Genomic DNA, 57,122 nt, shown 5'->3' with positions numbered 1-57,122 from the left:
AGGGAAAGTGCCTGGTCGGCGAGCTTCTCCTGCTGGTCCAGGTACCGGCGCTGGGCTATCGAGTCGTGCTTCCAAAGCGCGAAGAACGAGTGTGGCCTGGATGAGTACGAGTCCGCCGCTGCACCGACTGGTACCGGCACATCACCCTGGCCATGCTCGCTCACGCCTTCCTCGCCGCGTGACCGCCCAGGTCGGCGCAGAGGGGCTGCAGAAACGGATCACCCCTCGCTCCGCTCGGCCTGGCGGAAATCCGCAGGCTCATGGCAGCTTGCCGCCCCGGAGCAGGGCATCACTACCGGCTTCGCGCCGACCAGGCGCAGAGATGGTCCCGCTGGCGTCGCCAACACCGGGCCACCGCCCGACACTGCCACTACAAGCGACGTATCACCGGTCACGAACTCACACCACATGACAGAACGTCAGCTCGCTACACTCAGAAACAGGATCCTGACCAGCAGGAATAGCAAACTGCAACTGGTGCACTAGGAGTCGTCGTCAAAGCGCTACGCCCACATCAGGAGCGAAGCGCCCGGGGCCTGCGGTCTGCGGTCTGCGGTCTGCTGCACAAGCCGAGGCCCTCTGACCTCTTACGCCTCTGGTAGTCCTGACGCAGGGCGTCAAGGGTCTGGGCGGCCTCGGGAAGGTCCGCCTTCCGGCATCCGCCGGTGGCCGTGGAGCCGGCCTGGGCTGGTGGTGCGTTCGGGGTCGTGGAGGAGGACCGTGTCTGGCGTTCACGGGCCGAGGGCCGACCGGATCGGCGTGTGGGGTGCCGAGGCGACTGGGCCGTGGGCGCCGCTGAAGATCGCGCTCGAGCCGGAGGGCGTCTGGTTGAGGACCCAGAGGCTGATCAGTACGGCGAGTGCGAAGACGACCGTAATGAGGACCGCCAGGACCAGGCGGCGTTTGCGTTCCCTGCGGAGCCAGTCCCCGCGGGCGGTGCGATAGGCGTCGGGGGCGGGCTGCACCTGATGTGCGAGGGCTTCCAGGGCCTCGCGGAGCTGCTTCTCGGTACCGGGGGCGCCCGGGGTGGTGCTCATCGCCGTGCCTCCATCGCCTGGGTGAGAGCGGCGAGGCCGCGCGCGGTATGGGTCTTGACCGATCCTGCCGAAATACCCATCGCCGCGGCGATCTCGCCTTCTTTGAGGCCGAGCCAGTGGCGGAGCACGAGGGCTTCCCGCTGCCGGGCGGGCAGTTGCTGGAGTGCGTCGACCAGCACCCGTTGGTCGTCACGGAGCAGGGCCGAGTTCTCGGCGGAGGCGACCGGGTCGGCAGCGGGGGCCTCGGCGTGCCGGCGGGCGACCTGGAGATGGCGTATCCGCATCCGAATCAGATTGCAGACAGTGGAGCGCAGATACGCTTCCGCGGAGTCGGCATCGCGGAGTTTCCGCCACCTCCGGTAAATCTGGTAGTACGCCTCGGCCACGATGTTCTCGGGGTCGTCTGCGCCCAGCAGCGCGGCGAGGCGGAGCATCGAGGCGTAGTGCTCGTCGAAGAGCCGGGCGACGGCCGCCTCCCGCTCCTGTTCGACCGGGTCGGCCGACACCTGGCGCGGCAGAACCTTGTCCGCGGCTGCGCCGGCGTTACCGACCGGCTGTCCCGCAGCGGTGGAACAGCAAGGCCTCTTATGGTGCGTCTCATGGGTTACTCGATCCTGTCCCAGGCCGGCGCCTGACTGTCAGACAAGGGGGCAGTGCGGTGGAGTCCGCAACCCGGGGTGTGCCGATCCGGTCCAGCACTGCGGTGCCGATCAGCGCGACTGCCAGGTTGATGATCAGGGCGGCCAGCCCCGCGTAGATCTCCGGCGGATGACCGGACATGCCGGGCAGGCCGAGCGGTACGACGGGTGAGAAGCCCTCCCGTACGACCATGACCGTGCCGAACACCATCCCCGCGGCCCATCCTGCGAGCAGCGCCCGGTGGTGCAGCCGACGTGTGAAGAGCCCGATGGCCACCGCGGGGAAGATCTGGAGGATCCAGACGCCGCCGAGGAGTTGGAGGTTGATGGCGTCCTGGTCCCGCAGCCCGAAGATGAACGCGACCGCTCCCGCCTTCGCGGTCAGGGAGACCGCCTTGGCGATCCGCACCTGGCGCTTGGGGGTGGCGGTGGGGTGGAAGTACTCGACGTATACGTTGCGTACGAACGAGGTCGCGGCTGCGATCGACATGACGGCGGCCGGGACCATCGCTCCCACGGTGATCGCGCCGAAGACCAGACCCGCCAGCGGCGCAGGCATCAGACGGTCCACCAGGATGGGGACCGCGGCCTCGGCGCCTCCCTCAGGGGCCTCGACGCCCGAGGCGAGCGCCGCGATGCCGAGCATCCCGAACAGCGCGAGCACCGCGGTCCAGGCCGGCAAGGCGACGGCGACCCGGCGCAGGACGCGCGGGCCGGAGGCGGCGAAGGCGGCGGTGAGGACGTGCGGGTACATCAGCAGGGCCAGCGCCGAGCCCAGGGCGAGGGTGGCGAAGGCCGGCTGCTGGTCCGGTGAGAGGACGAGGGAGGCATGGCCGGCGTCCGGACCGGAGAGCTGGCGGGCGGCCTCGTCGAAGACCGCACCGGGGCCGTCGAGCTGGGCCAGGACGAGCCAGCAGACGGCGAGTACCGAGCCGAAGACCGCCACGCCCTTGAGCGCCGAGATGACGGTGGGCGCGCGCAGACCGTGCCGGTAGGTCGCCACCGCGAGACCGGCGAAGATCGCGGCCATCGCCAGGTCACCGGTGGCGGCACTGGGGTAGAGCCCGCCCGCGGTGAGCACCGCGCGGATGCCCACTAGCTGCAGGGCGAGGTACGGCATGGTGGCGAGGATGCCGGTGAGCGCGACCACCAGGGCCAGCGGCGCCGAACCGTAGCGTCCCCGCACGAAGTCGGCTGCCGTGACATACCCATGGTCCCGCGCCACAGTCCACATCCGGGGCAACAGCACGAAGGCCAGAGGACAGACGATCACGGTGTAGGGCAGGGCGAAGAAGGCGGGCGCGCCGTTGCCGTACACCAGGCCGGGTACGGCGGCGAAGGTGTACGCGGTGAAGATCGTGCCGCCCAGCAGGAGCCACGTCCATATCGTGCCGAGGCTCCGGTCGGCCAGCGCCCAGCCTTCGAGGCAGGGCAGGTCGTCGTTGGAGTGCAGGCGGCGGGCGGTGACGGCGAGCAGGGACGCACCGCCGATGACGGCGAGGAACGCCGCGGCCATGGGGCCTTCGGTCATCGGTAACCGTCCTTGTGTCCCAGGTGTGCGCGAGCCCTGTCGCCTACGAGTTGCGTAGGGGGCTGGCTGCGATGACAGGGAAATCTGGGAAATCTCTGAGAAATCTGCTGTCAACTAAATCTCGGACGTCGGCAACTCTTGCACAGACCGACAGGAATGAGGAGGTCACAGTGGATCGGACCGCGTTCCCCCGCCACCGCCGCGCCTTGCGTCGGGCCGCGGCCGGTGTCTGCCTCGTCGCTCCCGTCGTTGGCCTGCTGTGGGTGCCCTGGTACGCGCAGGAGCGGCCGGAGCTGGCTGGGGTGCCGTTCTTCTACTGGTACCAGCTCGCCTGGGTGCCGCTGTGCAGTCTTGCCGTGCTCGCGGCGTATCTGCTGACCCGGCGCCAGTCAGAGCCCTGATTGAGCCCTTCGAGCAACTCGCCTCGCTGATCACTTCTATTCGCCTGCCAAGGTGAGGAGCCGCCATGCCCGGATCCGTCCGCACAAACAGGATGAACAGCGCAAATCGGAAATCGATCTTGCTGTGGACCTGTGTCGCCCTGCTCGGTGCCTTCGCCTGGGGCGTGGTGGCCCTGGCCCGGGGCGAGGAGATCTCCGCCGTCTGGCTGGTGGCCGCGGCGCTGGGCTCGTACGCCATCGCGTACCGCTTCTACTCACGCTTCATCGCCCGCCGTGTGCTGAAGCTCGATGACAGCCGGGCCACCCCTGCCGAGCGGCTCGAGGACGGCGTGGACTTCCAGCCGACCGACCGCCGGGTCCTGCTGGGCCATCACTTCGCCGCGATCGCCGGGGCCGGGCCGCTGGTCGGTCCGGTGCTGGCGGCCCAGATGGGGTATCTGCCGGGGACCATCTGGATCGTCGTCGGTGTGATCTTCGCCGGGGCGGTGCAGGACATGGTGGTGCTGTTCCTGTCCATGCGCCGTGAGGGGAAGAGCCTGGGGCAGATGGCCCGTGAGGAGATCGGAAAGGTGGGCGGGGCGGCCGCGCTGCTCGCGGTCTTCGCCATCATGATCATCCTGCTGGGGGTGCTGGCGCTGGTCGTGGTCAATGCTCTCGCCCACTCCCCGTGGGGGACCTTCTCGGTAGCCATGACCATCCCCATCGCCCTCTTCATGGGCTTCTACCTGCACTATCTGCGCCCGGGACGGGTCACTGAGACCAGCCTGATCGGTGTCGCGCTGCTGCTCCTGGCCATCGTGGGCGGCGGGTGGGTGGAGAACTCCTCACTCGCCGGAGCCTTCACCTGGAGTCCTGCGACTCTCGTCTTCTGCCTGGCCGGCTACGGATTCGTCGCCTCCGTCCTGCCGGTGTGGATGCTGCTTGCGCCGCGCGACTACCTCTCCACGTTCATGAAGGTCGGCACCATCGCACTGCTCGCTGTCGGTGTACTGGTGGCCGCGCCCACGCTTCAGGCCGAAGCAGTGACCGACTTCGCCGCCTCCGGCGCCGGACCGGTCTTCGCCGGCTCCCTCTTCCCGTTCCTGTTCATCACCATCGCCTGCGGCGCACTCTCCGGCTTTCATTCCCTGGTCGCCTCCGGGACCACCCCGAAGCTGATCCAGAAGGAATCCCAGGTACGGATGATCGGCTACGGCGCGATGCTGATGGAGTCCTTCGTCGCCGTCATGGCCCTGATCGCCGCCGCGGTACTCGACCCGGGCCTGTACTACGCGATGAACGCCCCGGCGGGGCTGCTCGGCACCACCGCCGAATCCGCCTCCCAGGCGGTGGCCGGCCTAGGCTTCACCATCACTCCCGATCAGCTGACCGCCGCCGCCAAGGCAGTGGAGGAGCAGACGCTCATCGCCCGCTCCGGCGGTGCGCCCACCCTCGCCGTGGGAATGTCGGAGATCTTCTCCGGGGTCTTCGGAGGCGCGGCGATGAAGGCCTTCTGGTACCACTTCGCGATCATGTTCGAAGCGCTGTTCATCCTCACTACGGTCGACGCGGGCACCCGGGTGGGCCGCTTCATGCTCCAGGACATGCTCGGCAACATCTGGAAGCCGATCGGCCGCGTCAACTGGAAGCCGGGAATCTGGATCACCAGCGCAGTGGTCGTGACAGCCTGGGGCTACTTCCTCTACTCCGGCGCCACCGATCCGCTCGGCGGGATCAACCAGCTCTTCCCGCTCTTCGGAATCGCCAACCAGCTGCTCGCCGCCGTCGCCCTCACCGTCTGCACCACCGTCCTGGTCAAGTCCGGACAGCTGCGCTGGGCCTGGGTCACTGCGGTCCCGCTGGCCGGGGTGGTCGCAATCACCTTCACCGCCGGCTGGCAGAAGATCTTCTCCGACGACCCCCGCGTCGGCTTCTTCGCCCAGAGGGCCCGCTACGCCGACGGGATCGACGCCGGCACCGTCCTTCCTCCCGCCAAGACCATGGACGACATGCACACCGTGGTCACCAACTCCACTGTCGACGGAGTCCTCATCGCTCTGTTCCTCCTGCTGGTCATGACCGTAATCGCCAACGCGGCCATGGTGTGCGCCCGCGCCCTGCGCTCGCCCGCCCCGATGCCGACCGCGGAAGCGCCGTACGTCGCCTCGCAGATCGAGGCACCGGTTCCGGGACCCCGCAAGGCGCTCGCCGGAGCCCGCGAATGAGGCTCCGTCAAGTGCTGGATGGACTGCGCTGGTACGTACGGGAGTTCACCGGCGAGGCTGAATACGACCGCTACTGCGAACGTCACCGCCGCAACCACCCCTACGCCCCGGTCCCCACCCGCCGGGAGTACGAGCGGCTGCGTATCCAGCAGCAAGAGGCCCACCCGACCAGCCGCTGCTGCTGATCGACTCGGGGTGCCGCGCCGTTGTGCCGGTGCGGCCCCACTCCCCTAGGACCCCAGATCCTGCGACGCCAGGACCGGATCCGTCTGGTCTGCGCGAGCCCCGAACTCGACGCCCGAGACGGGCACAGCGCACGATCCGCCCTCCTGCCAACCGCGCGGCCTCAGCAGACGACGCGCCGCGGCGTCCCTTCCTGAACGGAAAACCCGCACGACTCGGCGGTCTATTGAGCCGCCCTTGTCGGCAACAGCACTTTGGAGCCTCATTGATGAGCAGGCATGGTCGGCAAGGCGGCTCGCGCCTGGAGAAGAACGGGCTGAGAGCGAATGCTCTGGGGGCGGCGGATGCGGTGGTGATGGCGGTCGCGGGCAGTGCGCCCGCGTATACCCTCGCGGCGGCCACGGCGGTGCTGACGGGGGCGGCCGGGCTGGCAAGCCCGGCCGCCCTGCTGTCGTGTGCGATACCCATGGTGGGAATCGTGCTGGCGTTCAAGTATCTGGGCCGACTCGACGTCAACGCCGGGGCCAGTTACTCGTGGGTCGGCCGTGCTCTGCATCCGGGGCTGGGCTTCTTGAGCGGGTGGGCGCTGGTGGTGTCCGCGACGTTGTTCATGGTGGCCGGGGCCCTGCCGGCCGGCTCCTACACCCTGTCGTTGTTCTCCGACAGCTGGGCGCAGAACGGGACGTTGGCCGCCGCGGTGGGGGCGTTCTGGTTCCTGCTGATGGCGGCGCTGGTGGTGAAGGGGGCTCGGATCAGTGCCCGCGCGCAGTGGGTGATGACCGGGATCGAGGTGGCGATCCTGCTGGTCGTCGGCGTGGCCGTGCTGGTCCGCGGGGGCGGCGCGGCGGTGTTCTCGTGGTCGTGGCTGTTCGATGTCACCAGTCTGGGCGGGCCCGAGGGGTTCGCCGGCGTCGCTCTTATCGCGGCGTTCTACTTCTGGGGCTGGGATGTGACGGCGAACCTCAGCGAGGAGACCAGCGACAGCCGTCGGGTGTCTGGGCTGGGCGGGCTGCTCGGCGTGGTCAGTGTCCTGGCGGTGTTCGAGGTCGTCACGATCGCGGTGAACCTGGTCATGTCCCAGGGCGACATCCAGAGGAGCAGCGGCACGGTCCTGGCAGACCTCGGTGATGCACTGTGGCCGGGCTGGGGAGGCAAGGCCATGGTGATCGCGGTGATGCTGTCCACGATCGCCACCCTGGAGACGACGCTGATCCAGGTCACCCGCACCCTGTTCGCGATGGGACGCGACCGCACCCTCCCGGCCGTCTTCGGACTCACCCACCGCCGATGGCAGACACCGTGGGCGGCCGTGACTGCAGTCGCCGCAGTCGCCCTCACGCTGCTGTTCGCCTCCAGTACGCTGGGCCCCGTCAACACCGTCCTCGCCGACGCGTTCAGCGCCATCGGCCTGCAGATCTGCGTCTACTACTCCCTCGCCGGAGTCTCCGTCGTCGTCGCCTACCGCAGACTGCTCCTCAAATCAGTGGCCAACGCCGTCTTCATGGGCCTGTGGCCGCTGTTCGGCGCCGTGTTCATGATGTGGGCCTTCTACCAGTCGCTGCTCAGCCTCGACGTCACGGTCCTGGTGATCGGCCTCGGTTCCCTGGCCGCCGGTGTCTTCCCCTTCGCCTGGTACGTGATCGCGGACAGCGAGTACTACACCGGCCGGCACGCCCGCCTGGACGCGTCCGTCGCCGACAGAGTGGAATCGCAGTACGGAGACGTCACCGCAGCCATGCCGGGACAGCACACCGGCCGCGTCAGCGACCTCTGACACCCGACGATGACCCCACCCAGGCCCGAACGCTCCCGCCGTTCCCGGACTCTGCGCTACGACCCCGCCTACGGAGACCGTCCACTCGCACAAGCCGTGCAGGACCTGCTGATCGGACGCTGGCAGGGTCCGCGCGACCTGCTGCACGCCACCGGGAACGACTGGGACCGACGAACCCACCGGATCAGACTCCTCGCCGAGACCGCCGCAGGCTGCCGCACCGTGGAGAGCTGGCAGATCGCCGAACCCCACAACGCCGACGCTCTCGTGCTCCGCGCAGACACCGAGGTGATGCGGCTGTTCTTCCAACTGGCACAAGAACAACAGCACACCTCGCCGCCCCCTGCACAGGACGTCTTCGACCGCACACGCCTCCATCACGCCGCCGACTTCTGCTTCCAGGCGAGCTACGCGTTCCCCGCGGACCCGATGCCCTGGATCTCCCTGCTCACCCTCGCCCGCCTCTACGGCGCAGGACACCCCCACACCTGGCACTGGTGGCACGAACTCCGCACCCGCGACCGCCGCTCCCGCGAAGGACACCACCAGGTCCTGCGTCACCTGTCCGCCCGCTGGCACGGCTCCCACGGCAGCATGTACGACTTCGCGCGCGACACCGCCGCGGCCTCCCCGCTGGGCTCCCCCCTCGCCGTCCTCACCCAAGCCACCCGCGCCGAGCACTACCGCGAACTCATCCGCACCGAGGGAAAAAGCTCTATTGGACTCTCCTTCCATTGGACGCACGACGCACTGAACCCGGATCTCGACACCACGCTCGAACGGTGGATCGCACATCGCGGCCCCATCGAATACGCACAAGACGTCGCCGACCTCAACCTGCTCGCCCACGCACTCGTCTACGCCAACCGACACCACGACGCCGCACTCGTCTTCCAACACCTCGGCAACCGGCCCACCATCACCCCATGGTCATACTCCGGAGACCCGCAAGCGCTCTTCACCCGATGGCACAACGAACTCCTCGCCGACAGATGACTTTCCCAAGAAGAAGCACGAGGCGACCAATCGGGACTGGTGAGCGCGTATGCCTCAGGAGGGCACGGGTGACGACGGGAGCCGGTCTCAGCTGAAAGCTGCCGCATTCGCGGCTCAGGGGATGGCGAGTGACCCCTTCTTGGTCTCTGACGGCGACGCCGGCACCTGAGCGTCGTGCGGGCACCGAGCCGGGCTCGCTGCAGTTATCCGTGTCTCCCCTGAGAGAGGGTGCGCCGGCCCCATTGAACCAGTGTCAATTCACGCTTGCGGGCTGGGAATCCCTCCCATCAGGTGTGTAACAGTCCGTGGAACGAAGGGGGTTCAGCGATCCGAGAGTTCTGACGGATGGTTTACTGGATTCGGTGATGCGGCACGAGCCAGCCGTGCCATCGCTCCGTCACCCCGGGGGTGCTGAGGCTCTGAGCGTCGGGTGGCCGGTCCCACGAGGACCGCGTTGACTCGCGGCCGGCACGGAACGGCTGGATCACCGTCGGTCCGGCGGGCTGAGGTCGGTCTGACCTCCCACGGCGCACCGCCCACCGGTCGGACTCCGAGCCTGTCCGGCAAGGCTGTCCAGCCGGTGACGGGTATGCACGAGAGAAGAGGCCCACGGGTGGCTGGGACGCGCAGAGAGTCCGGAAATCTTCCTGCGGACACGACGAGCTTCGTCGGCCGACGCGCCGAGTTGTCGCGCGCCCGGCAACTGCTGGCGCGGACAAGGCTGTTGACTCTGACGGGTCCGGGCGGCATGGGCAAGAGCCGGCTCGCCTTGAGGCTGGCGGCGCAGGTGCGGCGTTCCTTCCCCGACGGCGTCTGGCTGGCAGACCTCGCCGTGGTCGAGAAGGAAGAGCTGCTCGAGCACACTGTGCTGGCGGCCTTCGAACCGAACCACGACATGGGCAGCCCGCCGCTGGCCGCGCTGAGCGGTCACCTTCGTGACAAGCGGGTCCTGCTGCTGCTCGACAACTGCGAACACCTGCTGCACTCCTGTGCGGTCCTGGCCGACGCGCTGCTGGCTGCCGCTCCGGGCCTGCATATCCTCGCCACCAGTCGGCAGGCTCTGGGCGTCGCGGGAGAGTGCCTGCTGACGGTGCCCCCGCTCTCGGCCCCCGACCCGGACGATCCCAGACCGGTCGGGCAAGCCGGGCTCAGCGACGCGCTGGATCTGTTCGCCGACCGGGCGGCCGCATCTCTGGGAGAGTGCGCATCCCCGGAGTACGGCAGGACGGCCGCCCTGATCTGCCGTCGCCTGGATGGCATTCCGCTGGCCATCGAGCTGGCCGCCGCCCGGCTGCGGGTACTGACCTGCGAGCAGATCCTGGAACGGCTGGGCGACCGGTTCGAGTTGCTGGCCGGGGGAAGCAGAGCCGCCCTGCCCCGCCAGCAGACCATGCGCGCAGCCCTCGACTGGAGCTTCGATCTCTGCGCCCCCAAGGAGCAACTGCTATGGGCCAGACTGTCCGTCTTCCCAGGCGCCTTCGACTTGGAGGCGATCGAGTCGGTGTGCACAGGTTCCGGCCTCGCCGCCCAGGAGGTCTTCGACCTCGTGGCAGGCCTGGTGGACAAGTCCGTGCTGGTCCGAGAGGAGCAGCACGCTCGGTACCGCATGCTGGAAACCCTCCGCCAGTACGGTTGCCTGAGGCTGCCCGACGGGACTGGCCGGGCGCTGCGCCGCCGCCACCGCGACTACTACCAAGCGCTCGTACTGCGTGCCGAGACCGAGTGGTTCACCGGCGAGCAGACGGCCTGGTTTGCCCGCCTGCACCAGGAACGGCCCAATCTCCGCACCGCACTCGACTACTGCCTGACCGAACCGGGCGAGGCCCAAGCCGGTCTGGAGACAGCCGGATCGCTTTGGTGCCACCGCCTCGGCGCGGGCAGCCTGGAGGAAGAGCGGCACTGGCTGGGCCGGGCGCTCGCATCGGACGCCACGCCCAGCCTCGCCAGGCTCAAGGCCCTGTGGGCCGACGGATGGCTGGCTCTCCTGCGCGGCGACACTCCCTCGGCACACGTCCGGCTGGTGGACTGCCGGGCGTTGGCACAGTCTCTCGATGACCCGCTGGCGCAGGCGTACGCCGAGCAGTTCGACGCTCTGTCCGCCCTCTTCCAGGACGACTTCGCGCGCGCCATCCCCTTGTTCGAGGGAGCCCTCGCCCTCTACCGCAGCCACGGAGACATCGGCGACACATGGGCCACCCTGTACCTGCTCAGCCTGGCCTGCTGCCTTTCCGCCGACCCACGCGCCGCCGCCCTCGGCGAGGAGTGCCTGGAGCTGTGCGACGCCCACGGCGCTCAGTGGTCCCGCTCGTTCGCACTGTGGCTCCTCGGACTCCAGAACTGGCTGGACGGAGACACTCGGCAGACCGTCAGGCACCTCCAGGAAAGCCTGAGCACCGGCCGACCCGCGTTCAATGGGCTGGCCGTGGCCCAGTGCCTGGAAGTACTGGCCTGGGCGCGCGCCAGCGACGGGGACGGCGCGCAGGCTGCGGAGCTGCTGGGCGCGGCGCAGAGCGCCTGGGAGAAAGTCGGCGCCATACTGCCCGGTGTCGGGCGCCTGCTCCACCATCGCACCGAGTGCGAGGCGCTGCTCCGAGAAACCCTGGGCGAGGAGTGCTTCACTGCGCACATGCAGTCAGGCGCCGCCTCGACCATGGAGCAGGCCATCGCGCGCGCACTCAACAAGCCTCCCGCGCCACCCAGCCCTCCGGAGCATGATCCTATGACCGTGCTCACTCCTCGGGAGCGTCAGGTCGTTCTTCTGGTCACTCGGGGACTGACCGACAAGCAGATCGCGGCCCAGCTCGTCATCTCGCCGCGCACCGCGCAGGGACACGTCCAACGCATCCTGGCCAAGCTCGGGTTCACGACCCGCACCCAGATCGCCACCTGGGCTCAGGAGCGTACCCCCCTCTGAGTCTCCGGCCGCCCCGAACAGACCGCTCCCGGCGGCCGGGGAGTTGCGACGCGGTCGGCTATTGAGGACCGTGGCCCGGGCCCACGCGGCCGAGTGCCCCGGATACAGTCCCTTTGCGGTGTGCCTGGTCAGAGGGCGAGGTGCACAGCGAGTTGCTCCCACTGCCGTACGGACGGGGAGTCGGGTGTGGTGGTCACAAGGTGGAGGCTGACGTGGTCTGCTCCGGCGTCGAAGTGCGTGAGGACGCGGCGGGCGATGTCCTCGGCGCGACCGTGAGCCACCAGCGCGTCGACCAGCCGGTCGTCGAGCGCGTCCGGGTTCTCGTGTCCAAGTCCGCGCAGCAGTTGGTGGCGGTTCGGCAGGGCGGCTGCGGCAGCGTTGCGAGCCAGGTCGGCGGTGTCCGCTCGGTCGTGGGTGAGCACGCACAGCTGCGTGATGGCCAACAGACCGCCGTCTCCGAGGATGGTCCTGGCAGCGCGGGTGTGTTCGACGGGCATGCCCAGCACCGTTGCACCCCGGGCGCGTTCGGCGGCGAGGGCGAGCATGCTGGGGCCCAGGGCGGCGAGTACGCGGTGCGGCGAGACGGCAGCGTCGGGTGGCCCGAACGGGGCGGTGTCCAGCGCGTCGAGGTAGGAGCGCATGGTGGCCAGGGGCGGGCCGAAGCGGTGGCCGCGGATGTCCTGGGCCAGGCTGGGGTGGCTTTCCCACAGGCTGAGCAGGAACCGTCCGGGGAATGCCTCGTCCAGGGTGCGTTGCGCGGCGGCGGCCGTGACAGGGTCGCGGGCGTAGATGTCGGTCATGCCGGCGGCCACGGTGATGTGCCGGGTGGCCGACAGGAGGATCGCGGCGTGCGCCATGGCCTCGCGTCCCGTGGTCTCGGGGAACCACAGAGTGCCGAAGCCGAGGTCCTCGATCGCGGCGGCTGCCCTGCGGACCTCGGGTGCGGGGAGACGGTCGAAGTCCCCCGCCCAGATCCCGATGCGCCCGAGGTCGTGGGTGCGGGCACTCACGCGTCCTGCCGTGCGGTGCGCGTGGAGTCCAGGAACGCGGCGATCTGGGACGCGCCGGTGCACTCCAGCCAGGTACGGAAGTCCATCGCACCCGGGTGGATCTTCCGGGTGGAGGGGATGTCCGCGCGGTAGCCGCGTTCGTTGAGCCAGTCGTTCGCGTAGGCGAAGTCTTCACTCAGCGCCCGGATCGCGTCGATCGGGATCTGAACATAGGGAAGCGGTATGCCGAGTGCCTTCCCGATGGCCGCGGCGATCTGAAGCGGCGTGAGTTCGTCCCCGGCCAGGGAGACCGCCCGGCCGATCCACTCCTTGGGCCGGGTCAACGCCAGCGCGGTAACGGCGCCGACGTCGTCGACGGCCATGATCTGCTGGGGGACCTCCGGCGCGAGCCCGGTGGCCAGGTTCCCGTTCCGCAGCGCGTATCCGCCGGTGAAGTTCTCCATGAAGGACACCGGCCTCAGGATCGTCGCAGGCAGGCCGAGGGCGGCGATGTGCTGCTCGATCCGCCACTTGCTGACCAGGTTCACCGGCAGCTTCTCCTCAAGGTGTCGGTCCGCTTCGGCGACCGAGGTGAAGACGAAGTGCCCGATACCTGCGGCGTGCGCGGCCTCCGCGACGTTCACGCCCCAGCGCACCTCGTCCTCGGCGGTGAAGTCCGGCGCGGTGCCGGGCGAGCCGACGGTGGGCTGGACGCTGAACAAGCCCCAGGCGCCCTCGGCCGCGGCCGTCAGGGAACCGACATCCTCCATCTGCGCCCGCACCACCTGCGCGCCGGCCCGCGCCAGGGCTGTGGCCTGCGCCCCGTTCGGGTCCCGCGTCAGCGCGCGGACCTGCCAGCCGGCGCGGAGCAGGTGATGTGTCACGGCCCTGCCCTGCAGGCCGGTCGCACCCGCCACCACGACGGTCTTCTGCGTCAGCTTCACGTTCTTCTCCATCGCGTCCGTGCGGAAGGGGAGCCACACCATAAGTGGGGTGGCCCTCCGTTTCTCGTTCGCTACGATATGGAGGGTCACCCCACTTATCAAGCTGTCAGGAGCACCCGTGCCGAAGGACGCCACCGCGCAACCCCGCCGGCAGATGCGTGCCGACGCCCGTCGCAACGTCGAGAAGATCGTGGCCGCCGCCGGGGCCCTGATCGCCGAGCATGGCGCCGACGCCTCCCTGGAGGAGATCGCACGCCGCGCCGGAGTCGGCTCGGCCACCCTGCACCGCCACTTCCCGTCCCGGCAGACACTCCTGGAGGCGGTCTTCAAGGGCCGAGTGGAGGCCTTGTGTGCGAAGGCGGACGACCTCCTCACTGAACCCGACCCGGGCCAGGCGCTGTCCACCTGGCTTCGCGCCGTCGGCGCGCACGCCGTGGCCAACCGCGGACTGGGGGCGTCGCTGATGCGCAACGGAGACCCAGCGCTGGGCGAGACCTGCCACGACATGATCACCACTGCCGGAGAAGCCCTCCTTTCGTGCGCCCGAGCCGCGGGCGTCGTGCGGTCCGGGATCACCATCACCCAGCTGCTGAAGCTCGTCGGCGCGATCGCACTGGCTACCGAGCAGGACGCCGACGGCCCGGCCGAGGCCGACCTCCTGCTTGTGATCGCCATCGACGGCGTACGCACGCGCTGACCCGGCACTCACAAACGATCCTGTTGTCCGAGCAAGATCACATAGGGTCGGGGAGGCGCCCGGAATTCCGGGATCCGCTCGACAGCTCGTTCTCACTCAAGAGCTGGTCATATCCCCTTCCGAGAACTGCATGGCGCGGATCCACGGCATGACGGACCATCAGGCCCCGATCCTCGCCCGCACCCCGGCGCGTATACGCTCTCGATCTTCACGGTGACGGCACCGAAGCGATTGGCGGGGAGAGCACTCGCTCGAGCTCAGGCAGACCGATGTGCTGGTTCATGGACGTGCTGGGACTTGGCCAGGTGGACCTGATCAGGCACTCCGTGGGCGGAGTCGTGGCTTGCTCGCGGAGGACCGTCACACGGTTTCGGCGTTCCTGCCGACTGAGGAGTGCTGAGGAGCACATCAGGCTGCGCTGCGGGGCGAAGACGCGGGCGCCCCGGCCGAAGCCGGGGCGCCCTCTGCGTGGCGTACCGGGGGGGACGGAACCCACTGGGATCCCTAGTTGGTCATGGTCTCGGTCGGCCCGCTGCTGACGCAGGCAGGCTGCCGAACCCATCGCCCATTGGCGTCGAGCTTGTCTTCAGCGACACCGGAGTCGTACATCATGGTGTTTCCCAACCCGGCGGGGTAGGTGACGGTGATCTTGGCATCGGTGCTGTACGTCCATTCGTCCCAACTCCCCTTGGCGAAGACGAACTTGCCGGTGTAGGTCTTGCTCACCGGGAAGGCCTTCACCCAGGTCGTGGAATGCGCGGGTGCTGCCGGCACTACGGCGCGGTAGGTCTTCTCCTCGGTCGAAGTGGTCCCCGTCTGAACCGAATGAGTGATCAGCTGAGACGCCTCGGCCGCGAAGTCGACGTGCCAGAAGTCGGTGGAGCTGCCGAGCTTGACGGTGACGGTCTGCTTCGAACCGTTGGCGATGGAGTCCGTGGTGATGGTCGACGTGCTGGTGGTCGACTTGTAGTCGACGGTCGTCGACGGGATCGCCACTTCGGTGTGCTGGGCCACCAGGCACTGTGCGACCCCTTCGTCATTGCCTGTCACCGCAGCCTGCGTCTGACTGTAACTGCAGTAGGGGTAGGCCGAATGCGCGGCAACGCTGGCATCGCACTTGGTCAGCGCGTACTTGGCCGCCCACTCAGTGGTGAAGTCCTGCCCGCTGTCGTCCAGGCGGGTGCCCCACAACTGGTTGTCACCGCCGTGGCAGGGCCACATGTTCAGGTAGTCCGAGTGGCCGGCGAGCCAGCTCTTGCCGACGTCGACGCATTGGTCGTCGGCTGCGCTGCGGATCATGAAGGATGTTCCGCTGTCCTTGACCGGACCAGGCTGGAAGTACCAGTACTGCTCCTTCTCGGACCCGCTGCAACGCTCCGCGCGCGGCGCCGCAGCCGTACCGTCATCGCAGCAGCGGCCGCCGTCGTACTCGCCGGAGGCGGCGTCACGTACGCCCTGATGGGCAAAGACGGCGCAACGAGCGGCGACCAGGAGCAGGCGGCACCGCCTGGGGGCAGCTCCCCGGCGGGCAGCGGTCAGCCGAGCGGGGGCGATACCGGCGTGGACAACCCGAGCGCCTCGCCCTCCGGAGGTGCGCGCGAGAAGCCGTCCCCCTCGCGGCTCCCGGACCAGGCTGGGGACGACGACGGCAAGGGCAGCGAGGCGGGCCCCGCGACGACACCGAGCAGCGACGGTGACAGTACGAACCCGTACTCGTCGGCCTCTCCGACGACCAACCCCAGCGCCGTCTACCTCAGCAACGACTACAGCGCCCTCTGCGCCGGTGCGGGCAACAAGATCACCAACGGTTCGAAGGTCATCCAGTGGGGATGCAGCAACGCCCAGGACGAACGGTGGGTGTTCGAGGCCACCACAGACTCCAACGGCAAACGCGCCTACTCCCTGCAGAACGCGTACTCGCGCAAGTGCATGGGCTCCGCGTCGAGCCTCGCCAACGGGGCAGGCATGGTGCAGTACACGTGCAACGGCGCGGTCGACCAGAAGTGGTGGTACGACCCGGGCACGCATGCACTGCGCAACGTCTACTCCGGCAAGTGCCTCGGCCTCGGCTCCAACGCGACCAAGGGATCACAGCTGATCCAGTGGACCTGCAACGGCGCACGGGATGAGAAGTGGTCCAAGACGGCGCGCTGAGCCAGGCAGCCGACCGACCTCAGGGGCACCAGGGCCACCAGCCCTGGTGCTTCCACGGGCTGGGCAGTCCGGATCACTGCCGGAGAAGTACGGTTCACGGAAAGGCGCTTGCACACGGCCGAGGAACTGGGCGATCGGCGGCACGTGGGAGCGGGTCTTCACCCGATCGCCCAGGCCGAAGCGGACGAGGACCTGGGCTGGGTGATCGCGGTCGACTCCACCACCGTGTGCGCGCACCAGCACGCGGCCGGGCACAAAGCCGAGAAGTCCAGGCCCGGGCCCGGACCTCCGGCCCGGACATGCTCGCTACCTGCCTGGAGTGGATGAAGCTCGCCCGCTGGCTGCACCGGCGGCAGCCGAGGCCGAACGTCGCCGCCTGACCGGCATGTCTGCCAACAAGGCCAACCCGGCCGGCTGGGCCGCGCTTGAGGAGTGGCTGCTGCCCACGGTGAAGACCGGCGAACCGGTCCCCGCCGGCACGGTCGGGAACAGCACTTGGGTGGCCCGCACTTACGTCGCCGCACTCACCGGCGGCCTCGCTGGCCATGTCGTCCGGTTCGCCAAAGCGCACGGGCTGAGGAAGCACCGCGACCTGAATCAGCATTCAGAATGCATATTTGATACGGTGCGCATGTGCGTTTGACGAAGTTCAGCGATCTGGCACTGCGCGCGGTCATGCGCCTCGCGGTCGCCCGGGACGGAGAGTCCCTGACAACTCGCGAGGTGGCCGGGGCGATGGATGTGCCGTACGCCCATATGGCCAAGGCCGTGGCCCGGCTCCAGCACCTCGGCGTGCTGGAGGCCCGGCGGGGCCGGGGCGGCGGCCTGGAGCTCACCGGTTTCGGCCGCGGCGCCTCGATCGGGTGGCTGCTGCGCGAGCTGGAGGGCGAGGAGGAAGTGGTTGCCTGCGAGGGGGACACCCCGTGCCCGCTGCGCGGCGCCTGCAGACTCCGGGGCGCCCTACGTGTCGCCCAGCAGGCGTTCTACAGCTCCCTCGACCCTTTGACCGTGTCGGACATCGTGTCCTCCCCCACGGGGCCGGTCCTGCTGACGCTCACAGGGCGGGACGCCGCCTGAGACTCACAGATCCCGACCACCGGGAACGCATGCCCAAAAATACGCAGATCACTTACCACTTTGGAGTTGGCGTGCTCTCCGAGCAATCCGTCCCTCTCGTCCGTGCCACTCTGCCCGCCATCGGCGGGGCTCTCGGTGAGATCACCGAGCGCTTCTACGGGAACATGTTCGCGGCCCACCCGGAACTGCTGCGCGACCTGTTCAACCGCGGCAATCAGGCCAGCGGATCCCAGAAGCAGGCCCTCGCCGGCGCGATAGCGGGCTTCGCCACGATGCTGGTGGAGCGCCCCGGCACCCGGCCGGACGTTCTGCTCTCGCGGATCGCCCACAAGCACGCCTCACTCGGCATCACCTCCGAGCAGTACAAGATCGTCCATCGGCACCTCTTCGACGCGATCGCCGGCGTGCTCGGCGACGCGGTCACCCCCGAAGTGGCCGCCGCCTGGGACGAGGTGTACTGGCTGATGGCCAACGCGCTGATCGCCCTGGAAGCGCGGCTCTACGAGAAGGCAGGCGCCGCCGAAGGCGAGGTCTGGCGACCCATGCGGGTGATCAGCCGTCGCGAGGAGACCCCCGACGTCGTCTCCATCACTCTCGTCCCGGCCGACGGTGAGCCGACCGGCACCTTCCTTCCCGGTCAGTACGTCAGCGTGCAGGCCGAACTGCCGGACGGGGCACGGCAGATCCGCCAGTACAGCCTGTCGCACGGCCCTGGAAACACCGAGTGGCGGATCAGCGTCAAGAAGGTCGACGGCACGACCGGACCCGCCGGTGAGGTCTCTTCCTGGCTGCACAAGCACCTTCGGGCAGGAGACACCCTCAGGGTGTCCGCGCCGTTCGGGGGCCTGACCCTGCCGGATGGTGACGGTTCGCTGCTCCTTGCCTCCGCAGGTATCGGCACCACACCCATGTTGTCCATGCTGCACGCACTGGCCGCCTCGGAATCAACCCGCCGGGTGATCATTGCGCACGCCGACCGCTCCCCCGCCGACCACGCCCATCGCGACGAACTCGTCCGGCTCGTCAAGGCGTTGCCGAAGGCCGAATGCCACCTCTGGTACGAGACGCCGGACAGCATCACCACTCATACGCGGACCGGACGGACCGACCTCGGAGTGCTAGACCTGCCCGAAAACCTCACGGCGTATCTGTGCGGCCCGCTGCCCTACCTCCGTGCGATCCGCAGCGACCTGCTGCACCACGGCGTACCGGCCGCCGGCATTCACTACGAAGTCTTCGGCCCCGACCTCTGGCTCGGACAGGACTAAGACCGCGTCATGCATAGTGAGGGTCAAAACCCGTGAACATCGCCCGACCGTGGATTCGGACGCCTCCCAAACCCGTGAACGACCGACTTCACGACTCGGGTTCTGGCTCAACTTCTGTGGAGCGCGCGCACGGGGTCACGGCCGCGCGTCGGGACTGTGGGATCGACCCGTATGTGTTGGCTGCGTCATCACCTGGGGGCATGAGCGCCCCGGTGGAGCAGGTCGCAGTTCGGCCCTGGGGCCCGGCTTCCCTAGTCCTCCGCTTCGTAGAGGAACGTTTCCCTATCCGAACCGACGTCAGAGTACGGCCACAAGGCGCGCATCGCCTCGACCCTGTCCGTACGCGGAGGCAGCGGTTCACCGCGAAGACAGGCGCCCAGGCAGGCGATGGCGTCAGCACAGAGGTACATCCTGTCGACCCGCCGCTCTTCCCAGGTTCTTGAGTCGCCAGAAGGCAAGAGAGGCATGAACAACGTGTCTTCCCGCACCCGGGTACGAAGATCAGCGTCGGGAACGCGCTGCATCAAGACTTGCACGTTCAGCACGCGCTCATGAAGCAGATGCCTCCGCGCCTCATCGTCAGGGCCAGCTCGACGAGCGTCGCGCTGAACTTCGAATAGCTCAGTCAGCACCTCCTCAATCGCCGTGGACGCACGCGCCTCCCGTTGCTCCTGACGCGCCTGAACTGCATGCTGCCGCTGAGTCATGACTGTGGACCAGATCGAAAGTGCCCCTCCGACCCCAGTGCCCACGAGGCCGAACACCGCCCCTACCCATACTGATGCGTCCATACAGGGAGCCTGACCGAGTAACGACGTTGCGAGAAGAGTCGGGTGCGAACAACCAGCGGTCTGTTCACCACCCGGGGCCACTCGGTCACGTTCCGCATCCGGATCACAGAAGTTGAGCCAGAACCACGACTCGCGATCAAAGCCAACCGCGGGTTCCCAACGGTCGGACGAGGAACACCATGGCGAGTCGGCAAATCCCCAGCAGGCAGCAAGCCCTGGACACGGGACCGCCGTTTGACCGCTGCCCTGACTGAGCGGGCACCGTGACCGTACGACGCAGCATCGCCAGAAGCGCGCTGGCCTGGACTGCCCCGGTGCGTGGACCATGGTGGAGCGCGCGCAGGCGAAACCGGTGGACGAACGACCTGACCCGTGGCAAGCACCAGCCATCGTCACAGCACCGAGCAAGGGTGGTCATCAGCCCAGTAGGGCTCCGGCAGCCTCGACACCTGAGACCACCGGGGCTCCGCACCACCCAGTCCCGGGCGGACAGCCTCCAGGATGCGGGCGTGTACTGGACAACGGTGTCTCGCCAGGCCCGTCGGCGAATACCATCAAGGCTTCCAACTCGCCGGTGTCTGCGGCCAGCTACCGGCGGAGCCAGGTGGCCACCCACTCCCCCGCATACCGGCAGTGCGCAGCCGCAGTCGGCGGCAGCCACTTCGCCGGATCCTGATCCATCTCGGACCGGTTCGTCCGCGCCGTCACCGCGACCAGCCACGTCCCCGCCCCTTAGTTCGTACCGGATGTGTGCCTCGTCCATCCCCCGCCCCAGCTCTCCGGCCCGATACGGCCGTCCGCGTAGGTGCTCTGGACGAGCGGGCTGATGTCGCCGGAGCCGCACCGGACGCTGCGGCCCGTCGTCGAGATGGGGCAGCAGCGCGGCGGCGGGGCTCAGCAGCGCGTACTTCCCGTACACGGCGCGGTGATTGACCGTTCACCTACATGTGTCCGCGGAGGGGACAGTGCCCCGGGCCTCCGGATGGCCCCGTGCGTTTGGGCGCCAGGGTCCCCGGGAGCCCGTGGCCCGGGCCGCCTTGCGGTGGCTGCCCGGGGGGCGGGGGCGCGGGTCGGTGGCGGCCCCTCCGACGGTTGTGTGTGAGGACTACGTGGTGCGGATGAGGGTCGCAAAGAACTCGCGGACGTCCTGGACCAGCAGGGTCGGCTGTTCCAGCGAGAGGAAGTTGCCGCCGTGCTCGAATTCGGTCCAGCGCACCACGTGATGGTCGCGTTCGGCGAAGCGGCGGATCGCAACGTCGGTGGGCAGGGCGACGGCCACGGCGGTCGGGACCGTGCCGGTTGCTTTCGGCGCCCAGGCGGCCGGGTCGTGCGCCATCTCGTAGTACAGGTGGGCGGATGAACCAGCGGTTGCAGTGAACCAGTAGACGCTGACGTTGGTCAGCAGGGTGTCGCGGTCAACGGCGTCCTCGGGGAGTTCGTTCGCCGGGTCCGTCCACTCCTTGAACTTCTCCACGATCCAGGCGAGCTGGCCGACCGGCGAATCGTGCAGGCCGTGAGCGACCGTGTCGGGGCGGGTCGACTGGATGATGTTGAAGCCCATCTTGTTGTCACGGAAGTCCTGCAGTCGCTGGAGCCGGGTCTGCTCGGACTCGGTGAGATCCGCGAAGTCGGCAGGGTCGTCCGACGGAAAGGTGACCAGGCCGTTCAGGTGGACACCCACTACGTGGTTGGGGGCGATCCTGCCCATCTCGCCGGCGATCCAGGCACCGCCGCCGTTGCCCTGCACGCCGTAGCGGTCGTAGCCGAGACGGGCCATGAGAGTGGTGAAGGCACCGGCGATACGGCCCGTGTTCCAGCCGGTGGAGGACAGGGGGCCGGAGAAGCCGATGCCGGGCGTGGAGGTGACAACAACGTGGAATGTCTGCGACAGAGCCTCGATGACGTCGGTGAACTGGACGAACGAGCCGGGCCAGTCATGGATCAGGAGCAGCGGGAGGGCGTCGGGAGCGGTGGAACGGACATGGGCGAAGTGGATGTCCTGACCGTCGACCGAGGTGACGTACTGCGGGAACTCGTTCAGTCGGGCCTCCGCCTTGCGCCAGTCGAAGCCATCGGCCCAGTAGGCAGCCAAGTCCTTCAGGTACGTGGCGGGGACACCGCGCTCCCAGCCGTCCGCGCCCGGAACGCCGGCGCCCCAGCGAGCGTGGGTCAGGCGGTAACGCAGGTCATCGAGTTCGGCCTGCGGGATGTCGATCCGGAAGGGGCGGATTTCGTCGCCGTCCGGGGTGGCGCCGGTGTGCGGGGCGGTCACGGCTGCGGCGTTGCTGTTGGTCTCCATGGGAAGAACTCTAGGGCGTTTATAGGAAGATTTCTTTCCTAATAAGAGGGCAGAGTGCCTGTCATGCTGGAAACGTCCGCACGCCTTCTCAAGCTCCTTTCCCTGCTCCAGTCGCCGCGCGAGTGGCCGGGCTCCGAGCTCGCCGAGCGGCTCGGGGTGAGCGGCCGGACCGTGCGCAACGACATCGAGCGGCTGCGCGAGCTGGGCTATCCGGTCGATGCGAGCCGCGGGCCTGCCGGCGGCTACCGGCTGGCCGCCGGGGCCGCGATGCCGCCGCTGCTGCTGGACGACGACGAGGCGGTCGCGGTCACCGTGGCCGTACGCACCGTGGCGCAGGGGGCGATGGCCGGGGCGGAAGAGGTGTCGCTGCGGGCACTGGCCAAGCTGGAGCAGGTGCTGCCGTCGCGGTTGCGGCGGCGGGTGCGGGCCCTGCAGCAGTACACGGCCCCGGTGCCTGCCGACCGGCCGTCCCCGGCTGTCGACACCGAGGTTCTGATGACGCTGACGGCGGCGTGCCGGGACCGTGAGCGGCTGCGCCTGTCCTACCGCGACCACGCGGGGGCGGTGACCCGCCGCCTGGTGGAGCCCCAGCGCGTCGTCAACTGGGGTCGCCGCTGGTACCTCGTGGCCTGGGATGTCGACCGTGACGACTGGCGCATCTTCCGGGTGGACCGCCTCACGCCGCATACGCCGTCGGGTCCGCGGTTCACGCCCCGGGAGGACCCCGGTGGCGACGCGGCGGTGTACGTCGCGGGCAAGGCGTCCGCTGCCGCGTGGCGGCACAGGGCCCGGGTGACGGTGCACGCCCCGGCCGCCGCCGTTCTGGAGCGGATCAATCCGGCGGTAGGAGTGGTGGAGGCGGTGGATGCCACTGTGTGTGTGCTGGACACGGGCGCCGATTCGCTGGACAGCCTCGCCGCGCACCTCGGGATGCTCGGTTACGACTTCACCGTGACCGGACCCCCGGAACTGGTCGCCCACCTGCGAGAGCTGGCGGAGCGCTATGCCAGGTCGACACCACCGCGGGACACGGCCCCGCCTGGCCGCAGCCCCGGTGCGCCCGGCGGCCGGGCCGCCCCCGGGCCGTAGAGATGCACCGGCTGCCCGCTGCGATGCGTGCAGACGGTGCCCGCCCGGCACCACTGGACGGTGTGCTGAGCAATACCCGGCACGTGGTCGGCCGGACCGGCGCCTACGGGGCCGGGCCGAGGACGCGGTCCAGGTACGGGGTGGCGAACCGCCGACCGGGTCGAGGGCGTCGCACAAGGCGGTGAAGTCGGCGCAACGCTTGGGCAAGTTGCCAAGCCGCCCGGACGGGCCTATTCGTCATTCAACGTGACCCCTCCACAGAAGTTGTGCCAGAACCCGGGTCGTGGCAGCGGTTGTTCACGGGTTTGGGATGCACTCCGATCCACGGTCGGGTGATGTTCACGAGTTTTGACAGCACCCGAGCCCGAGCCGAAGGGGAGGTCGGCCGACCTCCGCAGGTCCGCTCTCAGGGTCCCCCGCCCCACAGGCGGCGGGCTGCCGACTCAGTGGGCGAAACTGCCTCATTGCTCGTCGAGGCCGCCGTTCCGCTACACGTCGGCCATGGACTGATCGTGCACCCGCTGCTCGCGCCCCTACCCGGACTCGTCAGGACGATCGTCTTCGCCTCCCCAAGTGCCTTGGGGCCCGCCCCAAGCACGCCGCACTGGCCCACGTCCTCCTGCTCGGCCGGATCGCCGCCGGCACCCCGATCCTCGCCGAGGAAGCCGTCGAGGACGTCCTTCTCCTGCCGCGCCACCTGCTGTCCCCACAGGATCTTGGCTCTGGCCATCTCAGCCGCAGCCCGCGGCATCGCGGTGTATGCCGGCCACGACGACCTGATCCAGCGACTGCACCCTCGCCCGTCCCTGAGGGCGGTCGACACTCTGTTCGCGCCCTCGCACCCGACTGATGCCGCCAACGTATGGGTAGCAGGTCCATGACCTAACGTCACGAACGGGGTGAGAGCGTGAGGAACGAAACGCAACACGGCATCGGTGCGGCACGGCTCAGGAGGCGATGGGTGGCGCTGGCCGGCGCAACGATTCAGGCCTTGATGACGACGGCCGGGCCCGCCGGTGCGGCGACGCAGGCCAGTGAGCAGGCCCTGGCCAAACCGTGCGGGTACTCCGAGTCCGGAGGCTTCGCCTGGTACAACCACTGCACCACAGACGGATCGCGTATCCAGATTCGGCTCGACGCTGTCGGAGGTATCGACACGAACAGGTGCGTCGACCCCGGCGAGACCCGCCTGGGCTGGGCCTTCGAGTACCGCAACGCCTGGTATACCGGCAGGCTGTGCAGTTCCTGACGTGCGGTGGGTCCCGGTAAGCAACTGATGGCCAGTGTCCACCGCGCCCAACGGCGCGATGCCGGAGGGCAGATGGGCGCCGCCGGCAGCTGGACGCGCTGGTCGCGGCTGAGCGCTCTGGTCGCCGTCCTCGCCATAGGCCACCTCCGAAGCCTGATAACAGCTGGCTGGTGGGAGAACCCGTCTTGGGGGACGTCTGCCAGGGTCGTGCCGTCCCGTCCCGCTGGATGACGGCAGCCGTTGTGGGGGTGGTTTGGCCGATCGTCCACAGGTCTGGGCTCAGGCTCATCCCGGCTCGGGTGAGACGGACCTGTTCTCGTCTCCCCTCCCGGGTCGTCTCGTCGAGCTGAGCAAGTGATCTCGGTCGGGAAGTGGGGTGTCGGGCATCGCCCAAGCCCTCGAGTGTTCTTCAGGGTGGGGGCTGCCCTCAGAACCCCGTCGCACAACATGCAGGTTCTGAGGGGACTTTCACCAACGGCCACCTGCGGAAACGGGTCGGGCTCTCGGGTCTCTCGCAGAACTCTCACAGATGGTCATTGATGCGAGCGCCGCAAAGTGCCTCGGCAGGCTGCCCGTGGTGACTGGGTCGTCTACCGCGCCACCGGGGTTCCGGACTGCCTTCGGGGTGGCTGACCTGCCCAGGGCTGGGCAGGTCAGCCACCCCGGCCGCTCCAGGTGCCGCATCATGCAGCGTTCGTCCTCTTGCAATGTGGCGCGCCGCCCAGCTCCTGGTCCTGGGTGGCGCGTCGCCGGTCGGACTTGGTGAAATCCTGCGCGACGCGCAAGGACCGGACACCGACCCGGCAGCAGCGGCGCGCACGGCCACATTTGTGATCGCGAGGATCCGCGGGCTTCTGCTCGACCTCCTCGCCGCCGGTGAACGAGACCGGGTCCAGAACGTGGCCGGTAGCTTTACCGCCTCTCTCGAACAGGGCCGGCCGGCAGAGGCGCCGGGCTGCGCCGAACCGTCGGCCGCACCGGCCGGGGCTAGCCGGCCGAGGCCGATCCGGCGGCCCGGTGCGGGATTGGGCCAGGAGCCTGAAATCCGCAGCCCCGCAGAGCCGTGAAGTCTCGCGGGTCCAGACATCACCAAGCGGGATGAATAACATCAATGCGACTCCAGGAGTGAGGCCCGGACACCGGTCCAGGGACGTGCTCCCCCAGATGCGCGCGAAGCGGCCGCCCGGCCCCGGTGACATGCAAGGAGCACGATGACGCAGGTGACCCAGACGTTTCTGACCGGCGCCCAGACCATGACCCTCGCCGCGATCGCCGCCACCGCGGCGACCCCGCGCCCCTCGGGGGAGACTCAGAACGGGCATGCCCTGCGCATCGTGCGCGGTATCGGGACGCAGCTGAACGACCCCTCCATCGACACGGGTGGCGTGTGGCGGATGGTGTGGCTGGGGCTCAGCCCGGACAACGCGAACATGGCCTACATCGCCCAGACCGTCGACGGCTCGAACCAGTTCGCCGTGGTGGTCCGCGGCACGGTCGACAGTCCGATCGACACGATGGAGGACCTCGACGTCGGCACGGTGGTGCCGTTCACCGCCACCGGATCACCGGTGCCCCTGGCGGTCTCAGCCGGCGCCATGGCCGCGTTCACCCAGATCGTCAACGCACGCGGCATCACGGGAACACCCGCAGAGCAGGCGCTGGAGGGTGAGTTCGGCCGACCTGCCCTCGCCCTCCCGTCGGGCTCGACGCTCACGGCGGCACTCGCCGACCTCCTCGCGGTCGCGCCGTCCACGCCCCAGCCGGTGGTCTACGTGACCGGCCACAGCCTCGGCGGCTGCATCGCGTCCATGCTGGCCCCGTACCTCCAGGCCCAGGCCTGGGCGCCGAGCAATCCGCAGTTCGGCCTCGTCACCTTCGCCGCCCCCACCGCCGGCCTGCAGAGCTTCGCCCAATACGTCCTGAACGGGCCATGGCGCCCTTTCGCGACCTACACCAACGCTTACGACGTGGTCCCGCGGGCCTGGTCCGACCTGGACACGGCCAAGAGCTGGTACCCGGCGGACAAGGGTCCGGTGGCGAACGCGGACGTGAAGATCCTGCTGACGGAGCTCAACATGCTTCGGAAGAACAACGTCTACGTCCAGCCCGACGCCGGGCCCTCACCTCTGAATCAGGACTACGCCAAGTACGACCTGCAGCTCGTCGAGGAGACCATGGCGGATTACCTGGGCCAGGTCGCGTACCAGCACGCCAATTCCACGTACCTGACCCTGTTGGGCGGCACTCCCGTCCCTGCCGGGCCGGTGGTGGCCGCAGTGAACCCCACCGCCGGGCGGGGCGGCACGCCGGTCATCATCCACGGCACGGGATTCACCCCGGACAGTGTCATCGACTTCGGCACCATTCCCTGCACCGAGTTCACCGTTGCCCCGTCGGGAACGGTGATCACCGCCACCGCTCCTGTCGGGCTCGGCATCGTCGACGTCCGTGTCACCACCGAACTCGGTACGTCGCACTCCGTTCCGCTGGGACGGTTCGCCTACGACGGGCCAGCCCCCGTGGTGGTCAGCGCGGTCACACCGTCCCGCGGGAAGTTCGGCGACGAGGTCACCATCACGGGCTCGGGCTTCGCCAAGGGGGCCACCGTCCGGTTCAGGGACACCGCCGCGAGCACGGTCACCGTCAACAGCGCGACCGAGATCACCGCGACAGTGCCGATCCGGCTGCCCGTCCCGAAGACGGTGGACGTCACCGTGACGGTGGGCGTGGCCACATCGCCCACCGGCCCGCCCAACGAATTCACGTACGGAGGCTGAACCCGCGGACCTGCCCGCCTGCGGACCTGCCTGCCCCCGCCGCCCCCCTCATCGAGCACGTCGCTGCTGCACACCGCTCGCCGGAAGGCGAACCGACGACCGTGTGCTGCCGTCCCACGCCCGGGGGGGGCAGCCGCGGGCCGCCGCCCTCGCTCCTGGTGTCCTGAGTCGGAGATTCGTCAGTGGTGTGGTGTGAGTCGTCCTGGACCGAAGATTCCGCCGGTGGTGCTGACTGATGCCGAGCGGGAGTCGTTTCAGTCATCTGCTCTGCTCACCTCCGCCGACGCCGCGGCCTTGTCACACCGCCGCGATGCGGTCAACGCATACCGGCGCGCCGTCGAAGCCCGGCGGTGCCGCTGATCGCTGCGAGCGTCACGCCGAGTTCGGCGCCTGGTCGAGGGGGATGACGCGGGCCGTGGCGCGGGCGGTGGCGATGGCTGCCCCGTCGGAGTTGGTGAGGGTGGCTTCCAGGAAGGCGATGTCGCCTGCCCGGTGCACCACGCGCCCCTTCCCGATGATCCGGCCCGGGCGGGCGGGCCTCAGGAAGTGGGTGCTGAGTTCCAGGGTGGACTGGAACTGGTCGGGTTCGAGGGTGGCCAGGAGGGCGGGGCCGACAGTGTCGTACAGCATGGCGGCGAGGAAGGCGCCCAGCACATTGCCCGTTGGGTTGATGAAGTCCTCGGTCGCGGTGAAGGCCAGCTCGATCGTGCCGTTCTCGACGTCCGCGTCGAGGAATTCCAGCCCCAGCGTGGCCGCCGCCCGAGGCAGCGGCGCGCGCCCCTCCGCGGCATCCCAAAACGGCCCGGATCGTTCGCTCACACACCGCCCCAAGGCCGAGGTATTCACTGCTGTTCCCTCTATTCCTCCTCGCACCGTGCCGGATGCCGGCTCAGACCACGACTCACCCGAACGGCATCGAAGGGAGCCAACCGCCCGCACCACAGAAGTTGAGCCAGAACCCGAGTTCCGACAGCGATTGTTCGCCTCGTTGGGAGGCACTCGTTCGGGGCCGGAGTCGGTGTTCACGAGAATGGACAGCGGACGCAGGGATGTCGCTGTTGGAGCAGGGAGAACCTTCCTCGATGTTCCGGTCCCTGCGGGGGCGTGGAGGGCCGCCGCTGGGTCATCTCGCGGCGGCCCCCGTTGCGGCTCAGCCGAGCCGGGTCGTGGCGTACGCCTCGATGGCGTCCCGCTGGTACGCAGCCAGGCCTGGGCTTCTACGTCTGCCACCGAGGCGTAGTCGATGGACGGAAGTCACGCGGATTTCGATCCCATCGACGGGGCCAACGGGTACGCCTAGCTCAGCGTCTTCAGCGCCGCCGCGTCGTACGGCTTCAGCTCCTCGAACCGGCCCCCCAGGACCTTCGCCGCCCACTGCGGGTCCTGGAGCAGGGCGCGGCCGACGGCGACCAGGTCGAACTCGTCGCGCTCCAGGCGGTCGAGGAGGTTGTCGATGCCCCGGACCGGGGCGCCCTCGCCCATGAAGCTGTGGATGAAGTCGCCGTCGAGGCCGACCGAGCCGACGGTGATGGTGGGCCTGCCGGTGAGCTTCTTGGTCCAGCCCGCCAGGTTCAGGTCCGAGCCCTCGAACTCCGGGAGCCAGTAGCGGCGAGTGGAGGCGTGGAAGGCGTCGACGCCGGCCGCGGCGAGCGGGGTCAGGATGGCCTCCAGCTCCTCCGGGGTCTGGGCAAGCCTTGCATCGTAGGCTTCCTGCTTCCACTGCGAGTAGCGGAAGATCACCGGGAACTCGGGCGAGACGGTCTCGCGGACCGCGGCCACGATCTCGGCCGCGAACTTCGTACGGGCCACAAGGTCGCCGCCGTAGGCGTCGGTACGGCGGTTCGTCCCCGCCCACAGGAACTGGTCGAGGAGGTAGCCGTGCGCGCCGTGCAGTTCGACGCCGTCGAAGCCAATGCGCTCGGCGGCCGCGGCGGCCTCGGCGAAGGCGCCTATGACGTCGTCCAGGTCGCGCCGGGTCATCGCCCTGCCGGCGTTCTCGGTGCCGTCGACGCGGATGCCGGACGGGCCGACGGCGGGGGCGTCGGCGTAGGGCGCATCACCCTGCTTGCGCACCATGCCGATGTGCCACAGCTGCGGCACGATCGCGCCGCCCGCCGCGTGAACGGCCTCGGCGACCTTCGCCCACCCCGCCAGCTGCTCCTCACCGTGGAACCGCGGCACACGGTCACTCTGCCCGGCCGACTCGTGGCCGACGTAGGTCCCCTCAGTGACGATCAGGCCCACACCCGCGGCGACGCGACGGGCGTAGTACGACCGCACGTCCTCACCAGGGACGCCGCCCGGCGAGAACATGCGCGTCATCGGCGCCATCACGATGCGGTTCGGCACAGTCAGGCCGTTCAGCACGACGGGCCGGGACAGGATCTCGGCCGCGCGGGAGGCGGAGGACGTAGTGATGGCCATGGGGTGCTCCTTGGAAGCATCAGTAGATATGTGCAACGTGCATTGAATGCGTGCAGGGGTCGACGTCCGGGCGGTCACGGCATTCCGCCTGTCCGGCGAGCTGCCCTGTGGTCCCGGACACCGCCGCCTACTGCGCCGCGGGGTGCGCCAGCGCCATGTCGAAGCCGTCCGTACCGCGACCCTCGACGGCCAGCGTCGACGCCACGGGCGGGTAGCCGCTGGCGATGAGCGAGTACTCGCCCGCGGTCAGATCGGTGAAGGCGTACGCGCCGTCGGCGTCCGTGATGGTGGTCCGCACCACGTTCCCGGCGGCGTCCACCAGCGTCAGCCGGGCATCGGGCAGCCGGCGGCCGCCCTCCCCGGCGCGTACGGTGCCCCGCACCTGCAGACCGGCCGGTCCTGTGGCGCGGGGGAGCTTGATGCCGTACGCGACCGGAGTGGCCGCCGCCATGGCCGTGGCGGCCTGCGGCTGATGGCCGTCGGCGACTGTGATCAGGACGTACGGGCCACTGGTGGGGGCGTCCAGCGCATACCGGCCGTCGGGTTGGGAGACCGTGCGGCCCACCTGCTGTCCATCCGGCGAGACAAGAGTGAGGGCGGCACCGCCCAGCACCTCGCCGTCGGCGTCCCGCACCAGGCCGTGGAACCCGGCCCCGGCCTGAACCGCATCGGCCTGGACCGCAGGCTCCGTAACCGGATCAGCAACGGCCGTCTCCACGGCCGGAGTTGACGAGGTGCCCGTGCTTGCCTTGCCCGCCTCGACAACCCGGGGGCCGTGCTGTCCGCGCAGGCCGAGCCAGCTGATCACCGCGACCAGCGCGAAGGCGACGGCCCCGATACCGAAGGTGAGGGTGAACCCTGATTCGGCGGGCAGCGGCGGAACGCCCGCCGGCAGGTGCTCGATGGTCTTGGACGCCAGGATCGTGGTGACGATGGCGCTGCCGATCGCGCTGCCGGTGGAGCGGGAGATGGAGTTGATGCCGTTGGCGATGCCGCTTTGGTGGTGCGGGACGCTCGCCATGATGATGGCGGGCATGGCGGCGTAGCCGAAGCTGACGGCCGCGCCGGTCATGAGGCCGGCTCCGATCACCGAGGCGGTGTGGGCGTGGTCGAGGGCCAGCCAGCCGAAGCCGACGGCCCCGAATGCCGCGGCCATGCCGAGCACGAACCGGGGGCCGCGGTGGCGCACCAGCCGGCCGCCGATGGGCGAGGCGAGCAGGGAGACGATCGCGCCGGGCAGCAGGAACTGGACGGATGCGCGCAGGATGGACGCGTCGAAGCCGAAGCCGGTGAGCGCCTCGGGCATCTGCACGAGGTAGGACACGCCCAGGAAGTTCGCGAACATGCCGAAGCCGACGAGGATGCCGGCGAGGTTGGCCATGAGGACCGGGCGATGGATGAACATCCGCATGTCGACGAGGGGCTCGCGGACCTTGAGCTCGGTCAAGACCCAGACCACGGTCATGACGGCCGCGCCGGCGAAGGTGCCCAGCGTGCGGCCTGAGGTCCAGCCCCACTCGTGGCCTTGGGAGATCGGCAGCAGGAGCAGCAGCAGGGCGATACCGAGGGTGAGGGCGCCGAGGAAGTCGGTGCGTCCGCCAGTCTTGTGCCGGGTCGCGGGGACCAGGAAGACGACGGCGAGCAGGGCAAGGGCCGCAAAGCCGGTCGCCATCCAGAAGGCGTTGCGGTAGTCGGCGTCGGCGCCGGAGGTGAGCAGGCCCGTTGCGACGAGTGCGAGCCCGCTGCCGAACGCGAGGGTGCCGCTGACCAGGGCCATGGCGCCGGGCAGCTTCTGCGGCCGGACCTCTTCACGCAGGACGGAAAGGGCCAGCGGGAAGATCGCGGTGGCGGCACCCTGGAGCACCCGGCCCAGGATCAGCAGCGGCAGCGAGCTCGCGACCGCGGCGATGACGGAGCCCGCGACCATGACGACGAGCACGGCCACCAGGGTGGGCTTCTTGCCGTGCTGGTCGCCGAAGCGGCCGAGCAGCGGGGTGAAGACGGCGGCGGACAGCAGGGTGGCGGTGGTCACCCAGCTGACGTTGGCGGTCGAGGTGCCGAGGTCGCCCTGGATCAGGCCCAGGATCGGGACGGGCAGGGTCTGCATCATCGACACGACCATGGCGGCAAGGCTCAGGGCGAAGACGATGACCGTCTCGTTCCGTTGCCCGGCGGCGGGGGCGGATGCGGCGTGGCTCATGGCTGGCGGGACCTTCTCAATGCTTCAGATCGTAGATGTTTGATGACATCAAGCACTTCGCCAGACGGTAGACCTCAATAGTTAAGGTAGTCAAGTAAACAATTGATGATGTGAAGCAAATTGAGTACGCTCCAGCCATGAGCGCCACCGCCCCGCAGGCACCCACGAAGCTCCAGCTGCTGGAACTGCTCGCCGCCATCGGCGCCGCCCAGTGGCGCGATTTCGCGGCCACCGCCGCCCATCATGGCCTCACCTCCGTGCAGGCCAAGGTCCTCGCCCAGCTCGACGGCCCGCTGCCGATGCGCGGCCTCGCCGCCCTGCTGGTGTGCGACGCGTCGAACGTCACGGGGATCGTGGACCGCCTGGAGGCCCGCGAGCTGGTCCGCCGTGAAGCCGACCCCGCGGACCGCCGGGTGAAGAACGTCGTCGCGACCGACGCGGGCCGCGAGATCATCCGCTGCGTGCGCGAGGAGATGCAGGAGACGCACGGTGCCCTCGACGTCCTGGACGAAGCCGAGAGCGCGATGCTCTACGCCCTGCTGGAACGCTTGCGATCGACGATGGAGAAGGACGCCTGACAGCGAGTGTTATCTGGACATCTCACCGGGCTGACACGTCAAGCGGCGAGGTCCACAGCAGGTCGGCAGGCGCGTTGCTCGTCGAAGTGAATGTGGCGTCGGAGGCAGTGGTGGAGCTGTCCGAGCATGCGGTTGACGAGGTTGCGCCGACCTGAGGCATGCCAATCGCCGTGCTCCCGTAGGCGGCGTCGGCCACGATCACCCGCGCTGCCAACTCCCTGCGGGCCAGTTCGTCGAGGATGTCCAGGGCGACGAGCCACGTCTCCCGATGCCCGACCCCCTCGGGCACCCTGGTCTTCTCCCGCCGTCCGGCATCAGCCGCCAACTCCTTCGGCAGGAATGGGCGCCACTGCAAAGGGCAGGACGCAACCTCCGTGATCGCGTGCACGGTCACCGCCACCTGACAGTTGGCCCGCTTCCCCAGAGCCCCGCAGCTGTGAGGGGTCGTTCAGTTGCTGGTGGGACATCCCGGTCAGTGACGCCGTGGCAGGCTCGCCCGGACGTCACGAGCCGTCAGAGTCTCCTTGGAGGTCCTGGCAAAGGCGTTGGACGTGTCGGTGGGTGATGAGGCAGGTGGCGAGCCCGAGGAAGGCCTCGTGGATGTCGGTGGACGCATCCGTAGTCTCCGGAATGGCGGCATCACTGATCCAGCGGCGGCAGCTCCCGCCCGGGAACACGAAGCCGCCGCCCCCTCCCCGGGCCGCTAGTCTGATGGACGGCGGCCCGTCTCCGTGCCCGTGGCCCGGGCGGACGGCCGGTGCGCTGTCGAGGGAGGTCCCATGCGTGTGGCACACCTGCTCGCCGCCGCGCTCGCCCTGGTGCTGCTGCCGACGGCGTGCACGGGGAGCGACACGCCGAATCGCCCGTCCGGTGAGATCACGGTGGCCACCGGCAATCCTGGTGGTGTCTACGCGGAGTACGGGGCCGGCTACGCCGACGTCATCGGCCGTCGGCTGCCCGACGCCTCGGCGCGGGTGCTGCACACCGGCGGGAGCGTGGACAACCTGCGCCAGATAGACGCCGGCCAGGCAGAGGCGGGGTTCACCCTGGCCGATGCCGCTGCCGACGCCGTCGGCGGGCGCACACCATTCTCCCGGCCGCTGCGCGTGGTGGCGCTCGCGGCGCTGTATGACAACTATGTGCAGCTGGTGGTCCGCGCGGACAGCCCGGTGCGCAGCGCCAAGGCGCTGCGGGGGCTGCGCGTCGCAGTGGGCTCCGAGGGCTCGGGTACGGCGCTGATCGCCGAACGCATCCTGAAGGTTTCCGGACTCTCCCCCGAGAAGGACCTGACCTCGCTGCGACTGGACGTGCGCGAATCCGCGACTGCTCTGGCGGCCAAGCGGATCGACGCGTTCTTCTGGAGCGGCGGCCTGCCGACGGGAGCGATCACCGAGCTTCGCCGCAGCACCGAGATCCGGCTGGTCGACCTCGGTGACGTGGTCGGGGAGCTCACCCGGTCCTACGGTGAGCTGTACACCGAGACCACGGTGCCTGCCGTGGTCTACGGTGCGCGGAGCGCGGTGACCACGGTGAGCGTGCCGAACTTCCTGGTCGTACGCCGCGACATGAAGGACTCGGAGGCGTACTGGCTGACCCGGCTCCTGTTCGAGGGACAGTCGCAGCTGATCCGTGCCCACCCGGAGGCACGCCGCCTCGACCGGCGGACGGCCATCGCCACTCACCCGCTGGAACTCCACCCGGGCGCCGCCCGCTGGTACCGCGAGTCGCACCCCTGAGACGCAGGTCAGGGGATAGCGGGCGGCTCGGGGGCGGCAGGCAGGCGTACGGTCGCGGTCAGTCCGTGCGGCCGAGCCGCTGCAAGGCGCAGCTCGCCGCCGCCAGCCTCCACCAGCATCCGCGTGAGTGCGAGTCCAAGGCCCGTCCCCCGGACGTTCTGGTGACGTGTGCTGCGCCAGAACCTCCCTCCCGCCTGGGACAGTTCCTCCGCGGACAGCCCGGAGCCCCTGTCCCGGACCGTCACCTCCACCACGCCGTGCACCGCGCCCGCTGCCCTCCCGCTGTCCGGCGAGGCCGCGCCGTCGTCGCCGCGGCCGCCCGGTACATGCGTCACCGAGACGTCCACCGGAGCGCCGTCGCCGAACTTGAGGGCATTGTCCAGCAGGGTGTCCAGCGTGTGGTCGAGACAGTCGGGCAGGGACAGGGCCCTCACCCCGTCGGGTATCCGCGTCGTGAGAGCGACGCCCTCCGCGTCGAAGGCCGCCTGCCAGGCGTCGGCCCGGTGGGCGACCACGGCCGAGACGTCGACGGGCTTTCGCTCCGCCTCGGACGCCTCCGCTCTCGCCATTTCCAGCAGCCCGTCGAGCATCTCGCCGAACCGGTCGGCCTCCTCCACCGCGCACTGCAGTTCGTGCAGACCACGCGGATCGTCCACGAACTCCTCCAGGTTCTCCACCCGCAGACGGAGCGCCGTCAGCGGGTTGCGCAGCTGGTGGGAGGCCTGCGCCACGAAGGCCCGCTGCTGCTCCTGGGAGGCGTGCATGCTGTCCGCCATCGCATTGAAGCTGTTGGCGAGACGGCGCAGCTCGGGAGCGCCGACCCGGTCCGAGACATGGGTCTTCAGCCGTCCCAGGGCGACTTCGTGCGTGGCGCGGTCCAGTTCGTGGACCGGGCGGAGCACCCAGCGGACCACCGGGGTCGCGACCGCGATCAGGACGATGACGAGGGCCGCGAGGCTGCCGAGTACGACGAGGGCCAGGTGGTCGGCCACTTCGGAACGCGCCCGGTCGGTGGGCGAGACGATCAGCACGGCGCCGAGGACTCGGCCGTCACGCTTGACGGCCTCGGCCTGGACGAACGGGCGGTCCTCCCACGGCCACACGACGCTGGGCTGTTCGGCGGGCCGGTCGGCAAGGGCCTGCAGCAGTGCCGAACGCGCCTGCGGTTCCTCGAGATTCACGGGGAGCGGAGCGACGACGACCTCGCGGTCGTCGTCGACCACCACGACCTGCGAGTCGTACAGGCTCGTGTAACGGTCCGCGGCTGCCTTGAGCCGGCCCGTCCGCCCTGTCTCCAGGGCGGTGGCGGCCATGTCGGCGAACCAGGCGCTGTCCTGGACGCGTCCGATGAACGAGGTCTGGATCGCGCGTTCCGCAGTGGCTCGTACCAGGGGCACGCTGAGCGCGACGATCAGGCCCGCGACGAGGGCGCAGACGATGACGAGGAGTCGGCGGCGCATCGCGTGCTCAGCAGCCGGCCGCCGCGGGCGGCGGGGCGGTATCCGACGCCGCGGCGTCTGCGACGGCGATGCGGTATCCGAAGCCGCGGACGGTCCGCACGAGGCATCCCGTGCGCCCCAGTTTGCCACGCAGGGTGGCCACGTGAACGTCGAGCGTGCGTGACATCCCGTCGTACGTCGACTGCCACACCTCGACCAGGATGCGGTCCCGGGCAACCGCCGCGCCGCCGGCGCGCACCAGCACGGCCAGGACGTCGTACTCCTTGCGGGTCAGGGGCACGGGCTTCCCGTCCACGGCGACCGTGCGCCGTGCGAGGTCGATCTCGAGGCCGTCGAGGGTGAGGAGCCGGTCCTCGTGTGCACGCTGGCCCATGCTGCGCCGGAGCACCGCCTCGATCCGGGCGAGCAGCTCCGCGGTGCCGAAGGGTTTCACCACGTAGTCGTCCGCGCCGCTGCGCAGCCCGCGGACCCGGTCGGGCTCGCCTCCCCGGGCCGTCACCGCGATCACAGGGACGCCGCCGCGGGCCCGCAGCTCCCGGCAGACCTCGATTCCGTCCCGGTCCGGCAGGCCCAGGTCCAGCAGGACGAGGTCGACCGGCGGCGCGGACAGGGCCTGGGCGGCGCTGGCGGCGCGCTGCACTTCGTACCCGTTGCGGCGCAGGGCGCCGGACAGGGCTTCGGCGACACGGTTGTCGTCCTCGACGACCAATATGCGCAACGCAGCCTCCCGGTGCTTCGCTCGCCCGCTCCTGCGTCCCCGGGGGGGGAGCACGTATGCAGGGCAATACAGGTCTCAGCCATCGGGACGAGCGTAGAAGTGATCCGGATCACTGAATCCTAAACCTACGTTAAGAGCGCAGACGTTCTCTGTTGCCTTCTTGTGACGGCTGCAACGGTCTGAGGCACAGCACACCGCAGCGCCCAGTCCGAGGAGGCCCTCATGAGCATGGTGAAATCACCGTCCGAACCAGGGCAGCGAACAGCCGACGAGCTGGTGGCCGAGTTCGACCAGGAGCGGCCGGCCCGCAAACTCTCCCCCGCGGTGTCCGCGGCTGTGTCCGTGGTGTGCGCCGCACTGTCGGTCTTCGTGCTGTATGCGATCTTCTTCCCGGTCGCCAAGGGCAGCCAGTACTACCTCACGCTCTTCCTCGCCTCGACGCTGCCGCTGATCTTCCTGACCCACCGCGGAACGGTGCGGGTGCCGGCACTGCTGCTGCCATGGCGCCGGGGCGGCGGCGCGGCAGCGGCCAAGGCCGCGCGTCACGACAACCCCGGCTGGTTCGACTGGCTTCTCGCCGCCTTCGCCGTCGCCGTGTGCGTCTACCCGCTGCTGGAGTTCGACGCCTTCATCGAGCGGCGTCAGCTGCCCACGTCCCTCGACGTGGTCATGGGGGTCGCCATGATCCTGGTGGTCCTGGAGGCGTGCCGGCGGACCACCGGCTGGGTGCTCCCGGCGTTCTGCGCGGCATTCCTGCTCTACGCGTACTACGGCGGGCTGCTCCCCTACCAGTGGTCGCTGGCGCACGGCGGCTTCGACGTCGACGCGATCGCCGCCCACTTCTTCATGAGCACCGACGGCGTCTACGGCGTGCCGCTGAACGTGGCCGCCACCTACATCGTGCTGTTCACCATCTTCGGCGCCGTGCTCGACATCTCCGGGGCCGGCAAGTTCTTCATCGACCTGTCGTTCGCGGCTTTCCGAGGCTCCCGCAGCGCCCCCGGGCGCACCGTGACGGCCGCGGGATTCCTGCTCGGCACCGTGTCGGGCTCCGGCACCGCCACGGCGGTCAGCCTGGGATCGGTCGCCTGGCCCGTGCTGCGCCGGGCCGGCTACAGCAAGGAGCAGGGCGGCGGGGTGCTGGCAGCCGCCGGGATCGGAGCGATCCTCTCCCCGCCCACGCTGGGCGCGGCGGCATTCATCATCGCCGAGTACCTCAAGGCGAGCTACCTGACCGTCCTGCTGTACGCCCTGGTGCCCACGCTGCTGTACTACCTGGGCATCCTCCTCGCGGTGGAGATCGACGCCCGCAAACACCAGGCGCGGCCGCTGGTGGACGAGGAGCACACCTCGGCGCTGAAGCTGCTGGGCCGCTTCGGCTACCACTTCCTGTCCCTTTTCATGATCGTCGGCTTCATGGCGATGGGACTGCCCCCGTTCAGGGCGGTGGTCTACGCCACAGCCCTGCAGTTCCTGCTGTCGTTCCTCGATGCCCGGCACCGGATGACGCCGCGGCGCCTGTACACGGCGCTCGCCGAGGGCAGCAGGTCGGTTCTTCCGGTCGTCGCCACCTGTGCCGCGGCGGGCGTCATCGTCGCCGTCGTCACCCAGACCGGCCTGGGCCTGAACCTGGCCTCGGTCATCGTCGACGCGGCCGGCGTGTTCGGTGACAACCCGACCGTGGAACTGGTGCTGACCGTGCTCTTCGCGGCGGTCGCGGTGTCCGTGCTGGGGCTCGCTGTCCCGGTCACCGCCTCGTTCATCATCGCCGCGGTCATCATCGCGCCCGCGCTGCTCTCTCTCGGGGTGACCACCCCCGAGGCGTACATGTTCATCTTCTACTACGCCGTGCTGTCCGAGGTGAGCCCGCCGACAGCGCTCGCGGCGGCCGCCGCGGCCGCCATCACCGGCGGCAACCCGATGCGCACCATGGTCGCGACCTGGAAGTACTCGCTGCCCGCGTTCCTGGTGCCGTTCGCCTTCGTACTCACCGACAACGGCTCCCAACTGCTGGGCACGGGAAGCCTGCCCGGCGTCCTATGGACGACCGCGGTCTCCGCCATCGCGGTCGCCGCGCTGGCCGCGGCCACCGGCGGCCGGCTGCTCGGCCCGGCAGGGCCATGGGAACGCGCGCTGTGCGTCGTCGCAGCACTCTGCCTCCTCTACCTCGAACCCGCCGCGATCGCCGCGGGGCTCATCGCCCTCGTACTCGCCGTCGGCGTGCGCCTGGTGCGCCGCAGGCAGCACGCCCCTGCGGTCCGCATCGCAGATCAGGGCCGTCAAGCGGAAGCCGTCACGGAAGGACACCTCCCCTCATGAAGCACCGAATGCACGCCGCGCGCCTGGCAGCCTCCGCTCTTGTCGTGGCACTCGCCGCGACCGCCTGCGGCGGCGGGAAGCAGAACGACAACGGAGACGCGGGAGGCGGGAATGGAGGTCGGCTCACCATCGCCACCGGGCCCACCACAGGCGTCTACTACCAGATCGGGGGCGGACTCGCGGAACTGATCTCGGACAACGTCGACGGATACCGGGCCACCGCCGCCACCACCGGCGCATCCGTACAGAACATCCAGGGCCTCGAGGCCGGCAGCTACGACCTCGCGTTCTCCCTGCTGGACACCGCGGGCGATGCCGCCGAGGGCAAGGGAAGCTTCGACAAGCCGCAGGCCGTCGAAGCCCTCACCCGCCTGTACCCCAACTACACCCAAGTACTGGTCCGGGCCGACTCGGGCATCAAGTCCCTTCAGGACATGAAGGGCAAGAGAGTCTCCACCGGCGCCCCCAACTCCGGCACGGAAGTGATCGCCAGACGGCTGCTGACAGCCGCCGGGCTGGACCCCGCCAAGGACGTCTCGGCGGAACGTCTCGCCCTGCCGGAATCAGTGGATGCCATGAAGGACAGCAGGATCGACGCGCTCGTCTGGTCCGGAGGGCTGCCCACCGGCGGCATCACCGACCTCGTCACCAGCCTGAAGGACGACGTCCGCTTCCTCGACGTCACCGCGCAACTGCCCGCTCTGAACCAGCAGTACGGCGGCATCTACCAGAAGGGCTCCATCCCTGCGTCCGCATACAAACAGCCACAGGCCGTGCCCACGATCGTGGTGCCCAACGTACTGCTGGTCAAGAAGGGCTTCGACCCAGACCTCGCCGCGAAGATCGTCAACCTGATCTACGAGAAGAAGAGCGACCTGGAGAAGGTGAACGCGGCCGCGACGGAGATCCAGCCCGGCCAGGCGGACCAAGTGGCCCCCGTACCGCTGAACCCTGGCGCCGAAAGCGCGCTGAAGGCACTGGCCAAGAAGTCCTGAGGCACCACTGAGCACCTCCTCACAGGCAGGCGGCCGGTCCGGTGCATCAAGCAACCGGACCGGCACCACCCCCTCGAACCGGCCGCCCCATGTCCCGGCACAAGGCGGCCCGGCCCTCTCCCCCGATCCACTTCCCCGGGACGTCGGCGTTCCCCTGCGATCCGAGCCGGGCCGCTGCCGCCCTCCCGTCAAGGACTCTGACCATGCGCCACATGAGACCGCCACGCAGCCGCAGCTTCCCGGTCGCCGCGGAGGAACAAGCGGTACCGAAAGCCCGCCGGCTGGTGCTGTCCGTGGTACGCGCCTGGGATCTGCAACTGCCCGACGAGACACTCGAAGAGCTCGCTCTGCTGTCCAGCGAGGTCATCGCCAACGCGGTACGGCACACCACTGGACCATGCGCCGTCACGGTCCTGTCGACCGGTTCACGGCTGCGCATCGAGGTGACCGACACGGCTCCCGCACTGCCCGCGCCGCGCGGCGACGCACTGTACGCAGAAAGCGGCCGGGGCCTGATGCTGGTCGCCTCGCTGGCGGCCGACTGGGGCAGCACGGTCACAGGGACCGGGAAAGCCGTCTGGTTCGAGATAGCAGTCCCCCACCTGCCGCAGGCCCCGGCCCGCCCGGCATGCTGACACCGGCGACGCCGAGAGCTCAGCCTCGGCGACGAGTTCAGCAATCACTTCGGGCGACGGTCCCGTGATCTGCAGTCGGCGACACAGCTGTTCACCGGGGCGCTACCCGACCGCGCGGCACCTGCACCTGCACCTGGACTCGCCGCGCTGGTGCTTCTGCTCGACCCGAGCCGGATCGTCATCGGAGGCGGGCGTCACTCACCGGAGACATCCTGCTCGAAGCCATGCGCCGACACCTCCAGCCGCTCACCCTGGGCCGGTGAGCGTCCACGCCTCGCAGCTGGCCGTCATGGAGGTCAATTTCTTCGGGGTCCTGAACGTCACCAAGACCGCCCTGCCCCTGCTCCGGGCGAGCAAGGGCCGGGTGGTGACCGTGACCAGCGTGGGCGTCGTGGTGGCCTGCCCGTTCAACGAGGCGTACCGCGCGGCCAAGTTCGTGGTCGAAGCTTCATGCAGTCCCTCGCGCCGGTTGCGGCGACGGTCGGCATGGCCGTCACCGTGGTCGAGCCGGGCGCGGTTGCCAGCGAGTTCGTCAGCAACGTGAACGTCGGCGATGCGGGACTGGAGCAGGCCGTACGCGCCCGCACCCTCCCCTACCTGGAGGGGCTGCGTCATCATGGGCACCCCGCTTGGCGGAGCCGCCTCGAGCCCGGTTCGGCCGACTGCCCGACAGGCCGGTGGGCGCGCAGCCGCCAAGGTCGCGGCATGGGTGGGGAGGCAAGGGCTCGGCGGGCTGTCGTCCATCCGTCGGGTATTCGACAACATGTAGAGGAAACAACCCGGATCCTCATGGGTGTACGGCTCCGCTCGCGGCGCCACCACCCTGCTCGACTTCGACAGCGCCGCACGCCTGGAGCCGCAGCACCGCCACCTCGGGGCCGAAGCCGACCACGAGACGCCCATGCAGTGTGGCTGCGAGCGCTTGCACGGGCAGAGGGAGCAGATAGTCGGTGGTTGCCTTGCGCCCTGTAGCCAGGTCGAGGAACTGCAAGGTCTTTTCATGGCTGATGACCGCCACGAGCCGCCCGTCGTCGGTCCTGGTGACGGCCATCGCCCCACTCGCACCTGACTCGGTGAGTTCATGGCAGCCGACCTGGGCCATAGAGGTGAGGTCCCACAGACGGACCGTCCCGTCCCGCCCCCTGGTCATCGCGGCAGGACCGCCCGCTAGCGTCGCGGTGGCCACAGATGTCACCCAGTCCGTGTGGCCGGTCAATGGCCCGCCGACTTGGTGGCCGGTGGTGAGATCCCACAGCCGCACCGTCTTGTCCCAGCCGCCTGTCACCGCGACGGGCCGCCCGTCCAGAACTGTCGTGGCAACGGCTGTGACACGGCTGGAGTGACCAGTGAGAGGCGCGCACAGGGCCTTGCTGGTGTTGAGGTCCCACACTCCCACGGTCCGGTCGTTCCCCGCCGTGACCGCCACGGGCAGTCCGTCCAGGGTTGTCGTGGCCATGGCCAGGACTTTGCCGTGGTGGCTGGGCGTCGGCCGGCGAACCTCTCGACCGGTGACGGGATCGAGAACATGCAAGGTCGAGTCCAGGCCGGCGGTCACGACGACCGCGTGCCCGTCAATGTCCGCTGTCGCCATGACGGCCGCCTCGCTCCGCCGGGCATCGGTGACGTGCTGCCCCGTGGCCAGGTCCCACGTCCGTATCGTCTTGTCGGCGCCCGCGGTAACGACCGCCGGCCTTCCGTCGAGAGTCGTCGTGGCGAGGGCAACGACGGGGCCGGTGTGTCCGGAGCGATGTCGGCCGCCACCGTGGGCCTGGGTGAGATCCCACATGCGTACCGTGTGGTCGTCGCCCGCGGTCATGGCCACGGGACGTCCCTCCACAACGGTGGTGTCGAGGTCCCACACTTGGCCGGTGTGCCCGGTGAGGGGATCGCCCTGCTGCTCCCGGGACAGCAGGTCCCACACCCGCACCGTCTGGTCGAGGCACGCGGTCACCGCTAGCGTCCCCAGCCCGGTGTGCACGGTGTCCATGGCGCACACACGATCCGTGTGACCGGTCAGCGGCCGACCCGAGGGCCACCCTTCCACCGCGTCCAGCACAGTGACCGTGCCGTCCTTTTCGGCGGCGAGCGACACCATCCGCTCCTGCAGCACCAGGGACCGAGAAGTGGCCCGGGGCCCGACTTCTACCGCGGTCCCGGCGCTGATCCGGCCGCTTCTGCGACCGGCGATCAAGTCCCACAGATCTGTACGCTCGCCCGGGTCAGGGGACAGAGCCGGCAGCCCGTCCCCGGAAGGGACGCTTCCAATGGCTCGGATGCCGTCGACGCGCTGCGGGCTCGTCGTCAGGTCCCAGACGCGCAGCGCCTGATCGGCTCCCGCACAGAGCAGCCCTCGGCGCGCCCCCAGGACCGCCGTCTCACGTCTTCGGATGGACCCACCCCCGTCGCGGTGGTCGGCGGTCCAGTTGCCAACCAGTTCCGGTTCGGCCTGATAGTCGAGCGCGACGGCGACTACTCGGTTGTCGACCGCCGTCAGAGCTGCCATGCCTGACAAGCCCGCCGCTTCAGACAACTCGAGCTCCGCGAGCTCGGCCTCTCCGAGCGGGTGACCGGTCATGAGGTCCCACACGCGCGGCGCCTCGCCTTCCTCCCCAGCCACAGCGAAGGGGCGCCGCCCTGCGACCAGGTAGGCATCCATGACCGTCAGACACACACCGACCTGGCAGTCGGCCACCAGATCCCACACCTGGACCGGTTGGTCCGGAGCAGCGGTGACGGCGACACGGCGCCCTCCCAGCACACCTATGTCCGCGACCCAGGGAATCGTGCTGATCTGGACCCCGGTGAGCAGGTCCCACACCTGCAAGGTCCGGTCCTGCCCCATGGTCAGAACGACACGGCGCCCGTCCGCGGTCGCGCACTCCACGATGTCCACGAGTTCACCCGCGAAACGGCCTGTCTCCAGATCCCACACCCGCACCGCTCCATCGGCGTGCAGGGTGAAGGCCACGGAACGCCCGTCCACCAGAGCCGCGGCCAGGGACAGCAACTCGGCCGGCATCGACGACACCGGGTCGGTACGGCCCGTCATCAGCTCATGCCGCAGGCTCCCGGTCGTCAAGTCCCATACCAGCACCACCCCGTCCCTGCTTCCCGCAACGGCGACCGGCTGCCCGTCGACAACCGCCGTCGTCATCGCCGTCACAGGAGCACCGTGGCCGGCGAACGTACGCAGGAACCGAGGGTCGGAAGCAGAGCCGCTCGCCCAGTCCGGACCCCACTCCGGACTGGGCTGCCCCGGCACGTCCGCACTCCCGAACCATGCGGCCAACTCCGCATCACCCAACCGTGCCGCGTCCAGAGCCAGCACCTGGCGTCGCAGAACCGGCGCTACCGTACGGTGCACTTCAGCCGAAGCCCGGTACACCGCTGCTACGGCCCGACTCCGCGGACCGTCTGCCTGGTCCAACAGCTCGATGACACGGGCCGGTTCCGCGACAAGCAGCAGACTGGGATCCGACAGCAAGGAATGCACGTCATGCGGGACTTCCGCCGGTCTTTCGCTCATGGCGCCGAGACTACGACCCGACACTGACAACGAGCCCGCGGCCAGAGCGGGTGTGGACTGCTACGCCACCAGTGGCAACGAGTAGCAGTCCACACCCGCTCAGGATTGGCTGGTGGCGACGGTGACGAGGGGCAATTCAGGCTCTTCTGGACGGCCAACAGTCTTGTGGTGGAAGCACGTTGTTGATGGCGCCAGTCCGAATCTCACTATGACCGGGTCAAGGGTGTCGTTCGAGCGCCCAGGTCACGTACGCGGTGGGCCAGTCGGCTGTGCCGTAGCCGAAAGAGAGGTCGGCGTGGTGGGTCTCGACCTCACGCCAGCAGCGGTAGAGGGTGTACCAGGCCGGGTGCCGACAGCCCGCCAGTGCCGTGACCAGGGTGTCCCAGGGCGTGGGCGGGCATCGACGCGGCGTCCTCGACCAGGTGCGCGAGACGGTTGCGCATGTCTGCGGCGAGTTCGGCGGCACAGTGGCCGACCCGCCGTCCTGGACGGCGCGGGTGAGTGCCTCGGCGCCGGTTCGTGGCGCGGGCTCGACTCCGGTGCGGGCCGTGGTCGGCAGCTGAAACCGTTCACCGTTGAGAGGGAAGATGGAGGGCAGGTCGCCGGACCGGGAAAGCGGGTGCATCGGCTGAACTGCAGCGATCCGTGGCTGACCAGTGGGAACAGTCTTCGGAGAGCAGAGTCGGCGTAGGCCGCCTCGACGGGGGGCTTGTCTCTAAGGTTCTCGTTCATCTCTCGCACCAGCTGCCACTTGGCCTCTACTGGATCGTCAGATGCCGTCTGGAGTCCGTTGCTGTCACCGGCCTGGCCCGGCGTGATAGCGAAGGCAAGCGGGCGGCAGCGGCCGTCGGCCGCGAGGTGGATCTTCGTGGTCAGTCCACCGCGGGAATGTCCGAGGGCATGATCTGGCGGCTCGCCTGCCGGGGCCCCTTTTGACGGGCCCCGGCAGCGTGCTGGTGGGCGCGGACGATCGTGGAGTCGACCGCGACGACCCAGTCGAGGTCACCTTCGGCGTCGGCCTCGGCAAGAAGAGCGGTGAACACCTTCTCCCAGGTGCCGTCCGCCGCCCACATGCGCAGCCGGTTGTGAGCACCCTGCCACGACCCGAAGTGCTCGGGCAGGTCCATCCACGGTGTGCCGGTGCGGTACTTGAACGCGATCGCGTCGATCACCCGCCGGTGATCACGCCACCGCGCGCCCCGCTTGGGTGTCCGGTCCGGCAGCAACGGCTCGATCCTCGCCCACTGGGCGTCAGTCAACGACACACATCAACCAACGATCAGATGATCCCAAGGAAACGGCCTAGTGGGGCCTCCAGATGGCAGGTGCGGCGGGCGAAGTCGCGGGCCTTGAACACGGTTTTGCCCGGTGCGCCGGCTGAACGAGGTCACTGTGTCGCTGCAACGGTGAGTTGCCTCGCGCGCTCCTCTTCGAGCGTCGGGTAGTCGGTGTAGCCCTCGGCGCCGTGGGTGTAGAGGTGCTCCATGTCGATCGGTGTGGCGAGCGGGTCGTTCGCGGCGATGCGCGCGGGCAGGTCGGGGTGAGTGAGGAACGCGCGCCCGTAGGAGACCAGGTCCGCGTGGCCCTCTGTGAGCACTCGTTCTCCCTGGTGCTGGGTGGTGGGTGCGTGGTTCTCGCCGACGTTGGCGATGAGTGTGCCGTTCCACCGAGGGCGCAGGTCTGCCAGGGCGGGGTAGTCGTCGTTGTCGGTGACGTGGAGGTAGGCCAGGCCGAGCGGGTCCAGCGCATCGAGCAATGCGCGGTAGACGGGGGCCGGGGCATGCTCGGACATGCCGAACTGCGGGTTACCAGGGGAGAGACGGAGCCCGAGCCGGTGTGTGCCGATGGCCTCGGCGACTGCGGTGACCAGTTCGACGGCGAACCGGGTCTTGTCGCGCCCGTACACGTCGGCGCGTAGGTTGGTGTTGTCGGCAAGGAACTGATGGATCAGATAACTGTTGGCGCCGTGGATTTCCACGCCTTCGAAGCCAGCCCGCAGGGCATTGCGTGCGGCGGCCACGTGATCGTCGATCGCGGTACGGATGTCGTCCGCCGTCATCTCGCGCGGTACGGGCGCCTCGGCCTTGCCGTCCTTGACGTGCACGGGGTCTGAGACCGGAACAGCGGACGGCCCGGCCGGGATGTCGCCGAGCAGCCGCGAGCGCGGGTGCCCCTGGCGTCCGCCGTGCATGAGCTGCGCGAAGATCCGCCCGCCGCGCGCATGCACGGCCTCGGTCACCGCGCGCCAGCCGGCGACGTGCGCCTCGGTCTCCAGCCCCGGGAGACGCCAGCCGCTCTGGCCCCGGCGGTGCGGCCAGATGCCCTCGGTGATGAGGAGCCCGGCTTCCGCTCGCTGCGCGTAGTAGTCCGCGACCACCGGGAGCGGCGTCCCGTCCTCATGCGCGCGGAACCGGGTCATGGGGGCCATGACGAGACGGTTGGGGAGGGAGAGGCTGCCGGAGGAGTACGGGTCGAGGAGAGGGGAAGTGGCTGTGTTCGTCATGCGGGAACCGTAAGATCTGACACTCGTGTCAGATTCAACCCTGGACCGAGTGAGGGGCCGGAAACCCATGAAGATCGGCGAACTGTCGCGGCGTACGGGCGTGAGCGTACGTTCCCTGCGCTACTACGAGCAGAAGTGCATGCTTGCCTCCGAGCGCACGACCGGCGGTCACCGGGACTACGCGGAGGCGGCTGTCGACCGCGTGGTCCTCATTCAGCAGTTGCTGGCCGCCGGGCTGAGCGGCGCCAAGATCGCGAGCGTCCTCCCCTGCATGCGCGACCACGATGGGGGCCCGGCAGAGACGGCAACTCCGTGGCTGGTCAAGCAACTGGAGGCGGAGCGTGCCCGGATCGACCGCTCGATCGAGGACCTGCGCTACACGCGCGAGGTCCTGGACGAGGTCATCGCGACGGCAGCCGGCTGACGACGGCGGGACCGGAAGCCGCCTCTGAGGACCCTCGTTTGGATCAGCAGGCAGACCCACAGGCTGGGGTGTGGTGTCGGTGACCACGAGAAACTGGTCACCCGCGCGCCCAACTCGTCAACCGGAACAAACGATTCAATGAGCCCCATCAGCCATGGGCCGACTCCGCCCACTCATTGAGAACGACCTCTCGCGCGACGAACATCACAGGTCACGAAGTTTCGGCCCCGCACACGCGGGGGTGTTCCGCAGGGCCAGGACGCGGAGCTTGGCGCGTACACGTCGGCCCCGCGCACGCGGGGATGTTCCCCGCATCGTCCGCTCGATCGCCCGTCCGGTGCGTCGGCCCTGGACCGGCAGGGAGTCCCCACAGCCCCCTATGAGTCCAGACAGGCTGACTCGAGCTATCACTTCGGTTGCGGGCGGAGAGAATCGATCCATCGAAGTCGACAGGGCGCCAGCGATCGCGCCCTGCGGTGCGCACAGCCCAGCCTCGTTCGTTTGTCGCCGCTGTTACCAGGATGGCTTGGCCTTCGCCGATGCGGGTGGCGAGTAGGCCCCAAAGGCGGTCACGGATACGGCGGCTGGGGTTACCCACGAATCGCCGGCGCTTACCTCGACCATCCAGCGGGCGAGGTGGCCTCTCAGGCCGTCGGGAGCGGCCACGAGAATGATGACGGTCATCCGGATTCCGCTTCGGAGCCGGAGGGGCTCGCGTCGAATTCGGGGCCGATCACGGCAACATACTGTTCTCCCATGGCCCTCTCTTACGGATCACCGCACGCCACGTTCTCACCCTACTCGTCAGTCAATGGCACGACCGGGCCAACTTTCTGATGATCTGAAAGAAATAACCCAGGGATTGTCCTGGTGCATTGGGGCGAACTCCCATCCGAAGCTCGAGCCGTGATATCCGACCGGACATCCCTTGTGCTGATCTTTGTCCGTCACATCCGGCACACACTGAGGGGCCTCCGTCATGGGGCCCCGTCCGCCTTGAGCAGTGAAGGGTGCATGTTCGTGATTCGAGCAACAAACAGGCCGAACCACGGAAAGCGGCGGCTGCGCGCGCTTTCCACGCTGGGCGCGGTGGGTATCGTCGCAGGGCTCGCTTCCAGCCTGCCGGCGTCACCGGCCGGTGCCGTCCCGGCCCCTGCGGCGGCTGTCGCGCAGAAGCACCCCGATGGGAATCCCGTTGCGTGCGACGGTCAGGTCTACGTCTCGTTCGGTGACCCGGACCAGCTCTACACCGCCGATAGAGGGCCCGGAACGGTCCAGTTCACGCCGCTGGGCGACCCCACACCGTTCCTCTACAACGCCATCGGAGTGAACCCGCACGATCGCTTCCTCTACGCGACCACGTTCGGCAACGCGAACAACGACCTGGTCCGCTTCGACGGCAACGGTGACTTCACCAACCTTGGCGCCATTGCCGGTCTGCCGTCCGCCCTCTACATCTCGGGAACGTTCGACAAGGAGGGCAACTACTACATCCTGGCCGACAATACGGGGGAGATCTATCAGATCGACGTCGCCTCCCGCTCGGTCACGGGTGTCATCAACGTCCCGGAGCTGGCCGACCCGGAACTCGACGTCTTCGACATCGCGTTCCGTGACGGATTCCTGTGGGGCTCGACCGACTCGGGCGCCGTCACGCGGATCGACATCGCCAATGAGAGCGTGGACTTCTTCCCGGGTGTTCTTCCGGGGGGTGAGGACTTCGGCGGCGTCTTCACGTACGGCAACGGAGATCTCGGATTCTTCCGCAATTCCGGACAGCTCATCCGGGTACACGTGAAGAATGCGACCGGTTCCAACCCGTGGTTCACCGTGCTGTCGACGCAGACCACGACCCCGGCGACGAACCTCGACGCCACCTCCTGCTTCCTCGACTCGTCCGCCGACCTGGCGGTGCTCAAGCACGGCACCGAGAGCGTCGAGGCGGGCGGCGAAGTCACCTACCGCATCACCGTGAAGAACGAAGGGAAGAGCGGGTCCTCCGGCTGGTCCCTGACCGACGACCTCCCGGCGAAGATCCTTTCGCCCACCACGCCGACCGAAGGGTGCGAGATCACCAACGGCCTCCTCTCCTGTACGGGGGGTCCGCTGGAGAAGGGCCACCGCGTGGAGATCGAGGTGACCGGCACCGCGGCCAACGTTTTGAAGCCCACCACCGTGAAGAACACCGCCAGGGTGTTCGGCGACGACGCGGACCCGCACAAGGACAACAACTCGGACACCGCGTCCACCCACGTCAAGCCGGAGGACAACGACTAGGTGTATTGATCACGAGCGTTGTTGCCTGTCGTGGGTCTTGATCGTGGCGAAGGCCTCCGTGTGTGGTGGAGGTGTCGAATCTTCGGCCCTGTCTCACATTCGGTGGTGACAGAGCGTGCTGGCTTGTCGTTGACATGACGTGCGGAATGTCAACGAGCTTGTGGATGTGGTGTTTTCGGGGCTGTCGCCGCTGGTCATCGAGGAGGTGACCGACGAGGGCGAGCGGATTCTGGTGCGGGCACGGACTCCGCAGGGCACCGCGGTCTGTCCGGTGTGCGGCGCGTCGTCGGGGCGGGTGCACGGATCTCACCTGCGGACGGTGGCCGACGTGCCGGTCGACGGACGGCGGGTGGTGGTGCGGGTGCGGGTGCGACGCTTGGTATGTCCCACGCGCGGCTGCCGGCAGACCTTCCGCGAGCAGGTGCCCGGGGTGCTGGAGCGTTACCAGCGACGCACGACCCGTCTGACCAGGCAAATCAAGGCTGTGGTCAAGGAGTTAGCAGGCCGGGCGGGGGCACGGCTGCTGGCGATACTTGCCATGGGACTGTCGCGTCACACTGCCCTGCGCGCCCTGTTGCGCATCCCGTTGCCCACCGGGCGGGCGCCCCGCGTGATCGGGGTCGACGACTTCGCCCTGCGCCGGCGGCACCGCTATGCCACCGTGGTGATCGACGCCGAGACCCATGAACGGATCGACGTGCTGCCCGACCGCACGGCCGACACCCTGGAAGCCTGGCTGCGTGAGCATCCGGGCATCGAGGTCGTGTGCCGTGACGGCTCCGCGACCTACGCCGAGGCTATCCGCCGCGCCCTGCCCGACGCGGTGCAAGTTGGTGATCGCTGGCACCTGTGGCACAACCTGTGCGAAGCCGCCCTGAGCGAGGTCAAGGCCCACAGCAGCTGCTGGGCTACCGTGCTGGACGCGCCCCTGTATGCGGGGCCGCGTGCACAGACGACCCTGGAACGCTGGCACCAGGTCCACGACCTGCTCGAGGCGGGCGTGGGCCTGCTCGAATGCGCCCGCCGACTGCAACTGGCCCTGAACACCGTCAAACGCTACGCCCGCGCCGACCAGCCCGAACGGATGCTCCGCGTCCCCAAGTACCGTGCCAGTCTCGTCGATCCCTACCGCGAGCACCTGCGCAAACGCCGGGCTGAGGACCCCGCCGTCCCCGTCCTGCACCTCTTCGAAGAGATCAAAGCCCTCGGGTTCACGGGCTGTCTCAACCTTCTGCACAAGTACATCAACCAAGGCCGCGCGGACGCCGACCGCAGCCACATCTCGCCGCGCAGATTCGCCCGAATGCTGCTCACCAGGCCCGACAACCTCAAGGCCGAGCACCGACACCTCCTGGCCCGGCTCACGGCCGCCTGCCCCGAAACGACTCAACTGTCCGCCTGTATCCGGACCTTCGCCCAGCTCCTGAAGCCTCACCCAGGAAATGCCGACGCGCTCGAACTCTGGATCACCCAGGTCCGCACAGCCGATCTGCCGCATCTGCACGCCTTCACCCGAGGTCTGGAACGAGACCGCGACGCTGTGATCGCCGCGTTCACACTCCCGTACAGCAACGGACCCACCGAGGGCGTCAACACCAAGACCAAACTGATCGCGCGGCAGATGCACGGCCGGGCAGGCTTCACCCTCCTCCGCCACCGCATCCTCCTCGGATGATCTCACCCTTCGTCACCACCGAATGTGAGACAGGGCCGAATCTTCACCGTATGGAGGCCTTCGTGTCCCACCGTAATGCCCGGCTGACCGTCTTCGGGAGGCGGTTGCTGGTCGAACGTGTCTGTTCCCGACGTCCGTTCGCTCACGTGGCCGCGGAGATGGGGATCTCGCGGGCCACGGCTCATAGGTGGATGCGCCGGTGACGGGCGGAGGGTGAGGCGGGCCTGCGGGACCGTTCCAGTCGGCCGCACACCGTCCCGCATCGCACGGAGCCCGAGGTGGAAGCCCGTGTCTGTGAGCTGGGGCAGACCCGCAAGCTGGGCCCGGCCCGCATCGGCCCGATCCTCGAACTGCCCGCATCGACCGTGCACCGCATCCTGACCCGGCAGGCTCACCGGCCGGGGCCCCTCCCTTGCTGCCTTCACGCCAGGTGACTCCGGTGAAGTGGGAGACGGGTGCTTCGGCGGCGGGGCAGGGCAGGGACTGCGGCGGGGTGCGGTAGCGGGCAATGTTGGCGGTGCGAGTCGGCCATAGGCCGGTTGGTGCGGCTCGGCCGCCTCAGGGTGGGCGACCTCCCCGCCAGTGCCACCACACACCCGCTCCTCCAGGGTGAGGCGGAAGGGGGTGCTCGTGCCGTATCCCGTGTCGGCCACCACCACCCGAGGGATCAGCTGCCAGTCGGCGAGCGTGTCCAGCAGGCCAAGGGCCGGACGCCGCTTGCCTGGTGTCCGACCCAGTCGGGCACTCCGGCCGCCCGGCCTCGGCTGGACTTACGCCGCCCATCCAGCATCAGAACCCGCAAATAACACCCGCCCCACCGACGCTGATCCGCCGCGGAAGCGAAGCGAACACATCAGCAACGAACTCCGACAACTCACCCCGGAGCCGTTCCACCTCCCCAAGCCTCGTCCCGCCACCATGCCCCCGCCCAGTCAAGATCGGCAGACCTCACGAAGCACTACTGGGGGGTTTCGTTCGGATCAACTGATCGTGGCCTGGGGTGTGCTGCTGACTGACGTGCAGCTGTTCCACGGGTGGTGCCACCGAGGGCGGTGTGGAAGCTACCGGACGCGTACATGTGCACACGCGGTGCCCTATCATCGATCTTGGTCAACAGCCGTGCCCTGGGGGGACACGGCGATTTCTTGGGGGGGAAAACATGATCGCAAAGATCAAGTCGAGCAAGACGGCCAAGCGCATGATGACGCTGGCCACAGCGAGCCTGGCACTGATCGGCAGCAGCCTCGTGATGGCGCAGCCGGCCTCCGCGACCACGTTCAGCGGGCGGCTCATGAACACCGCGAACGGGCTCTGCATGGACGGCAGCGGCAGCGCCGGTCCCGGTGCTGCCGTGATCCAGTGGGAGTGCAACGGGGGCACGAACCAGCAGTGGTACTCGAGCACCGACTCCCGGGGACGCCAGACGATCGTCAACGCCCAGAACGGCCTGTGCCTGGACCGGCACGACGACACCAGAATGGGCGCCAAGCTGATCCTGTGGCACTGCAACAACACGTGGAACCAGGTCTTCAGCTACAACGGATGGTATGCCCCCATCACGAACGCCCCCTCCGGCCAGGTGATCGACGTCCCGGGAGGCACCGGCGTCTGGGGCACTCAGCTCACCATGTGGGAGCCGAACCGCGGGTCGAACCAGTCCTGGGGACTGATCTGATTCCGTAGCAGAGATACGAAAGTGTCCCCCTCCGCCTTCGAGCGGAGGGGGACACTTCGTCATGCCCGAGGTCGTTCGGTGTACCCGGACGGCACATGAAAAGGATGCCCTGGCGGCCAGGACCATGCTACGTAGGGTGCGGCCGCCCGCAGTTGTAGACGCCTCGCCAGTTTCCCTTTGCCTCCGGCGGGTGACCCCCTGCGAGCCGGTCCGGAACCTCCGAGCGATCGAAGGATCACCTCGCGGTGGTCCTGTCACCGGCCACCGCACTGCGGCGTCCGGTCCGGGAGAAACCGACTCGATCCAGGTCCCACTGCGTGTCAGTCAACGGCACACCCGGACCGGATGGGCGCGGAACCTGGACAACGGCCAGGTAGTTCCGGGCGGACAGCGGACATTCGATTCGCCCAGTGATCCAAACGAAACGGCCTGGTTGCCTTCCCATAGAGCCGGGTGTCCGTGGTCGTCACGGCCTGTTCGGTGCCCCAGGTTCCGGGGGCGCCGAAGACGAACCCGCCGCCGTGCTTGGGCGGTCGGCCGGCCTTGGGGTCGTAGACCCTGCGTTTGCTGACCAGCGTCGGTGCCATTCGTAGACGGTCTTCCACGGCCCGTACTGTGAGGGCAGGTCGCGCGAGGGGACGCCGGTCCGCAGACGATGGAGGATGCCGTTGATCACCGTGCGGTGGTCGCGCCACCGTCCGCCCGGGCGGCCGCTGCCGGGCAGCAGCGGCTCCAGCCGAGTCCACTCGTGATGTGTCAGATCGCTCCGCCCGCCGTCGGGCACGACGCCCCCGTTCCCCAGACCGAATCGGGCTGTTACGCGGTGGCCCGCCGCGCGTACACCTCTATCTCGATCTTCATCCGGGAATCGGCCAGACCGCACATGAGCATCGTGGCGGCCGGCCGGACGTCGCCGAAGTAGCGGCGCAGGACCGGCCAGCAGGGCTCGAAGTCTTCACGGTCAGGCAGCAAGTAGCGCACCCGCACCACGTCGGCGAAGGTGCACTTCGCCTCGCCCAGCGCGGCCTCGATGTTGCGCAGGCACTGCTCGGCCTGCTCCACCACGTCGTTGGAGATCGTCATGGTGGTGTAGTCGAACCCGGTCGTCCCGGACACATGCACCCAGTCGCCGTCCACCACGGCACGGGCATAGCCGATCTGCTCCTCAAAGGTCGAGCCGCTGAGGATCGCACGTCGCTCTGTCATGCACCGAACGCTAAGTGACCGGCACAGATACGTCTAATACAGCCACAGGCATGAGCTGATATCTCTAGGCGTATGCAGCGCCCCGAACTCCCCTTCCCACAGCTGCACGCCTTCGTCGTGCTCGCCGAGGAACTCCACTTCGGCCACGCGGCCGCCCGCCTGGGCATCGCCCAACCGCCGCTGAGCCAGCAGATCCGCCGCCTGGAAGACAAGGTCGGCCACGCGCTGTTCAGCCGTGGACCAGGACGCGTCACGCTCACCCCGGCCGGCCGCGAACTGCTGCCCGCCGCGCGGCGGGCCCTCACCGACCTTGCGGATGGCCTGGCCGCAGCCCGGGCCGCTGCCAGCGGCCGGGTCGGCCGCCTACGGATCGGTTTTGCCGCCTCCCTCGCCCTGACCGTCCTGCCCGGCCTGCTGCGCACCTTCCGGCAGCGGTTCCCCGGCGTGCATCTGGACATCCGTGAGATGACCACCGCGCCGCAGATCGCCGCCCTGCACGACAAGAGCATCGACATCGGCCTGCTGCGCGAACCCCCCACCGACGAGGCAGAGCTCGGCTTCAGGACGGTACTCCGCGAGCCTTTTGTGGCCGTGCTGCCGTCCACCCATGCTCTGGCTTCCCAACGGACCGTGCAGCTTGCGCAGTTGGCGGACTCTTCCTTCGTACTGCTGCCCCGTGCGGTCGGCCCACAGCTGCACGACCAGATCGCAGGCCTGTGCACCGCAGCAGGCTTCACACCGCAGATAGTCCAGCACGCCGTGGAGTGGCAGACCGTGTGCGCGCTCGTGGAAACCGGTCTGGGCGTCTCCCTGGCCCCGGCGAGCATCCGACGCATCCGCCTCAAAGGCGTCGCCTTCCGCAGGATCGAGCCCAGCACCGCCCGCACGCGAGTCGCTGTCGCCTGGCGAAAGAACGATCAAAACCCCCTGGTCACGCATCTGCTGGCGACCGTCAGCCAAGATCCGCCGGACAGACCCAAGTGACCTGAGTCATTGATGCGTCGTTTGATATGCATGGGGCGTCCGGGGCCGCAGTCGGCTGAGCTGGTGTTGTCCGAGCATGAGCGTCAGGTGCTGGGTGGGTGGGTGCGGGCTCATTCCACGCCCCAGCTCCTGGCGTTGCGGGAGCGGATCGTGCTGGGCTGTGCCGAGGTGGAGCCGGACGGGTTGCCGCCGTCAGCCAGTTCGGTGGCCCGGGAGTTCGGTGGCCCGGGAGTTCGGGGTCACCACCGAGACGGTCTCCAAGTGGCTGGCCCGGTTCGTCACCCACCGGCTGGACGGGCTGGGTGATGCGCCCCGGCCGGAGCGGGTACGAACCGTCACCGACGAGCAGGTTGCCGAACTGGTGCGCCTGATCGTGGACAACTACGGCACCCACAAAACCGAGCCGGTCCGGGGGTGGCTGCTGGCCCACCCCCGCTTCCACCTGCACTTCACCCCGACCGGCTCGTCCTGGCTGAACCTGGTCGAGCGGTGGTTCGCCTAGCTCACCTGCAAGAAGCTCCAGCGCAGCGTCCACCGCTCGTTCCCCGCCCTCGAACGCGACATCCGCGCTTGGATCAAAGACTGGAACGCCAACCCCCGCCCATAGGTGTGGCACAAGACTGCCGACCAGATCCTCAACAGCCTCGCCAGCTGCTGCTGACGCATCAACGGCCCAGGTCACTGGGGCTGGCGCCGCGACCTCGTTCTACGACGCGATCGGGGGCGTTCGTGGCGCGGGTCAGCTGGTGGGAGTGGGCCAGGGGACGTCGGTTTCGACTGCGGCGGTGTAGTCGAAGCCGGGGACAGAGAAGCCGTACAGGCGACGGACTTCGTCGCTGAACCAGTCGAGGTCGGCGAGTTCGGTGATGGTGTCGCTGGTGGTGGTGCTCCAGCGTTCGGCGACGGCGTTCTGCACGGCGGGATCGAGTTCCCAGGTGTCGAGGCGGACCCGGCCCTCGTCGTCGAGGTCGAGGGGGCGGGCGCCGGTCAGCTGGTCCCACAGCTCCACCAGTTGACCGATCGGGGCCACCATGGCGTCGCCGAGGACGCCGCGCAGCAGCCCGACGTACAGGGCGATGCCGGGGATGGCGGTGGAGGACTGGGTGACGGCAGCGGCGTTGACCGAGGTCACGGCCCGGCCGCCCAGGGTCTTGCCGAGACGCTCGTCCAACGTGCGTGCGGTGGCTTCCAGATGGGACTTTGCGGCGCCGATGGTGCCCTGCCGGTAGATCGCCGCGGTGAGCGGCGAGCCGATGTAGGACAGGGCGGCGGTGGCGAAGCCGTCGGCGAGCAGGGACCGGTCGGCCAGGAACGTGATCCACCGTTCCCAGTCGGTGCCGCCCATCACCGCCACGGTCTGCTCGATGTCGTCGCCCTCGGCCGGCGCGGTGGTGACCTCCTTCACCTCCGGGGCACCGTACTCGTCGAAGACGAGGGTCTTGGTGGTGTACGGCGAGCCGATCGGCTTGAGGACCGACGCACACACGTTGCCGGTGTCCGGGTCGGTGCGGCGAGGCGCGGCCACCGAGTAGATCAGGAAGTCGAGTCGTCCCCCAAACCGCTCGGCGAGGAGGTCGGCAACCTGCTCCTTCACCGTGTCGCTGAACGCATCGCCATTGAGGAAGACCATGTCCCGCCCGTGCTGTTGGGCGAGCCGGGCGGTGGCGGCGGTGCGATACCAGCCGGCCGTGCCGGTGCGCCGCGCGGGCGCCTTCTCGAAGCACACGCCGATGCCACGGATACCGACACGGGCCAGGCCCGCGATCGTAGCGGCCAGGCCATACCCGGCGGACGAGCCGATGACCAGAGCCACCGGCCCTTCGCCCCCGGCGGTGACCGGGGCGGGGACGGCCTGCCACATCTCGTCCACCAGCTGTCGGCAGCCGCCAGGATGGGAGTCGAGGAACAGGAAGCCCCGGCTCTTGGGCGCAATGACGCGTTCGCTCACGGTGTGGTGTCCCAGGTGTCGTCACGGACAAGACGCGGCGGCCGCCTCGGCCACCCCGTCCTGCAAGTCTGCGGCCGTGCGGATGAACACGGTGATCTTGATCGGCACAACGATGTCCAGCCGGGCTTGGAGGGTTCCCACTAGCTCGTGCGGGGGCAGCCGGCGGCACCCAAGTCCCATCCCGCGGGGTAGGACCGAACCTGCCGACCGGCAGGAGCGTTCGATAAACCTCTATACGGCGTCCGCGAGTTGCGCACGCGCCACACCAGCCCCTGGCCCTACGGATGGCACAAGATCGCCGACCCGATCCTCGAAAGCCTCGCCAGCTACTACCGACGCTTCAACGACTCAGGTCACTTGTACTCCAGCAGGTTTTTGGTACCGGTGCTGGTCAGGGTGCTGTCCGGGCGATCATGTGACCGTGGGGCCCGGGCGGGGCAGGCCCCGCAAGAAGCCGGACAGCCTCGCGGCGGAAAGGCATACAGCAACGGGCCCTGCCGTCAGTACCTCGGCGCTTCTCACCTGGCGCGTCCACCGTTTCACCGAGCACGCGCCGCACGTGATCACACCCTGTTTCTGCTATGGCAGCCGCCGCTCCAGCCAGGAACGAGACCATGCGTCGATCCGGACGGGCGCGGTGACAGCGTGAGCCGCGGACGGCCCGGCATGCTGAGGGGATGAGACGTCGCAACCCCAAACCGGCAGACGCAACGGTGCGGAACTATGCCGACGCGGTCTACGGCTCGCTCCTCGCCGCCTCGGTCATCGCCACAGCGGGAACACTGGGCACCTTCCCCCGGCTCCAGCTCGTGGTCATGCTGCTCACC

Annotated in this window: 44 protein-coding genes and 15 pseudogenes (1 of these 59 cut by a window edge); 33 read left to right on the top strand and 26 right to left on the bottom strand. The window is 68.8% G+C overall.

Annotation, left to right across the window (positions count from 1 at the left end; translation table 11 throughout):
* Window positions 1-48 precede the first annotated feature (48 nt).
* Window positions 49-182 (top strand): annotated as a pseudogene (locus OG883_RS39825) (IS701 family transposase); the annotation flags it as partial.
* 549 nt (window positions 183-731) lie between these two features.
* Here the strand turns inward: OG883_RS39825 and OG883_RS39820 are convergent.
* The 3 genes from OG883_RS39820 to OG883_RS39810 all read right to left on the bottom strand — a co-directional run bounded on the left by OG883_RS39820 (window position 732) and on the right by OG883_RS39810 (window position 3,206).
* Window positions 732-1,037: a hypothetical protein gene (locus tag OG883_RS39820; RefSeq protein WP_266551928.1), complete on the bottom strand. Its 306-nt coding sequence runs from the start codon at window positions 1,035-1,037 to the stop codon at window positions 732-734.
* Window positions 1,034-1,543: an RNA polymerase sigma factor gene (locus OG883_RS39815; RefSeq protein ID WP_266551926.1), complete on the bottom strand. Its 510-nt coding sequence runs from the start codon at window positions 1,541-1,543 to the stop codon at window positions 1,034-1,036. The genes OG883_RS39820 and OG883_RS39815 overlap by 4 nt, the downstream gene beginning before the upstream one ends.
* Window positions 1,544-1,634: 91 nt before the next feature.
* The gene (locus OG883_RS39810) at window positions 1,635-3,206 is read right to left on the bottom strand and encodes a sodium:solute symporter (protein WP_266551924.1); all 1,572 of its coding nucleotides are present in this window, start codon (window positions 3,204-3,206) and stop codon (window positions 1,635-1,637) included.
* A gap of 170 nt (window positions 3,207-3,376) precedes the next feature.
* Here OG883_RS39810 and OG883_RS39805 point away from each other — a divergent pair, with 170 nt between their 5' ends.
* From OG883_RS39805 to OG883_RS39780, 6 genes are all read left to right on the top strand, one after another.
* Window positions 3,377-3,607: a DUF3311 domain-containing protein gene (locus tag OG883_RS39805; RefSeq protein WP_266551922.1), complete on the top strand. Its 231-nt coding sequence runs from the start codon at window positions 3,377-3,379 to the stop codon at window positions 3,605-3,607.
* A 65-nt stretch (window positions 3,608-3,672) separates the two neighbouring features.
* Window positions 3,673-5,811 (top strand): carbon starvation CstA family protein, encoded by a 2,139-nt coding sequence (locus OG883_RS39800; RefSeq protein ID WP_323181055.1) that lies wholly within the window; start codon window positions 3,673-3,675, stop codon window positions 5,809-5,811.
* Window positions 5,808-5,996: a YbdD/YjiX family protein gene (locus OG883_RS39795; RefSeq protein WP_266551916.1), complete on the top strand. Its 189-nt coding sequence runs from the start codon at window positions 5,808-5,810 to the stop codon at window positions 5,994-5,996. The genes OG883_RS39800 and OG883_RS39795 overlap by 4 nt, the downstream gene beginning before the upstream one ends.
* A 266-nt stretch (window positions 5,997-6,262) precedes the next feature.
* Window positions 6,263-7,768, top strand: coding sequence for an APC family permease (locus OG883_RS39790; RefSeq protein ID WP_266551913.1), 1,506 nt, complete (start codon window positions 6,263-6,265; stop codon window positions 7,766-7,768).
* 9 nt (window positions 7,769-7,777) lie between these two features.
* Window positions 7,778-8,764 carry a hypothetical protein gene (locus tag OG883_RS39785; RefSeq protein ID WP_266551911.1) on the top strand — a complete coding sequence of 329 codons (987 nt, stop codon included), beginning with the start codon at window positions 7,778-7,780 and terminating at the stop codon, window positions 8,762-8,764.
* Between the two features lie 724 nt (window positions 8,765-9,488).
* Window positions 9,489-11,678: a LuxR C-terminal-related transcriptional regulator gene (locus OG883_RS39780; RefSeq protein WP_266551908.1), complete on the top strand. Its 2,190-nt coding sequence runs from the start codon at window positions 9,489-9,491 to the stop codon at window positions 11,676-11,678.
* 128 nt (window positions 11,679-11,806) lie between these two features.
* Here OG883_RS39780 and OG883_RS39775 read toward each other — a convergent pair whose 3' ends face one another.
* Both OG883_RS39775 and OG883_RS39770 read right to left on the bottom strand, forming a co-directional pair.
* Complete coding sequence (locus tag OG883_RS39775; protein WP_266551905.1) at window positions 11,807-12,688, bottom strand: TIGR03620 family F420-dependent LLM class oxidoreductase; 882 nt, start codon at window positions 12,686-12,688, stop codon at window positions 11,807-11,809.
* A complete protein-coding gene (locus tag OG883_RS39770) occupies window positions 12,685-13,653 on the bottom strand; it encodes an NmrA/HSCARG family protein (RefSeq protein WP_266551902.1) in 969 nt (322 codons plus the stop codon). Before OG883_RS39770 ends, OG883_RS39775 begins: the two co-directional genes overlap by 4 nt.
* Before the next feature lie 76 nt (window positions 13,654-13,729).
* On the opposite strand from OG883_RS39770, the gene OG883_RS39765 reads away from it, so the two are divergent.
* The gene (locus OG883_RS39765; RefSeq protein WP_266551899.1) at window positions 13,730-14,308 is read left to right on the top strand and encodes a TetR/AcrR family transcriptional regulator; all 579 of its coding nucleotides are present in this window, start codon (window positions 13,730-13,732) and stop codon (window positions 14,306-14,308) included.
* Between the two features lie 504 nt (window positions 14,309-14,812).
* Here OG883_RS39765 and OG883_RS39760 read toward each other — a convergent pair.
* Window positions 14,813-15,607, bottom strand: coding sequence for a hypothetical protein (locus OG883_RS39760; protein ID WP_266551897.1), 795 nt, complete (start codon window positions 15,605-15,607; stop codon window positions 14,813-14,815).
* Here OG883_RS39760 and OG883_RS39755 point away from each other — a divergent pair.
* The 5 genes from OG883_RS39755 to OG883_RS39735 all read left to right on the top strand — a co-directional run bounded on the left by OG883_RS39755 (window position 15,606) and on the right by OG883_RS39735 (window position 18,807).
* Window positions 15,606-15,767 carry a hypothetical protein gene (locus OG883_RS39755; protein WP_266551895.1) on the top strand — a complete coding sequence of 54 codons (162 nt, stop codon included), beginning with the start codon at window positions 15,606-15,608 and terminating at the stop codon, window positions 15,765-15,767. The two genes, OG883_RS39760 and OG883_RS39755, sit on opposite strands and share 2 nt — an antisense overlap.
* Entirely contained in the window at window positions 15,767-16,462 is a 696-nt protein-coding gene (locus OG883_RS39750) for an RICIN domain-containing protein (RefSeq protein WP_266551893.1), read from the top strand. The genes OG883_RS39755 and OG883_RS39750 overlap by 1 nt, the downstream gene beginning before the upstream one ends.
* A gap of 319 nt (window positions 16,463-16,781) precedes the next feature.
* On the top strand, window positions 16,782-17,105 hold the full coding sequence (locus OG883_RS39745) for a hypothetical protein (RefSeq protein WP_266551891.1): 324 nt from the start codon (window positions 16,782-16,784) through the stop codon (window positions 17,103-17,105).
* The gene (locus OG883_RS39740) at window positions 17,096-17,539 is read left to right on the top strand and encodes an Rrf2 family transcriptional regulator (protein ID WP_266551889.1); all 444 of its coding nucleotides are present in this window, start codon (window positions 17,096-17,098) and stop codon (window positions 17,537-17,539) included. The genes OG883_RS39745 and OG883_RS39740 overlap by 10 nt, the downstream gene beginning before the upstream one ends.
* A gap of 71 nt (window positions 17,540-17,610) precedes the next feature.
* Complete coding sequence (locus OG883_RS39735) at window positions 17,611-18,807, top strand: globin domain-containing protein (RefSeq protein WP_266551887.1); 1,197 nt, start codon at window positions 17,611-17,613, stop codon at window positions 18,805-18,807.
* 1,382 nt (window positions 18,808-20,189) lie between these two features.
* Here OG883_RS39735 and OG883_RS39730 read toward each other — a convergent pair.
* Window positions 20,190-20,315: pseudogene (locus OG883_RS39730) on the bottom strand (HNH endonuclease); the annotation flags it as partial.
* A 388-nt stretch (window positions 20,316-20,703) separates the two neighbouring features.
* Window positions 20,704-21,897, bottom strand: coding sequence for an epoxide hydrolase family protein (locus OG883_RS39725; RefSeq protein WP_266551885.1), 1,194 nt, complete (start codon window positions 21,895-21,897; stop codon window positions 20,704-20,706).
* A 63-nt stretch (window positions 21,898-21,960) separates the two neighbouring features.
* Here OG883_RS39725 and OG883_RS39720 point away from each other — a divergent pair, with 63 nt between their 5' ends.
* From OG883_RS39720 to OG883_RS39700, 5 genes and pseudogenes are all read left to right on the top strand, one after another.
* On the top strand, window positions 21,961-22,986 hold the full coding sequence (locus OG883_RS39720; RefSeq protein ID WP_266551883.1) for a YafY family protein: 1,026 nt from the start codon (window positions 21,961-21,963) through the stop codon (window positions 22,984-22,986).
* 601 nt (window positions 22,987-23,587) lie between these two features.
* A pseudogene (locus OG883_RS39715) lies at window positions 23,588-23,686 on the top strand (repressor LexA); the annotation flags it as partial.
* 207 nt (window positions 23,687-23,893) lie between these two features.
* A complete protein-coding gene (locus OG883_RS39710) occupies window positions 23,894-24,235 on the top strand; it encodes a DUF6355 family natural product biosynthesis protein (protein ID WP_266551881.1) in 342 nt (113 codons plus the stop codon).
* 707 nt (window positions 24,236-24,942) lie between these two features.
* The gene (locus tag OG883_RS39705; RefSeq protein ID WP_266551879.1) at window positions 24,943-25,302 is read left to right on the top strand and encodes a hypothetical protein; all 360 of its coding nucleotides are present in this window, start codon (window positions 24,943-24,945) and stop codon (window positions 25,300-25,302) included.
* A gap of 144 nt (window positions 25,303-25,446) precedes the next feature.
* A complete protein-coding gene (locus OG883_RS39700; RefSeq protein ID WP_266551877.1) occupies window positions 25,447-27,012 on the top strand; it encodes an IPT/TIG domain-containing protein in 1,566 nt (521 codons plus the stop codon).
* A 372-nt stretch (window positions 27,013-27,384) separates the two neighbouring features.
* Here the strand turns inward: OG883_RS39700 and OG883_RS39695 are convergent, their stop codons facing one another.
* The 4 genes and pseudogenes from OG883_RS39695 to OG883_RS39680 all read right to left on the bottom strand — a co-directional run.
* Window positions 27,385-27,831 carry a PaaI family thioesterase gene (locus OG883_RS39695; RefSeq protein ID WP_266551875.1) on the bottom strand — a complete coding sequence of 149 codons (447 nt, stop codon included), beginning with the start codon at window positions 27,829-27,831 and terminating at the stop codon, window positions 27,385-27,387.
* Between the two features lie 477 nt (window positions 27,832-28,308).
* Complete coding sequence (locus tag OG883_RS39690; protein ID WP_266551873.1) at window positions 28,309-29,436, bottom strand: NADH:flavin oxidoreductase; 1,128 nt, start codon at window positions 29,434-29,436, stop codon at window positions 28,309-28,311.
* 127 nt (window positions 29,437-29,563) lie between these two features.
* Window positions 29,564-30,070: a collagen binding domain-containing protein gene (locus OG883_RS39685; protein ID WP_266553240.1), complete on the bottom strand. Its 507-nt coding sequence runs from the start codon at window positions 30,068-30,070 to the stop codon at window positions 29,564-29,566.
* Between the two features lie 78 nt (window positions 30,071-30,148).
* Window positions 30,149-31,636, bottom strand: a pseudogene (locus tag OG883_RS39680) (MFS transporter); the annotation flags it as partial.
* 137 nt (window positions 31,637-31,773) lie between these two features.
* Between OG883_RS39680 and OG883_RS39675 the strand changes: the two are divergent.
* On the top strand, window positions 31,774-32,214 hold the full coding sequence (locus tag OG883_RS39675; RefSeq protein WP_266551871.1) for a MarR family winged helix-turn-helix transcriptional regulator: 441 nt from the start codon (window positions 31,774-31,776) through the stop codon (window positions 32,212-32,214).
* 38 nt (window positions 32,215-32,252) lie between these two features.
* Here the strand turns inward: OG883_RS39675 and OG883_RS39670 are convergent.
* Window positions 32,253-32,402: pseudogene (locus OG883_RS39670) on the bottom strand (IS110 family transposase); the annotation flags it as partial.
* A pseudogene (locus tag OG883_RS39665) lies at window positions 32,390-32,647 on the bottom strand (transposase); the annotation flags it as partial. The pseudogenes OG883_RS39665 and OG883_RS39670, both read right to left, overlap by 13 nt.
* 346 nt (window positions 32,648-32,993) lie before the next feature.
* Between OG883_RS39665 and OG883_RS39660 the strand changes: the two are divergent.
* Window positions 32,994-33,950 (top strand): TAXI family TRAP transporter solute-binding subunit, encoded by a 957-nt coding sequence (locus OG883_RS39660; protein WP_266551869.1) that lies wholly within the window; start codon window positions 32,994-32,996, stop codon window positions 33,948-33,950.
* An 8-nt stretch (window positions 33,951-33,958) separates the two neighbouring features.
* On the opposite strand, the gene OG883_RS39655 is transcribed toward OG883_RS39660, so the two are convergent.
* Window positions 33,959-35,410 (bottom strand): HAMP domain-containing sensor histidine kinase, encoded by a 1,452-nt coding sequence (locus OG883_RS39655; protein WP_266551867.1) that lies wholly within the window; start codon window positions 35,408-35,410, stop codon window positions 33,959-33,961.
* Window positions 35,411-35,417: 7 nt separating this feature from the next.
* Window positions 35,418-36,128 (bottom strand): response regulator transcription factor, encoded by a 711-nt coding sequence (locus OG883_RS39650; RefSeq protein WP_266551865.1) that lies wholly within the window; start codon window positions 36,126-36,128, stop codon window positions 35,418-35,420.
* A gap of 222 nt (window positions 36,129-36,350) precedes the next feature.
* Here OG883_RS39650 and OG883_RS39645 point away from each other — a divergent pair, with 222 nt between their 5' ends.
* The 4 genes and pseudogenes from OG883_RS39645 to OG883_RS39630 all read left to right on the top strand — a co-directional run.
* Window positions 36,351-38,447, top strand: coding sequence for a TRAP transporter fused permease subunit (locus OG883_RS39645; RefSeq protein WP_266551863.1), 2,097 nt, complete (start codon window positions 36,351-36,353; stop codon window positions 38,445-38,447).
* The gene (locus OG883_RS39640) at window positions 38,444-39,442 is read left to right on the top strand and encodes a TAXI family TRAP transporter solute-binding subunit (protein WP_266551861.1); all 999 of its coding nucleotides are present in this window, start codon (window positions 38,444-38,446) and stop codon (window positions 39,440-39,442) included. Before OG883_RS39645 ends, OG883_RS39640 begins: the two co-directional genes overlap by 4 nt.
* A 212-nt stretch (window positions 39,443-39,654) precedes the next feature.
* Window positions 39,655-40,077: an ATP-binding protein gene (locus OG883_RS39635; protein ID WP_266551859.1), complete on the top strand. Its 423-nt coding sequence runs from the start codon at window positions 39,655-39,657 to the stop codon at window positions 40,075-40,077.
* Between the two features lie 283 nt (window positions 40,078-40,360).
* Window positions 40,361-40,620 (top strand): annotated as a pseudogene (locus OG883_RS39630) (SDR family NAD(P)-dependent oxidoreductase); the annotation flags it as partial.
* Window positions 40,621-40,864: 244 nt separating this feature from the next.
* On the opposite strand, the gene OG883_RS39625 reads toward OG883_RS39630, so the two are convergent.
* The 5 genes and pseudogenes from OG883_RS39625 to OG883_RS39610 form a co-directional block, all read right to left on the bottom strand.
* A complete protein-coding gene (locus tag OG883_RS39625; protein ID WP_266551857.1) occupies window positions 40,865-43,603 on the bottom strand; it encodes a WD40 repeat domain-containing protein in 2,739 nt (912 codons plus the stop codon).
* A gap of 217 nt (window positions 43,604-43,820) precedes the next feature.
* The gene (locus OG883_RS39620; RefSeq protein ID WP_266553332.1) at window positions 43,821-44,228 is read right to left on the bottom strand and encodes a hypothetical protein; all 408 of its coding nucleotides are present in this window, start codon (window positions 44,226-44,228) and stop codon (window positions 43,821-43,823) included.
* Window positions 44,228-44,335: pseudogene (locus OG883_RS47080) on the bottom strand (DUF6193 family natural product biosynthesis protein); the annotation flags it as partial. The gene OG883_RS39620 and the pseudogene OG883_RS47080, both read right to left, overlap by 1 nt.
* 60 nt (window positions 44,336-44,395) lie before the next feature.
* A pseudogene (locus OG883_RS39615) lies at window positions 44,396-44,868 on the bottom strand (IS5 family transposase); the annotation flags it as partial.
* Window positions 44,869-44,990: 122 nt separating this feature from the next.
* Window positions 44,991-46,106, bottom strand: coding sequence for an alkene reductase (locus tag OG883_RS39610; RefSeq protein ID WP_266551854.1), 1,116 nt, complete (start codon window positions 46,104-46,106; stop codon window positions 44,991-44,993).
* Between the two features lie 67 nt (window positions 46,107-46,173).
* Between OG883_RS39610 and OG883_RS39605 the strand changes: the two genes are divergently transcribed.
* On the top strand, window positions 46,174-46,530 hold the full coding sequence (locus OG883_RS39605) for a MerR family transcriptional regulator (protein WP_266551852.1): 357 nt from the start codon (window positions 46,174-46,176) through the stop codon (window positions 46,528-46,530).
* A gap of 412 nt (window positions 46,531-46,942) precedes the next feature.
* Here the strand turns inward: OG883_RS39605 and cas2e are convergent.
* Window positions 46,943-47,214: pseudogene (cas2e, locus tag OG883_RS39600) on the bottom strand (type I-E CRISPR-associated endoribonuclease Cas2e); the annotation flags it as partial.
* Between the two features lie 336 nt (window positions 47,215-47,550).
* On the opposite strand from cas2e, the gene OG883_RS39595 reads away from it, so the two are divergent.
* The 3 genes and pseudogenes from OG883_RS39595 to OG883_RS39585 all read left to right on the top strand — a co-directional run.
* Entirely contained in the window at window positions 47,551-48,807 is a 1,257-nt protein-coding gene (locus OG883_RS39595) for a hypothetical protein (protein ID WP_266551850.1), read from the top strand.
* A 169-nt stretch (window positions 48,808-48,976) separates the two neighbouring features.
* A complete protein-coding gene (locus OG883_RS39590) occupies window positions 48,977-50,482 on the top strand; it encodes an ISL3 family transposase (protein ID WP_266553238.1) in 1,506 nt (501 codons plus the stop codon).
* A 62-nt stretch (window positions 50,483-50,544) separates the two neighbouring features.
* Window positions 50,545-50,865, top strand: a pseudogene (locus OG883_RS39585) (leucine zipper domain-containing protein); the annotation flags it as partial.
* A 186-nt stretch (window positions 50,866-51,051) separates the two neighbouring features.
* On the opposite strand, the pseudogene OG883_RS39580 reads toward OG883_RS39585, so the two are convergent.
* Window positions 51,052-51,141: pseudogene (locus OG883_RS39580) on the bottom strand (hypothetical protein); the annotation flags it as partial.
* A gap of 500 nt (window positions 51,142-51,641) precedes the next feature.
* On the opposite strand from OG883_RS39580, the gene OG883_RS39575 reads away from it, so the two are divergent.
* On the top strand, window positions 51,642-52,157 hold the full coding sequence (locus OG883_RS39575) for an RICIN domain-containing protein (protein ID WP_266551848.1): 516 nt from the start codon (window positions 51,642-51,644) through the stop codon (window positions 52,155-52,157).
* Between the two features lie 562 nt (window positions 52,158-52,719).
* Here the strand turns inward: OG883_RS39575 and OG883_RS39570 are convergent.
* Together OG883_RS39570 and OG883_RS39565 are read right to left on the bottom strand one after the other, a co-directional pair.
* A pseudogene (locus OG883_RS39570) lies at window positions 52,720-52,941 on the bottom strand (transposase); the annotation flags it as partial.
* A gap of 32 nt (window positions 52,942-52,973) precedes the next feature.
* Complete coding sequence (locus OG883_RS39565) at window positions 52,974-53,363, bottom strand: RidA family protein (protein WP_266551846.1); 390 nt, start codon at window positions 53,361-53,363, stop codon at window positions 52,974-52,976.
* Window positions 53,364-53,435: 72 nt separating this feature from the next.
* Here OG883_RS39565 and OG883_RS39560 point away from each other — a divergent pair, with 72 nt between their 5' ends.
* From OG883_RS39560 to OG883_RS39550, 3 genes and pseudogenes are all read left to right on the top strand, one after another.
* Window positions 53,436-54,347: a LysR family transcriptional regulator gene (locus OG883_RS39560; RefSeq protein WP_266551844.1), complete on the top strand. Its 912-nt coding sequence runs from the start codon at window positions 53,436-53,438 to the stop codon at window positions 54,345-54,347.
* 76 nt (window positions 54,348-54,423) lie between these two features.
* Window positions 54,424-54,666, top strand: a pseudogene (locus OG883_RS39555) (helix-turn-helix domain-containing protein); the annotation flags it as partial.
* Window positions 54,667-54,705: 39 nt separating this feature from the next.
* A pseudogene (locus OG883_RS39550) lies at window positions 54,706-54,846 on the top strand (transposase); the annotation flags it as partial.
* A gap of 240 nt (window positions 54,847-55,086) precedes the next feature.
* Here the strand turns inward: OG883_RS39550 and fabV are convergent.
* Window positions 55,087-56,295 (bottom strand): enoyl-[acyl-carrier-protein] reductase FabV, encoded by a 1,209-nt coding sequence (fabV, locus tag OG883_RS39545; protein ID WP_266551842.1) that lies wholly within the window; start codon window positions 56,293-56,295, stop codon window positions 55,087-55,089.
* Between the two features lie 677 nt (window positions 56,296-56,972).
* On the opposite strand from fabV, the gene OG883_RS39540 reads away from it, so the two are divergent.
* Window positions 56,973-57,122 carry the beginning of a hypothetical protein gene (locus OG883_RS39540; protein ID WP_266551840.1) on the top strand. It continues 351 nt past the right edge of the window, so only the first 150 of its 501 coding nucleotides appear in the window; its start codon is at window positions 56,973-56,975; the stop codon falls past the right edge of the window.

Source organism: Streptomyces sp. NBC_01142 (genome assembly GCF_026341125.1).
Lineage (GTDB): Bacteria > Actinomycetota > Actinomycetes > Streptomycetales > Streptomycetaceae > Streptomyces.
Note: the sequence above shows the minus strand (reverse complement) of the source record. Positions and strands in the feature narration are given on the sequence as shown.

Excerpts from the sequence above, each read along its gene's own strand:
- OG883_RS39820 (WP_266551928.1), bottom strand. The coding sequence starts at position 1,037 with ATGAGCACCACCCCGGGCGCCCCCGGTACCGAGAAGCAGCTCCGCGAG.
- OG883_RS39810 (WP_266551924.1), bottom strand. The coding sequence starts at position 3,206 with ATGACCGAAGGCCCCATGGCCGCGGCGTTCCTCGCCGTCATCGGCGGT.
- OG883_RS39800 (WP_323181055.1), top strand. The coding sequence starts at position 3,673 with ATGCCCGGATCCGTCCGCACAAACAGGATGAACAGCGCAAATCGGAAA.
- OG883_RS39795 (WP_266551916.1), top strand. The coding sequence starts at position 5,808 with ATGAGGCTCCGTCAAGTGCTGGATGGACTGCGCTGGTACGTACGGGAG.
- OG883_RS39790 (WP_266551913.1), top strand. The coding sequence starts at position 6,263 with ATGAGCAGGCATGGTCGGCAAGGCGGCTCGCGCCTGGAGAAGAACGGG.
- OG883_RS39785 (WP_266551911.1), top strand. The coding sequence starts at position 7,778 with ATGACCCCACCCAGGCCCGAACGCTCCCGCCGTTCCCGGACTCTGCGC.
- OG883_RS39770 (WP_266551902.1), bottom strand. The coding sequence starts at position 13,653 with ATGGTGTGGCTCCCCTTCCGCACGGACGCGATGGAGAAGAACGTGAAG.
- OG883_RS39755 (WP_266551895.1), top strand. The coding sequence starts at position 15,606 with ATGAAGGATGTTCCGCTGTCCTTGACCGGACCAGGCTGGAAGTACCAG.
- OG883_RS39760 (WP_266551897.1), bottom strand. The coding sequence starts at position 15,607 with ATGATCCGCAGCGCAGCCGACGACCAATGCGTCGACGTCGGCAAGAGC.
- OG883_RS39750 (WP_266551893.1), top strand. The coding sequence starts at position 15,767 with ATGGGCAAAGACGGCGCAACGAGCGGCGACCAGGAGCAGGCGGCACCG.
- OG883_RS39725 (WP_266551885.1), bottom strand. The coding sequence starts at position 21,897 with ATGGAGACCAACAGCAACGCCGCAGCCGTGACCGCCCCGCACACCGGC.
- OG883_RS39720 (WP_266551883.1), top strand. The coding sequence starts at position 21,961 with ATGCTGGAAACGTCCGCACGCCTTCTCAAGCTCCTTTCCCTGCTCCAG.
- OG883_RS39705 (WP_266551879.1), top strand. The coding sequence starts at position 24,943 with ATGTGGCGCGCCGCCCAGCTCCTGGTCCTGGGTGGCGCGTCGCCGGTC.
- OG883_RS39700 (WP_266551877.1), top strand. The coding sequence starts at position 25,447 with ATGACGCAGGTGACCCAGACGTTTCTGACCGGCGCCCAGACCATGACC.
- OG883_RS39690 (WP_266551873.1), bottom strand. The coding sequence starts at position 29,436 with ATGGCCATCACTACGTCCTCCGCCTCCCGCGCGGCCGAGATCCTGTCC.
- OG883_RS39675 (WP_266551871.1), top strand. The coding sequence starts at position 31,774 with ATGAGCGCCACCGCCCCGCAGGCACCCACGAAGCTCCAGCTGCTGGAA.
- OG883_RS39660 (WP_266551869.1), top strand. The coding sequence starts at position 32,994 with ATGCGTGTGGCACACCTGCTCGCCGCCGCGCTCGCCCTGGTGCTGCTG.
- OG883_RS39655 (WP_266551867.1), bottom strand. The coding sequence starts at position 35,410 with ATGCGCCGCCGACTCCTCGTCATCGTCTGCGCCCTCGTCGCGGGCCTG.
- OG883_RS39645 (WP_266551863.1), top strand. The coding sequence starts at position 36,351 with ATGAGCATGGTGAAATCACCGTCCGAACCAGGGCAGCGAACAGCCGAC.
- OG883_RS39640 (WP_266551861.1), top strand. The coding sequence starts at position 38,444 with ATGAAGCACCGAATGCACGCCGCGCGCCTGGCAGCCTCCGCTCTTGTC.
- OG883_RS39635 (WP_266551859.1), top strand. The coding sequence starts at position 39,655 with ATGAGACCGCCACGCAGCCGCAGCTTCCCGGTCGCCGCGGAGGAACAA.
- OG883_RS39625 (WP_266551857.1), bottom strand. The coding sequence starts at position 43,603 with ATGAGCGAAAGACCGGCGGAAGTCCCGCATGACGTGCATTCCTTGCTG.
- OG883_RS39620 (WP_266553332.1), bottom strand. The coding sequence starts at position 44,228 with ATGCACCCGCTTTCCCGGTCCGGCGACCTGCCCTCCATCTTCCCTCTC.
- OG883_RS39610 (WP_266551854.1), bottom strand. The coding sequence starts at position 46,106 with ATGACGAACACAGCCACTTCCCCTCTCCTCGACCCGTACTCCTCCGGC.
- OG883_RS39605 (WP_266551852.1), top strand. The coding sequence starts at position 46,174 with ATGAAGATCGGCGAACTGTCGCGGCGTACGGGCGTGAGCGTACGTTCC.
- OG883_RS39575 (WP_266551848.1), top strand. The coding sequence starts at position 51,642 with ATGATCGCAAAGATCAAGTCGAGCAAGACGGCCAAGCGCATGATGACG.
- OG883_RS39565 (WP_266551846.1), bottom strand. The coding sequence starts at position 53,363 with ATGACAGAGCGACGTGCGATCCTCAGCGGCTCGACCTTTGAGGAGCAG.
- OG883_RS39560 (WP_266551844.1), top strand. The coding sequence starts at position 53,436 with ATGCAGCGCCCCGAACTCCCCTTCCCACAGCTGCACGCCTTCGTCGTG.